Origin of the sequence: Streptomyces mesophilus (assembly GCF_040300965.1) — a bacterium.
Taxonomy (GTDB): domain Bacteria; phylum Actinomycetota; class Actinomycetes; order Streptomycetales; family Streptomycetaceae; genus Streptomyces; species Streptomyces mesophilus_A.
The window spans coordinates 1-50800 of sequence record NZ_JBEPEW010000049.1 but is presented as its reverse complement, the minus strand read 5'-3'; the positions used below and the strand labels follow the sequence as shown (position 1 = coordinate 50800).

Here is a 50800-nt window from a genome sequence, read left to right as displayed (position 1 = left end):
AGCGCTGGATCGCCGACACCGTGGACGCCGCCGGTCCCTGGGCCTTCGCCGCACTTGTCGCGCTGCTCCTGTGCGGGGCGTCGGTGATACGCCGTGGCGCGCAGCGACGGGTGGCCGGGCGCGATGCCCCCGGCCCCGAACGGGGTGCGGTCCGATGACCGACGTCACCGTCGAGTTCCGGAGTTGGGTGCAGTGGTACCGGGGCGGGGGCCCTGCTCGCGTCACCGCATCGGCCTCCAGGCGCCTCGCAGGAACTCAACCGGCTACCAACAATGCCGGGTTACGGCAATGCGCGGCCTGTCGCGCACGGCCTAGCCTCCAAGGCATGAACCGAGACGACGACTACGAGCCCGTGTTCATCCGCAGCCGCTGGGGGACCAGCAACTATGTCTTCAACCACCGCAATCCGCTCGGACTCGCGCTGATCGTGATCACGCCGATCGTGGCTGCCATGGCGCTGTTTGTGCTCTCCAGCCGGTAAGGCTGCTCGCCTACCAGCGGCCGCTGCGCAGGGGACGCCGGACTATGCCGGATGGATCTGGTCCGGGGGAACCTGATGCGGCATTCTGTTGCCGAATCCCGGCAGCGGGCGCCAGCTGATCCTGCCCGGTCGCCCACTGCCCCTCGCCGGCCCGGCGCGTCAGACTCCCCTCATGGCTCGCATCCGCTGCTCGACCGACCTTGTCCCCGTGCCGCGCGGCTGGTTCGAACAGACGATTGCCGCCCTGTTCGACCTTGCCGAGCACACCACCGCCCATGACGGGCGGATCCATTTGCCAGATGGCCAGTTGGTGCCCGATGTGCGGTTGGCCGACGGTCGGCATCTGCGACCGGGCGCGGTATACGAGGACGAGGGCTCGGGCGGCGGCCATGCGCAGTCCAGGATCAGTGTGCGGGAGTGGGACCGGCGTGGCGGCGTGCGTCTGCACCAGTCGCTGCAGCACGAGCAGTTGAACGTGACGCTGGAGGGAACTCTGAGGTCGGTGGAGCGCCCTCGCACCATGGAGCTGACGGTCAACGTCGACGCGGGACCGTCGTGGGCCACCCGACTACTGCGTACCTCTGTTGCCGCCGACGTCGAACTCGACGCGTGGTGGCGGGCCGTGGAGGGGCGGCGCACTGCGCGTCCGCTGCTGACCGTGCGAGTACGGCGGCGCTGGACGTCGGCTGTCCTGCACGTGACACCTCGGCCGCGCGACGGACAGTGGGAGGTGTGCTGCCGCCTCACCGTCCGCGGACGCGCTCTGATGCGCCCTGTCGTCGCCGTCGCACTGATGCTGGCCCGAGGCGCACTCAAAGGGGCGATGGCCAAGACGCTCGAGCAGATCGCTGCAGAGTGGAACCGCACGGTGCCCGACCTGGTCACCCTGGACGCCAACCAGATACGACGGCGAGCCGCGGTAGGACTGGCAGTGGGCGCTGGGGAAAAGACCGTTGAGGGGGTAAAGGCAGAGCATTTGCGGTGACACGGGCCTTGGGGCCGTGGCCATGCGGTCGCGAGAGTGTGCCTACAGCATGACGCCATTGCCCAGCTGGATGCGTTCCTTCACGCAGCCGACGCGTGTGGCCTCGGCGGCCACATAGCGGGGGAGAAGTGCCGACCGCAGCCCCTGCGGCTCCTCGCCGAGCGTTTACCCCTCTCGTCTCTGAGGCTGCAGCTATGCGTATCGGTCTCGTCAAGAAGGGGTGCATTGGGGCATACGTCACAGCGCCCCCGGTCTGCTCGCCCCTAGGCTCCGGAGGTCCGAGCCGACGACCGAGCCATGGAAGGCCCCGCCGTCATGAGTTCCACAACGAGCTGGATCTTGCTCGGCGCATGCACGCTGTTCGTCCTGCCGCCGAGCCTGGCTCTGATCGCCGGCTGGATCCCCGGCGTCATTCACCACCGCCCTGGTCCTGTGCGGCTCCTCGGTGCTGCAGGCATCGCCGTGTACGGTGCCGCGCTGTGCGAGTTCGTGCCCCGGCTGGCACACGCCGACCGGGGCACCGTCACCGTCGGCGCATACGGAGCCGTGGCGATGGTTGCGGTGACCGTGGCGCTGGTCGCGGCATACGACATCGCGCGCGGACCGTCGTCGACCCTCGATGGGGATGTGGTGCCCGGCCCGCGGTGCGCGTCGGGCCGGTGAGCTCGCCTCAGTCGAGTTCGGGAAAAGACTCAGCCTGTTGCCCAGCTGACTCCCGGTCGCGCTACTTCGTCTCGAGGTCCCGTCGCCGGAAGCCTTCGAGCCCGAAACGGACCAGTCCGGCCGCGACCAAGGTGAGAACGATCAGCGGCGTCCAAGTCATGTCCGAGGCGGGCAGTCGGGGCACGTGGCCGAAGGGGGAGAGGTTGTTCATCCAGTGGGGAAACTGGAGGAGCTGCCCCAGGTACCCGATGACGAACGCGTACACAGGAACGACCCAGGCCGCCGCACTCGCCCGCGGCAGCCAGCCGATGAGCAGCACGGCGATCCCGATGGTGACCCATAGCGCCGGCGCGTAAGCGAGCGCCGCACCCACCAGTTTCAGGAACAGCCCCCCGTCGCCGGCCGAAGCCGCTCCTGCGGCACCGAATCCGAGGCCGGCGAGCAGGAGGAGTGCCGTGCCGCCGACCGCCGCCACCGCCACGTGACCGCCGACCCAGCGATGGCGCGACAGGGCCGTGGCCAGCAGGGGTTCGGCGCGTCCCGCGGTCTCCTCGGCCCGCGGCCTCAACGACGCCATGACCACGTACACCGCCGCGACGACCGAGATGACGACCATCACCATCGACGCGAAGGACTCGGCCACCGACGCTCCGCCGATCTCCTTCAACGCGTCCTGGATCTGATCGATGTTCTTCAGCATGTCCTCGGCGTCCCCGAGGATCGAGCCGTACATGGCGCCCATCAGAAACAGGCCGGCACCGAAACCGGTCAGCATCCCTCGGTGCAGTCGCAGCGCGAACCCGAACGGGCTGCCGAGTGCGTCGGACGCCCGCGGGCTGCCGAGCCGGGAGGAGCGCAGGCCCGCTCCCACGTCGCGCCGGGTGGAGAGCGCGAAGCCGGCCGCTGCGCACGAGGCGGCCAGGAGCAGGCAGAGAGCCAGTGGCCACCAGCGGTCATCGACATACACGTAGGTGCGCTGCACCCACCCGATCGGGGAAAGCCAGGACAGCGCGCCACTGCTGCCTGCATCGCCGGCGGCCCGCAGCACGTACGCGACTCCGATCACGGCCAGTGCCATGCCGGAGGCGCCTCGGGTGTGCGCGGTGATCTGTGCCGTGACGGCCGCGACTGCGGCGAACACGATGCCCACGGCCGCGTGCGCGCAGCCGTAGAGCAACGACCCCTGGGCGTCGATCCCTTCGATGCCCATGCCGGAGAGGCCGAGCGCGAGGAGCACCGCCAGAGCGATGTTGGCGAGTACGGCGACCACAAGCGCGGCCGCCATGTGTGCATGCCGGCCCACGGCGGTCGCGCGCACGAGCTCGGCGCGCCCGGTCTCTTCCTCGTTGCGGGTGTGCCGGGTGATGATCAGAACACTCATCAGGCCGACGAGCACGGCCATGAAGCCGAGCATCTGGTGGCCCAGCATGGCGCCGAAGGAGTAGTCGTCGAGATAGGGCCGTGGGCCCGACATGGCGAGTCCGGCTGGACTGTCCATGGTCTTGACGACCGAGGCGCGGTCTTCGGGATCCGCATACAGCGTCTTGTAGTTGCTTGCTGTGGACAGCGTGCCGAGGAAGAGCGCCAGGATCCAAACGGGGAGCCGGATGCGGTCCCTGCGGAGAATGAAACGAACCAGGATCCGGGTTCCGGCCAGCGCATTGCCAGCTGGCCGAGAACGCTCAGGTGCGCGAGTCGGACTGACCGCGGTGCTCATCGGGCTTGTTCCTTCGTCCCGTGCCCGTTGGCCGTGAGCTCATCGCCGTAGTGGCGCAGCATCAGCTCTTCCAGGGTCGGTGGGTGGCTGACCAGGCTGCGGATGCCGCACGCGGCGAGCGTGTTCATGGCGCCGTCGAGTTCAGCCCCGTCCACCGCGAACCGCACCTGCCTGCCGTTCACTTCAAGATGGTGTACGCCTGGCTGGTCGGCGAGTCCGACGACCGGGCGCACCGTCTCGGCCTCGACGGTGGTACGTGTCAGGTGACGCATCTCGCTCAGCGTGCCCGTCTGCACCGTCCTGCCGAGTCGGATGATGCTCACCCGATCACAGAGCTTTTCGACCTGCGCCAGGATGTGGCTGGACAACAGGACCGTCTTGCCCGCGGCTTTCGCCTCGCCGATCACGTCCTGGAATACGACTTCCATCAGCGGGTCGAGCCCGGCCGTCGGCTCGTCGAGGAGCAGCAGTTCGGCGTCCGACGCGAGCGCGGCCACGATGGCGACCTTCTGCCGGTTGCCCTTCGAGTACGCCCGGCCCTTCTTCGCCGGATCGAGGTCGAAGCGCTCGATCAGTTCGTCGCGGCGGGCTCGATCGATCCCACCACGGAAGCGGGAGAGGAGATCGATGGCTTCGCCACCGGTGAGGTTGGGCCACAACTCCACATCTCCAGGGACATAGGCGAGCCGTCTGTGCAGCTCCACGGCATCGCCCCACGGATCCTTCCCCAGGAGCCGGGCGGTGCCCGAGTCCGCGCGCAACAGGCCCAGGAGCACACGGATGGTGGTCGACTTCCCGGCGCCGTTCGGCCCCAGGAATCCATGTACTTCGCCCGTGGCGACGTCCAGGTCGAGACCGTCCAGTGCACGGGTCCGGCCGAACGATTTGTGCAGCCCAGAGACCTCGATTGCCATCGTCATGCCCGCGACCGTAGGCCCCCTGGCGAGGGGCTGGGAAGTTAAGGGGCCGTATAGATCGACGGCAGGGCCGTCCCTCGTGGGCGTCGTGTTGCCCAGACGCGCTCGCCGAACCGGCTCAGCTCAACTCGGCGAAGGATTCCACAGCTGCTGTCCTGCCAGTGACGATCACTACGTCGCCCTTCTCTACTACGGTCTCGGCCGTGGCGTAGGTGAATCCCTCTCCCATGCGTTTGATGGCCACCACCGTCACGCCGTACTTGGTGCGCGCCTCGCTTCGGCCCAGTGGCATGCCGCGGATGACATCCGGGGCGACGGTCTTGACCAAGGCGTAGTCGTCGTCGAACTCGATGAAGTCCAGCATGCGGCCGGTGACGAGGTGCGCGACGCGCTCGCCCATCTCGTGTTCCGGCAGGACGACGTGGTGGGCGCCGAGGCGTTCCAGGATCTGGCCGTGCTGGCGGCTGATGGCCTTGGCCCAGATGTTGGGGACCTCTGCCTCAAGGAGGTTGGACGTGATGAGGATGGAGGCCTCGATGTCGGTTCCGATGCCGACGACAGCGCTGGTGAACTCGTGTACGCCCAGCTGGGTCAGGACGTCGGGATCCGTGCAGTCGGCGACCGCGGAGTGCGTGAGCACGTCGCTGTACTTCTGGATGAGGCGCGCATCGGTGTCAATGCCCAGGACATCCCAGCCGCGGCGCATCAGCTCGCCGGCCAGTGAACTGCCGAAGCGGCCCAAGCCGATGACGGCCACCCGGTGCTCGCCAGGCTGTGCGTAGGTGTGGGCGAGGCGCTTGCGTCGCCGGGTGCGCAGGGATTTCAGGTAGTTACCCAATGACGGGTCGCTCCTCAGGCAGTTCGTAGCGTCGGGTCCGCTCACGCAGCGCGAGCGCCGAGACGAGAGTGATGGGGCCGAGCCGGCCGACAAACATCAGCGCGATCAGAATCAGTTGACCGACGCCCGGAATGTCGGCGGTGATTCCGGTGGACAGACCCACCGTGCCGAACGCGGACACGACTTCGAACAGAACAGGTTCAAGTCGTTCCTCCGTCACGGTCAGCAGGGCGAGCGTCGCCGCGATGACCAGACCGATGCCCAGCAGCGCCACGGTCAGAGCCTGACGCAGGACATGCGGGCCCAGCCTGCGACCCATGATGGAAGAGTTGGGTTCGCCCCTCACCTCCGCGACGATGGCGACCGCGAGCACCGCGAACGTGGTGACCTTGATGCCGCCCGCGGTACCGGCGCTGCCTCCGCCGATGAACATCAGTGTGCAGGTCGCCAAGAGCGTCGAGGCGTGGAGTTCACCCATATCGATGGCGTTGAACCCGGCTGTGCGGCTCATCGCCGAATGGAAGAACCCGTTGACGAGCTTGCCGCCCCACCCGAACGGCCCGAGCGTGCCGGGATTGGTCCACTCGAGCAGACAGGTGAGGACCGTACCCGCGAACAGGAGCACCGCGGTGGTGATGAGGGTCAGCTTGCTGTGCAGCGTCCAGTTGCGACGTCCGGTCGTACGCCGGCGATGGCGATGGCGAAGCAATTCGAGCAGAACCGGGAAGCCGATACCGCCGAGGATCACCGCGGCCGCGATCGGCAGAGTCACCCAAGCGTCCTGCGCATAGCGGGTGATGCTGTCCGCGTGCAGTCCGAACCCGGCATTGTTGAACGCCGACACGGCATGGAAGTAGCCCAAGTAGACGGCATCGCCGATGGATTCCGCGTAGCCGAAGCGGAACCGAAGGGCCAGCACCGCACCGACCGCGAGCTCCACGATCAACGTGGTCCCCGCCACACCGAGCAGTACTTTGCGTACGTCGCCGATGCCCAGACTCTTCGTCTCCGCCTGCGCCGTGAGCTGCATCCGCAACCGCAGCCGACCCGCCACCAGCAGCGCGAGCAGCGACGCCATCGTCATGATGCCGAAGCCACCGACCTGGATCAGGGCGAGGATCACGCCTTCGCCGAAGCCGCTCCAGTACGTTCCGGTGTCGACGACCGCGAGCCCGGTCACGCATACGGCCGAAGTCGACGTGAAGAGCGCGGTGATGAGACCCGCGCCAGCCCGCTGCTCAGTGGCGATCGGCAGCGCGAGCAACACAGTTCCGGCGACGATCACCGCGGCGAAAGCCATGACGACGGTGCGGGCGGGATGCGCTGCGAACAGGGAGTTCCGCACACGCCGGGCGCTTAGCGCCATGTGCCGCAGCCTCCCTGCCAGGAACGGCCCAAGGCCCCATCCGGAGTGGGGCCGTAAAGGATTCGTCTCGTTTCCGCCAGGACCGCGTCAAGATCCCGGCGGCCGCCACCCTACCTGCGGAAGACGGACAGGTCGGAGCAGGGCGCGTATGGATCACGTACAGATTGGACTGCAGAGCTCACGGGATATCCCCGTGGAGTGTTTGGCGATCACCATGGGCGCGTTCGTGCCCATCACGGCGGCGCCTCTGCCTCCCCTCACCTTTCCGGCTGCTGGCAGCGCGACTGATCATCATGTTGGCAACGGTCGCCGCCGCAAACGGGGACCTTTCACCTTTCGCACCAGACGGCATGCCAGCAGCACCGCCGCCGCGGTGAAGCAGGCAAGGGCCGCCGAGAGAAGGCCGGGAACGTGCCATGCATCTCCGCCGTGGACACTCGACCCGGCGGCGGCCGAGAGGAGAAGCCGGGCGACGAGCAACATCAGGACGTCACCCCATCGACTTATCCCCGTGCGGGTGATTGTCGAGATGTAGCGCGCCGTTCGATCTCGTTCACCTCTCCTCGAATCATCTGAGATACGTAGGGGTGTTGCACAGGGCGGGAGTTGAGGGTTCTGCGGGTCCTTCAAAACCTTCCTGATGGCCATGCGGTGTGCAAGGATGCTTCATAGGGTCGGCCCTGTTCGTGGCGGCCTGGGGAGCCGGGAAGTCTGGTCGGCATGCTGATCCTTTCTGCCGCCAGGAGCTGCCGATGTACGCCGCCGATCTTGCGCACCCGTGTCAAACCCTGGATCTGGACTGCGACGCCGTGGTCGCGGCACGTCTGCTCGCCGTGAGTTCGGAATCCTTCCTCGTGCTGGTGGACTCGAGTGGTGAGCCGCTCGGGTTCGCCCATGCCCAGGAGGTCCTGCGGCATCTGCTGCCGAGTTCGTTGACCGCGCACCCCGGGCTCATCTCGCTGACGGGGCCCTTCGCCCGGGCGCATCTGGCCCGAGGGCTGAGCGGCAGGAGACTCGTCGACCTGCTCCCACCGCCGAGCCCTCCGCTCCTGGTGACTGCGGACACCGGGGTCACCCAGGTGCTCGCCCGGCTGACGCGCACCGACAGTCCGGCCGCGGTGGTGGTGAATCGCGAGGGAGCGCGGCCGGAGATCCTGGGCATCATCACTGCGCAACGGCTTTTGCGGGTGCTCTTCGAGGAGCGGGGGGCCGGTGATGACGGCCTTCTCGACTCCGCTGCGGCGGTGCTGGCCGCCTCGCGTCTGCTGGTTGCCGTATCTGCAAGATCACTGGCCGAAGTCGAGGAGACACTGACGCTGTTGCAGTTCCGGCTCATGGTGGTCCTGGGGGTCAGCGGCCCCGCGTCCGTGCAACGCCTGTCCGGGCTGTTGGGTGTCGAGGCGCGGGTTGTGCGGCGACTCGTGGAGATGCTGCTCTCCTCGGAGCTCGTGCAGGAGGATGAGCGCGTGCGGGACTGCCTCGATCAGGGGTACGCACTGTCCCCACGTGGTTTGGATCTGGTGCACGACGTGACCCGACGTCGCATGGAAGCCATCACCCGCATCCTCGAATCGATGCCGGAGGCGGAGCGCACCGCGCTGGCGCCTGTTCTGCGCGCGTTCGCCCGCGCCGCCGGTGAACCATCGGCCGAGCTGGTCGCGGCGGCACTGGGTGCTTGACCAGGCCTGACGTTCGTGGCGTTGGGCACACCACGCCGTACCTCCAGGCGCTTCTTGCATAATGCAAAAGTGAAGCGTGGACGGCACCGCAGAGGCGGGCAACGAGAGGGTGGTCGTCGGATCGCGTTGCGCATCCGGTACGGTCCCGCGGCGTTGCCGCCCCCGCGCTGGCTGAGGGTCGAAGGTGTGGCGGTTGGGGTCGTCGGGCCCGGGGTGGTCATCGCCTGTGGTGTCGTCGGCACGGTGGCCGGCCTGCCGGCGGCCAGGGCCGCCGCATTGGCACTCGTAGGAGCTTCGGCCCTCGTGCTCTACCTGCTCATTACGCGCGTCGGCCGGATACTCACCGCCATCGTCGGCGCGCTTGGCGCGTGCCTGGCCCTGGTGGTGCCGCAGGTCACGGCCGGGGCGGTGCTCGCGCAGCGTGGAGAGACGACGGAGGTGATGGTGACGGCTGCATCGTACGAAAGTGATCGATACTTCTGCACGGTTCGGCAAGATGACGGCACCGCTGTCGCCGCCCGTCTGTGGCGGGGCTGCGACGCCTCGGTGGATCCGGGGGAGTCGATCGGCATGGTGTACGACCCGGAGGGCCGCATCCCTCCCAGAGGGATCGCTGCGCCGGGCGACATGCCGAGCAACTGGGCCCGGGGCGTTGTGCTCGCCGGGCTTCTGGCACTGGCCGGCTACGCCGCAGTGGTGCGGTCGGTCCGCCGCGGCGGATGAGCAGCGCCGGGGTGCTGTACGCGGGGAGGGCCTTCGACGGGCAGTCGGATATGGGGGAGCAGGCTCGGAACCTGGCCGAGGACTTCCTTGCCGAGGTTCGTGCGAGCGGGGCTGCCGTATCGACGTCGACCGTGGGCAGGCTCTGGGTTGTCGTGACCGAGTTGCTGGCGAACGCGACCCGGCACGCCGCGGGCCCCTGTGTTCTCGAACTCCAGCTGCGCGGGGGGCAAGTCGAGGTCAGCGTATGGGACACCGTGCCCACGCTGATCGAGTCGGTGGACGCCGACGGGACGACTGGTTCCGAGGGCGGGCTGGGACTCGTGCGCGAACTGTGCAGTCACTTTCACATGCAGTCGAGTGCTGGTGGCAAACGGATCCAGGCTCGGATTCCTCTGGTCGTGTAGGTCTGCACCGGGGCGACGGGGCGACTGACGATTCGGTAACAGACCTGCATACGAATGGTTCGAATGAGAAACCTTTGCATAGGGTCAATGTTTGGGGGAGCGCCATGGAAGGCCGCTCGACTCAGAGGTAGTCCTGCTGGAGCACGCCATGGCTGAGGAGAAACCGCCGCGCCTGACCGCCCTGGCGGCACTTCCGTTCGTCGTCATGGCGATCGTGACCACGATCGACGTCAGCGCCGGCCCCGGGGTGGGCTATCTGCCCCTTGTGGCGCTCGGCCCTGCCTTCGCCGGACTTGTCGGCGGCTGGCGCCGTACCGCCGCCGTCGGAGCCTTCGCTCTGGTGCTGTGCGCCGCACTCGGCATCTACAACGAGACGTACTCGCAGCGCCGCGTCTACACCGCCATGGCGTCGGTCGCCGGAGTCACCGTGGCCGGTCTCGCCGCGGCGGTGATGCGCCAGCGCCGTGAGGCCGAACTCGCCAGCGTCCGCACCATCGCCGAGGTTGCTCAGCGAGTCTTGCTGCGTCCGGTGCCGCGCAGCGCCGGACCCCTTCGGGTTGCCGTCTCCTACACCTCTGCGGTGGCGGAGGCCCGGATCGGCGGTGACCTGTACGAAGTGGTTGTCTCCCCGCGGGGAGTTGTCCGCGTCATCGTGGGCGACGTGCAGGGCAAGGGCCTCGAAGCCGTAGAGACCGCCGCGCTGGTGCTCGGCGCGTTCCGCGAGGCGGCTCACGAAGAGCCAGACCTGACAAGCGTCGGAGACCGCCTGGAGCGCGCCGTGCGCCGCGAACTGCACGGGGAGAAGTTCGTGACCGCGATCCTCGCCGAGGTCACCGACGCACACACCATCACGCTGCTCAACTACGGTCACCCTGCACCGATGATCGTGCGACCCGACGGCGCCACGGCCTTTCCGGAACCACCGCGCTACGCCTTGCCGTTGGGACTCGGCCTGCACGGAGTCAAAGGCCCTCAGCCGTATGAGACAGGCTTCGCCCCAGGCGACCAAGCGCTGCTCTATACCGACGGTGTCACCGAAACCCGGGACCGCACCGGCGCCTTCTATCCGCTCGGCGACCACGCCTTCCTGCTCAAGGAGCGAGACCCGCAGGCGGCGTTGGATGCGCTGCGTGCCGACCTCGTCGCGCACGCGGACGGGCCGCTGCACGATGACGCGGCCATGTTGCTGTTGCGCTATCAGCGGCCATGACGAACGTGCTCACGGGGACGTCGCCCCCGGCGGCATGTGCCCCGTCGTGATGGTCGCCGCAACCAACTGACCCGCCCGTGCCCTGCCGGGCGGCGCCGGGGGCCCATCTGGGCGGCGGCGTGAGGGATTTGAGCCGGCTCACCCTCGCACAGCTCGGCGGCGGGGAACTGGACGGGAAGCGGGTCCTCTCCGCCAAGGCGATGGCCGAGATGCAGTGCGGTCATGTCGACAGCGACAACGACCGCTTCGGACTCGGCTGGTCCGTCGGGACACTTCAGGGCGCCGGCGAGGGCATGGTGTGGAAATCCGGATCCCTGCCGGGCCACGACGCCATGGTCGTCCTGCCGCCCGACAGCGACCGGGCCGTCATCGCCCTGCAGAACGCCTTCCACCTGCTGCGGGCCCAGGAGTTCCACCATGCGGCCCTGGGGACGGCTCGGATCCTGTCCGGAGCGGACCCGGGCAGCGCCCGGCCGATCCGCTCGCCTTCACCCTGCGCTGGGGCATGGTCGCCCGCGCCGGCGTGCTGGCGTTGTGCGTGGTAGCCCCGGCCCTTCGCCTTCTGCCCGGGCGACGCGTGGCGGCCCGCGCTCGCTCTCGTCGTCGGATCGTGCTCACCGCCGCCGCCTCGGTCGCCGCATTGCTGAGCCGTGCGGTTCTGTTGTGGTGGGTGCTGCCCGCAGCGCTGGCGGCAATCTGCAGACAGCGCTCCTGTGGCTGCCCGACGCAGGTGGAGTGCGGTGGGCGTTGTGGCCGTTGCGTTCTTGCTCGCGGTGGAGCATGCGGTACTCGACGTGGTCGATCTGCGGGGTCGGAACAAGGGGACGCCGGGCGATTCCGAGTCCGCGTCGCCCGTCATGGCCGGTGCCGGGCCGCTCGGTTGAGTCCGGCCTTCGCCGCCCGTACGCGAACGACGCAAGGCAACCGGCATCACTGGCTCCGCAACCCCCACGGCGGTTCCGGCTGCCGTGGGGGTGCGAGCCAAGCGGGTCAGACGCTGACGCCGAAGTCGCGGGCGATGCCCGCCAGGCCCGAGGCGTACCCCTGGCCGACCGCGCGGAACTTCCACTCGGCGCCGTTGCGGTAGAGCTCGCCGAAGACCATCGCGGTCTCGGTCGAGGCGTCCTCGGTGAGGTCGTACCGGGCCAGTTCGGCGCCGCCCGCCTGGTTGACGACGCGGATGAAGGCGTTGCGCACCTGGCCGAAGCTCTGGCCGCGGTTGTCCGCCTCATGGATCGACACCGGAAAGACGATCTTGGCGGCTTCGGCCGGGACGGTGGTCAGGTCGACCTTGATCGCCTCGTCGTCCCCCTCGCCCTCGCCGGTCAGGTTGTCGCCGGTGTGCTCCACCGAACCGTCCGGGCTCTTGAGGTTGTTGAAGAAGACGAAGTGCTGGTCGGACAGGACCTTGCCGGATTCGTCGACCAGGAGCGCGCTGGCGTCCAGGTCGAAGTCCTGGCCGGTGGTGGAGCGGATGTCCCAGCCGAGGCCGACGGTGACCGCGGCCAGGCCGGGGGCCTCCTTGCTGAGGGATACGTTGCCGCCCTTGGACAGGGAAACGCCCATGTTCTCCTCCTGATGGGAGCGGTGGCTCCAGTTGAAACGGGATCGGAGAATTGAATCTACAACACTGTAGAAAATAGAGAAGCGGGTGGCGTCGAGGCGAACATCGGGCGTACGGCCCCTGATCAGTACGATGAGGTGCCCTCTCGGACTGCGAGAACGGCCGCCGGAGGGAGATGGTGATGGCACATCAGGACGACGCGCCGCAGCCGCGCACCCGGCGGCGCGGGCAGGGCGAGTTGGAGGGGCAGGTGCTCGCGGCGCTCGGCCGGGCGCAAGGCCCCGTATCCGCGGGCTGGGTGCAAGAGCGGCTCGGCGGCGATCTCGCCTACACCACTGTGATGACGATCCTGACTCGCCTGATGGCGAAGAACGCGGTGACCCGTAAACGTGAGGGCCGCTCCTTCGTGTGGACATCCGCCGCCGACGAAGCGGGACTTGCTGCACTGCGGATGCGCAAAGTGCTGGACGGGGAGAGCGATCGGGAGGCCGTACTCGCCAGCTTCGTCACCGCGCTGCCGCCGGGTGACGAGCGGCTGCTGCGCGAACTCCTCGGTCAAGCGGAGGGGCAAGAACCGGACGGGGAGGCGGAGCGCTAGACGCCATGGGGGTCTTCGTCTTCCTGCCGCTGGTCCTGCCGTTGTCGGCATGGCCCATCGCCCGCCTCGCCGAACATAATCTGCTCCCGCGTACGGCCACCCGCCTGCTGACGTCGGTGGCCGCGGTGATGGCCCTCTGCAGCACCCTGTGCCTGGCGCTTGCGATGGTGGTCGGCACGGCTCAACTGCCCGGCAATCCCCTGCCGGACGGCTGGTCGGACCCGGAGGTCCGTGAGGCCGTCCCGTACGACGAGATCGTCGGCAAGGCCGCCATCCCCGCGCTCATCGCCGTCGCGCTGGCCTGTGCCCGAGTGGCCTGGCGGCACTTTCGGGTGCGCCGTCAGGCCCAGTCGGCGCTGGTGGACCTGCCGGGAGGGCAGGTCGCGGTGCTGCCGGACGCGGAGCCTTACGCGTACGCGCTTCCCGGAGGCCGCAGAGGCCGCGAGCGGATCGTCGTGACCACCGGCCTGCTCGGACACCTCGACGCGGGGGAGCGGCGCGCCCTGTTCGCTCATGAGCGTGCGCACCTGAGCGCGGGGCATCATCGGTTCCTGCTCACGGTCCAACTGGCCGCACGCGCCAACCCGTTCCTGCGGCCGCTGCGTACGGCCGTCGTGTTCACCGCCGAACGCTGGGCCGACGAGGAGTCGGCCCAGTGCGTGGGGGACCGCAAGGCTGTGGCCCGCGCGATCGGCAAGGCGGCACTCGTCTCGCGTGGCGCGCCCGTGCCGAGCTTCGCGGGCTTCGCCGCCCCAGGTCCGGTGCCGCGGCGGGTGGCCGCCCTGCTTGGTCCGGCCCCGGCGGCGCGAACCTGGCCACCTTCCTTCACCACAGTGGGACTGGCGGCTTGGGCAGCGGCCGCCGGCACGCTCCTGTCGGCGATGTCCTCGGCGAACTCGGCCGTCACGCTGGCCCTGATCCTGCGCGCCGCGACCCCGCTGTAGACGGAGCCGCAGCGCACCTCCTGGCCAGTCGGCTCAGAGGTCGAACTCGTGCGGCGGCAGATCCAAGGCGTAGCAAGCCTCGCGAACGACCTGCTGCTCGTCCTTGTCGAAGTCGCCGTCCGCGCCGCCGATGACGATGCCGATCTGGATGACCGCACGCGCTTCGGCGGGCTTCTTCTTCGCCTTGGCGATCTCCTGCAGGACGGTGACCTTGCCCAAGGCGAAGTCGGCGGACAGCTTGTTGCAGTTCTCCTCGAAGCGCCGCTGAAGGTCGGCGGCCTCGAAGTTTTTCAGTACCTCGTTGGTGGCGATGAGTTGGGCCACCTTCTGGCGTTCCACGGGGTCGATGGAGCCGCTTGCGGCGGCCACCAGGGCGCACATCGCCATGGATGCGTCCCTGAAGGCACCGCTCTTGAGTTCGTTCTTCTTTGCCAGCAGTTGCGTCTGCATCTGCGCGGCGGACTCCTTGAAGCGGTCGAACAGGCCCATGGATGCTCCCTACAGGTTCGGGCTGCGGCCCGGGGCGTGGTCCGCTCCGAGCTAGTTTCTACAGCAATGTAGAAACTAGCAGGGTGGGTACGGCGGGCTTACTCGTCGCCCTCGAAGAAGTCCCCCACCTCGTCGATGACTTCGGCCGCGACCAGTCCGCCCGCGACCCCGACGGCGACTCCAGCCGCGCCCGCAGCCATGGCGGTCCCCATCCCCGAGTGATGGCCGTGCCCGTGGTCGGAGTGAGCGCCGTACGAGGATCGATGCTCGACCAACTGGCGGATCCATCCGCCGACTTCCGCGTTCCAATCGCGACCCGCCGGGCCCACGTGGCTGACCGTGAACCGCTGCACCGCATCGTGCCCGGACGGGAAGAGACCACCCTTCTTGTCCGCTTCCAGGATGACGTCCATACCTTCCGGTCCCGCCAGGAAAGTCACCTCGAGCTCGGTGAACGCGAGCGCGTACTGGGGTGCTGGAGTCAGTTCCAGCTCCTGATAGAAGGGCAGTCGCTGCCCCGTGCCAGTGAGCCTGCCGTACTCCAGGTCGGCCGACTTGAAGCCGAATCCGAGCTGGCCGAGCGCCTCCAGGACTGCCTCCTGTGCCGGCAAGGGGCCGACCGTGAGCTGGTCGAGGTCGCTCTTGTCCTTCGCACCGGCCACCGCGAGCTCGGTGCGGACGCCGAGCGCGACGCCCAGCGACTGGCCGTGCAGTTCGGTGACCGGGGTCTCCCACGGGAGGGAGACGGCGAAGGGCACCTCGCGCTGCTCCCCGGCGGCGAGCCGGAAGCCACCGCCCACCACGAACCGATCGAATGCGACGTACCCCTGACTCTCGCCATGCTCGTGTTCGGCCTCCACTAGGGCCAGCAATTCCAGTGCGATCTGTTCGATCTCGAAGTCGCGGTCACCTCCCTGGAGGTGGACTCGGCCGGTCAGTTGTTCACCTGGCCGGGCAGGGCCGGCATCGAGGAGGGTGTCCACCGTGGGGCCGCCCACGCCGAGCGAGCTGAGCAGTCGTTTGAGCACCATCGTGGCGCGTACTCCTTCTGATTCCGAAGCGTGTGTCCGATGCCTGCAGATCTGATCCGGGCAGCGGGAACATCAGCCCCGGCCCGTGCGTTTTCTTTCTCTACAGGCGCGTAGAGACTAGGCTTGTAGGCCCCTCACGTGGGGGTTTTGCGGCCCTTTTACACTCGAATCACCGACACGGGACCTGCCGACCAGCAGACCTGCCGACCAGCGAAGGAGTGAGCGACCCCCGATGGGCGAGCCTCCCAGTACCAGCTGTGCCATTCCCTGTACGCCCGCGAAACGCGAGGAAACGGGGGTGGCACGGTGACCGAGATCCTGCTGCTGCTCCTGGCTCTCGCCTTGACCCTGGCCTGCGCGGTGTTCGTCGCGGCCGAGTTCTCGTTGACCACCGTCGAGCGCGGCGCGCTGGAGCGGGCAGTCGAGGCGGGTGAGCGGGGGGCGGGCGGTGCGCTGAAGGCGGTACGCGGCCTGACCCTGCAACTGTCCGGTGCCCAACTGGGCATCACCGTCACCTCGCTGCTGATCGGCATGCTGGCCGAGCCGTCGCTCGCGGCCCTCCTGAGAGGTCCGCTTGAAGCGATCGGGCTCGGCCCCGCAGCCGGCACGGTGGCCACCGTCCTGGGCGTCACGCTTTCCACGGTTGTCCTGATGGTTGTCGGCGAGCTGGTGCCCAAGAACTGGGCGATCTCGCGTCCGCTGGCCGTGGCGAGAGTGGTTGCGGGTCCGCAGCGCGGCTTCACCGCGGCGTTCGGCCCGTTCATCCGCCACCTGAACAGCACCGCCAACCGTGTCGTACGGCGCATCGGCCTGGAACCAGCCGAAGAGCTGGCCTCCGTACGTACGCCTGATGAGCTGGTCGCCCTTGCGCGGCATTCCGCGGCCGAGGGCGCCATCGAGCAGGACGCGGCCGACCTGTTCGTCCGCACCCTGCACTTGAACGAGCTGAGCGCGGAGAACGTGATGACTCCGCGGGTCGACGTCCGTGCGCTCGAAGCGCACACCACGGCGGCCGACGCCGCCAACCTCACCTACGCGACCGGTCTGTCCCGCTTTCCCGTCTACCGCGACAGCCTGGACGAGGTCATCGGCACGGTGCACATCCGCGACGTCCTGGCACTGGAGCCGGCCGAACGCGCCACCACCCCGATCACCGCGCTCACCACCGAGCCCCTCCTGGTGCCCGACAGTCTGCCCGCCGACCGGCTCCTGGAGCGGTTGCGGGCGACCCGCACGATGGCGATCGTCATCGACGAGTACGGCGGCACGGCCGGTGTCGCCACGGTGGAGGACATCGTCGAGGAGGTCGTCGGCGAGGTCCGCGACGAACACGATCCGGTCGAGACACCGGACCTGCAGCCCGCCGGTGTCGACGCGGATGGCCGCACGGTCTGGGACGTGGACGGCGGCGTCCGCATCGGTCAGCTGGCGAGTATCGGCCTGCACGCACCGCAGGGACCGTACGAGACGGTCGCGGGTCTGATCGCAACCCGGCTGACCCGTATCCCGGACAAGGGCGACGCCGTGGACCTGGACGGCTGGCGCATCGAGGTCCTCGAGGTCGAACACCATCGCGCAGACCGCGTCCGCGTCATCGAGCCTGCGCGCACAGCACCGGAACCGGCCGCGGATCTCGATCGCGTCCCGGGCCAGAGCGGGCGGCGGGAGGCCCTGCGATGACCACCCTTCAGCTCGTCATCGGCGCCCTCACCCTGTTCACCAACGCATTCTTCGTCGGCGCGGAGTTCGCCCTGATCTCCGTACGCCGCAGCCAGATCGAGCCGTACGCCGAACAGGGAAACAAGCGAGCCCGGCTGACCCTGTGGGGCCTTGAGCACCTGTCCGCGATGATGGCGACCGCCCAGCTGGGCATCACCGTCTCCTCGCTGGTACTCGGCGCGGTCGCCGAACCGGCTATCGCGCACCTCCTGGAGCCCGCCTTCGAGGCGGCTCACGTGCCGGGGGCTCTGGTGCACCCGATCGCCTTCGTGATCGCGCTGACCGTGGCCACGTATCTGCACATGCTGATCGGCGAGATGGTTCCCAAGAACATCGCGCTCGCGGCTCCGGCCAGGACCGCGCTGCTGCTCGGTCCGGCTCTCGTGGCCCTCACCCAGGCGCTGCGTCCGGTCGTCTTCGGTATCAACGCGTTCGCCAACGGGCTGCTCAAGCTGCTGCGCGTCGAGCCGAAGGACGAGGTCGAGTCGGTGTTCACCGACGATCAGCTTGCCCGCATGGTGGAGGACTCAAGCGAGGCGGGGCTGCTCTCGCCCGCCGACGGGGAGCGGTTGCGCGATGCCTTGGAGCTGGGGACTCGCCCGGTGGGCGAGATCCTCGTCCCTGCCGGACGGTTCTTGACCGTCGGCGACGACATCACGCCCGCTCGCCTGGAGCGCAGGGCCGCCGAGGCGGGCTACTCGCGGTTCCCGGTCAGCGGCAGCGGGGGAGCGCTGCTCGGCTATCTCCACATCAAGGACACTCTTGGCGTCGCCGACCGGGACCGGCCCTTCCCGCCTGACGCCTTCCACACGGTGACTCGAGTCCGGATCGACACTCCACTGGACGACACCCTCACGGCGTTGCGGGCCGAGGGGAGCCATCTGGCCGCGGTGACCGGCGACAAGGGCATCGTCCTGGGCTTCGTGACCATGGAGGACGTTCTGTCCGAACTGGTCGGGCCGGCTCCCGCGGCGGCCTGACCGGAGGCGGTGGCGCCCGGCCCCGCCGAGAATCAACCCACCACGATCGCGTTGCCGCCGACCCCGTCGTCGTAGACGGCGGGGTCTCGGCGGTCGGCCGCATGGCGGGCAACGCACCGGCAGCCACGGCCGATTGGGGATGACCGTGGCGAGTGCGGCCAGCTCCCCCTCAGGAGCCGGTGTAAAGAGTTCCGCGCGGCAACGATGCGCTCAGCTGTCCGCGGAGTACCAGCACCTGTTTCACGAAATCGCGGCCCGTGTCCGCAGACGCAGCCGGCCATGAACTGGACACCGGGCCTCGCCTTTGGCGCACTGGCCGCGGGTGCGCTCCTGATCTCGGCTGCGCTGCTGCGCTTCGGACCCCGGAGCACGGCCCTTGTGCAGACGGCCTGTGCGGTCATCCTGAGTCTCGTCGCGGTGAACGTCACGGTGACCGAGTGGCGCGACGCCCACCCACAGCCGACGGCGGCGGAGGAGGGGTTGCCCCACGACGAGAACAGCGGCCACCGTCGTACGGCAGAGATGTCCTCGTCCTCCGAACGCCTTGCGCGAGCCGAGGCCGCACGCATCGAACCGGTGCTCGCACGCCTGTGGGAGCAACGCGCCTGGGATGTCGTGTCCGTGCGCGCGGCCCTGCTCGAACTCGGCTACGAAGAGCAACGGGTCATGGACCATCGCCTCTACGGCCGCGAAAGCCTCATGGTGCTGGAGATGCAGCAGCGGAGCGCGTTCGAGACAGGCCACGACGACACGCCTCGCGGCTCGATCATCGCCCTGAAGGTCCGACCTGATGCTTGCGTCTCCGCGTTCGTGCAGCGCTCCAACTACGAAGTGACGGTAACCGGCCCGTACCTGGAAACAGAGTGCTTCGAACCTCCCCGCGGCCATTGAGCCTTTCACCCTCCTCAGCTCGAGGGAAATCTCGGACGGTCTCACCCCTGGGTGAGGATTGGTGGGCTGACTAGTCTGCGGGGGCATGACGGAGCATCCTGGTTTCGGCGTGATGCTGGCTCGTCTGCTGGACGCCCGCGAGCTCAGCGCGCAGGGCCTGGCCGATCGTGCCGGGCTGGATGCTGGCGAAGTCCGTGCGGTGCTGGCAGGGGGGAGTCCGGGGGAGGAGTTTCTCCGGCGGATCAGTTCTGAACTGGGCTTTCACGCCGTTGATTTGTTCGTTCTCGCGAGTCGTGAGGTCCCGGACGAGATGGCGCCGCTGGACGCCTCGGCCGCACCGGCTGTGCGGCACACCGTGACGGATGCGGTGCGTCTTCCCGCAGCGGAACGTCACGAACTCCTCCGGATGGTCCGCGCGTTGCCGCAGGAGGAGCGGGGATCCGGCTTTGCCCCGAGGTGGCTCGCGCCCACGGAGGGTGGGCCTGGTACTTGGGTCATCCGCATGCTGCAGTACCGCAATTTGAACCACCTGGGCATAGCGATGACGCTTGGGCTCGTGACGCCCTCGTACCTGTCGGCGTCCACTTACGGGATGATCGGTTCGGATCGTTTGGAGCTGACTCCGCGCCTGGTGACAGACTTCGCGGCCTTGCTGGGCATCGACGCCGGTGATCTGGCCACCCTGACGGGTGTCGCCCTGACGGACGGGCCACCGCCGCCGTCCCCGGAGGCAGCGTATGCGGCCGTGCTGCTGTGGGAGATGCGTCGGCTGTCTGCTGTCCAGGCACAACACGCCTCCGAGCTGGCACGTTCAATGGGGTGAGCCTCACGCGCCGGGACCGCAGACCTTGGCCCACGGCGGCCACTACCCGTCAGACACCGAGCGCAACTGATCCAGTTCACTGCCGATCGCATGGCGCAGCACGTCATGCTGTGGACCGAGTCTGAACTGCTCATCGGTCCACCGTTCACGCGGATAGAGCCACACCGGAGCACCCACCACATCGGCCGGCTCCCAATCGAACCGCGGCCAGACATGCGCATGCAAGAAGGGGTCCGTGTTCCCCAGGATCTCCAGGTTGACCCGTCGGAAGGCCGGGTCCAGTTGCCGGCAGGCTCGCTCGACCGCTTCACCGAGCTGGTCCATGTCGGACAGGAACGACAGCCGCTTCGCCTTCGGCAGGTCCGACAGTCGCTGCACGTCCGGCTCGTCCACGAGCAGAACCGAGTAGCCCGGCAGGAACTGAACGTCCCCGATCACCGCGAACCCCGACGTCAACCGTCGCAGCACAGTGGGGTTCTCTCCCCTCAGCGCAGTCCCGATCCGAGCCATCCGCCAGTCACGAGTCATGGCCAGAACCTACATTCCGGTGATCAAGGCCCACTCTTCGTTTGATGCCTTGCTGTCTGGTTGCTAGGCAGTTGTGCCGCGGCGCCGGGCGAGCCGGACCGGTAGGTCGGTCAGGCTCCGGAGCAGGGTGCTTGTGCGCCAGGTGAGAGCTGCCGGGTCGGTGGCGAGCTCGATCGTGGCGTGGTGTGCGAGGAGGCGGCGCAGCGCTATGGCGGTCTCGGCGCGGGCCAGCGGTGCGCCCAGGCAGTGGTGCAGGCCGTGGCCGAAGCCGAGGTGGCTTACTTGCTGACGCCGGATGTCGAAGCGGTCAGGGGCGGTGAAGTGGAGGGGGTCGCGGGAGGCGGCTGCCAAGGAGACCAGGACGGAGTCGCCGGCCGCGATGGGGGTGCCGCTCAGGTCCAGGGGTGCGGCCGCGAAGCGGAATGCGGTGGCGTGAACCGGGGTGTGGAAGCGCAGCGCCTCCTCCACGGTCGGGGCGAGCAGTGCCGGATCGGCACGGAGCAGGGCGAGTTGCTCCGGGTGCGTGAGGAGGGCGTACATGGCTGCGGAGATCAGGCTGACCGTGGTCTCGTGCCCGGCGACGAGCAGCAGGAAGACCATTCCGGAGAGCTCTTGCGGGGTGAGGCTGTCAGGTTGCGCGGCCGCCTGGGCCAGATCGCTGAGCAGCGTTCCGTCCGGTGCTGCCGCCTTTTGTGCGATCAACTCGCGTATGCAGGCTTCGAGTTGCGCGGAGGCCGCCGCGCCCGCTTCGGGCGAGGTGGGCAGGACCAGCTCGTTGGAGAAGGTGTGGAAGGTGCCGTGGGCGGACGCGGGTACGCCCATGATTTCGCAGATCACCGAGACGGGCAGGGGCAGGGCGTAGCGGCTGACGATGTCGACGGTGCCGCTGCTGGGCAGCGCGGCGAGCAGGCCGTCCGCGAGTGCCTCGATCCGCGGGTGCAAGGCCGTGACGCGCCCGGCGGTGAAGTGGCTCGCGACCAACCGCCGTAGCCGAGTGTGCTGCGGCGGATCGCTCTGCAGCATGTTGCGGCCGATGGCGTGGCCGCCGTCCGTCCGCCACGACGACGAGTACGCGATGTCGTTTCGCAGCCGTGGATCGGTCAGTGCGGCACGTGCCGCGTCGCGTGTCACGACGAGCCAGCAGTCGCCGCTCTCCGGGACGTGGATACGGTGCACCGGCCCCTTCGCGCGCAGCTGTGCATACACGAAGTGGGGATCAGTTGCCGGATCGTGTCCTGTGGGGGACAACTCCTCAAGCGTGGGGGCCTGTTGCACGAGATCCTCCGGGTGTGGTGGTCGGAGCTGGCGGGCGGATGTGCAGAGCGTCGAATCAAACCGGGGGAGGGGTGGTGCAGCGGACGACGGCAGCCTGGGTGAGTTCGATCGGTTCGTTTCGTTCCGGCTGCCTGCTCGTCTCGCCTGTCACCCGGCTGTCCATTGCGATCGGGCAGCGGGGCGTTGGGATCTGCCGTCGGGCACCCATGCAGTTCCATCCATCGACCTCTCCCTGAAACAGGGAGTGCTCCCCGTTTGCTGTGAGGACGGTAGCATCCTTACCGGGGAGCCCTCCCCGTTAAGGCTCGCCCCCGAGGCGCGACAGAGGCGGAACCTGATGACCACCGGCGAAAAGCAGACGAGGCCGCGGCGAAGCGATGCGCGCCGCAACCGGGAGCTGCTCGTCGAGACGGCCCATGAGGTCTTCGTCGAACAGGGCCTCGAGGCACCGCTGGACGTCATCGCCCGGAGGGCCGGCGTGGGCAACGCCACGCTCTACCGTCACTTCCCCACCCGCGCCGCCCTCATCGATGCGGTGTTCCGCGATCCCCTGAGTGACACGACACTCGCGGGCGAGAGGGCTCGCACCACCCCGGACGCCTGGACGGGCCTGACCGACTATCTCGAGGCCGTCTTTACGGTCCTGGCCACTGACCGCGCCGCGAATGACCTCATGACGACGAACCTCCAGGGCATCGACGCACTGGAGGTCGTGCACGCGCACAATCGGCGCACGCTCGAACTGCTCCTCGAGCGCGGTCGGGCAGAGGGCAGCATTCGGCCGGATGTCACCGTGGAAGACGTCCTCTTCGGGCTTGCCGCGCTCGGCCGTGCGGTCCCCGCGCTCGTTGCTGCGACTGCCCCCGACGCCTGGCGTCGCCCACTCGCCCTGTTCATGGCCGGGCTGCGTCCGGTGCCGGATGCAGCGCCGCTTCCCGCCCCCGCCCTCGAACCCGCTCAACTCCATTCAACGCTCGGCGCGTTGGGGCCGCACCGAACGACCCGAACGCCCCGCGGTCCGCAATGACCCGCGCCTCCGCACCCTGACGGTTGTCCGACCCGGCCGGTTTTACGGTGAGTCATCCTGGCCAGACGCGGAACGGAACGTTCGGCGCATGTGCTGCGCTGGTCGGGTGACCACGGCATGGAGGCGGCCAGGTCTGCGGACTCGGCGCGGATAGCCTCGGCTCATGCACAGCGCCCCCTCCCGTTTCACTGTCCTGCTCAAGCCGCAGCTGACGGACGCCGACTCCCATGTCGACCACGGCGGGGTGCTCCGCTCCGCCACGGTCGAGGCCACGGGGATGACCGGTGCGAGTGGCTTCCCCCGCTACGCGGGCGAGGGGATCGAGGCGGACATCGATCCGCAGACCCGCACCGTGGAAGCGATCACGGTCGACGGCGACGAGTTGCCGTACGGCTGGGTCGCCGAGGTCGGTTGAACCTGACCGACCCGACCCGACCGGCCTGTGCCGGGCGCCGATGCCCAACGTCCTGCATGCCGTACGCGTGGAGGGCTGTTGTTGCGGTGGATCCTGGGGCCCTCGCACGAGCAGTGCGTGTGCCGGCTGATGTTGGCGGGGTTCTGGCGCTTCCAGGGATCGTTCCGGTGTAGCTGTTTGTGCGTGGTGGTTGGCGCCTGTGTCCGGGTCCTTCGGCGTGGTTCTCCCGGGGCCGCCCGATGAAGGGCGGCCCCGGGTGTTCGCCCTGGACCGGCGCCGGGGCCCGGTCGTGCGGCGAGGGTTGGTCAGTTGTAGTCGTAGATGACGCAGTCGTTGAACATGCTGTTCTTCTCGAACCGTGCGGCTTGGATCGCGATGCCGGTCACTCGGCCGTTATAGGCGACTGTGTCGTAGGCGTCTTGCCAGTCGCCTTTGCCCCCGGTGGCTTTGACCCAGTCACCGTAGTAGTGACCGGCAGTGGTGGCGACAACGAACCGGGCCCGGGCGTGATGGCCGTCGCCGAGCGTGTCCTTGGCGTTGGTATGGCCGGTGACGTAGCCGGAGTAGATCTCGGCGACCATCCACCCCTGGGCGCCCGTGGTCGAGCAACGCGCATCGCGTACCGCCACTGCCGCGTGCGCCGGACCTGTGTGCAGCAGCACCGCCACGATGCCCGTCGCGGCAGCCACCACGGTGGCCTGCTTGCCTCGCATCCCCATGCGATCTCCCCCTGAAAGTCAGTCCGTCAAGAGCAGGAACCGCGGGCAGCCTAGGGAACCGAGGTCGGGCAGGGAGCACTTTGCATCTGGATGCAAACCGTGCCTCTCATGTCCCGGCCCGCGCACCCGCGGCCCTTTTGAGGAGGGCCCTTTCGGTAGACCTGGCGAGGCTTCGAAGCACGGCAACGCACTACGAGGCTTTGTCCGTTCATCCTGACCGCCACGCTTTCCCGCCTGCCCCTCGACGCCCTGCGCGCCGCGCAGCAGCGACACGACGCCATGGCGATCCAGCGCATCGTGCGCACCGCGCCGTTCGACGGGTGACGTGGCGGCTCCGTCCAGGCAGCGTGACGCGGGGCCCACCCGGGAGCCTGGGTGTCCTGACCTCGACCGGCGCGCGCCGGTCGAGCGGCTCTTCGTTCACGACCTCCATTCTGCGTTGCGCACGCCATGCCGATGGCCCGGCGGAGGCCACCCGCATGGATGATCCGAGTCGCCCGCCACGCATGGGCGCGTTTTGATCGCCGGGTACGTTTCCGCACCCGCGAAGGGAACATTGATGCGTAGAGCCCTTGTCACTGTGAGCCTGGTTGCGTTGAGCATCGCAGCTGTACCCGCAACCGCAGCCGCGGCTGCGCCTGATGATGTGCCGGGCGTGTGGACCTGCGCGGACGTCAAGGAGAGTGACGTGATCAAGGGCGCGGTCACCGGCACCGGCTGCAAAGGCCCCGAAGGTCACTACGCACCTGGCTCGATCTTCACCGGAGTCGGCGCCTGGCACTGTCTCAGCGCGTTCGGAACGGATGCCAAGGACAGCTTCGCCGTCGGCGGTCTCGGCTGCACAAAGGACTGACCCTGTTCGTCGGCCTGTCTACCGGTGCAGCGGTAGACAGGCCGTAGTCGTCCCGCGGCGGCCGCCAGCCGTCGCCACCGCGAGTGCTTCGGCCGGTGCATGAGCGCAAGACGCTGAGGGCCTGGGGGGAGTTGGACGATGGAGACTTCAGGCTTCGTGCGATGCTGACCGATGGCCGGTGCACTCCAGCGGCACGGTGACGAGTTCCATCAAGTGCCTGGTGGGGACACGCGGGCGCGGGAACAGGCGAGGGCCTTCGGGCTTGGCGAATATCCTGTGGCAGTCGATACAGGATCGATCCGGAAGCGGGGCGTGAGGTAGGTGCCGGAGAGGACCGGGGAGTTCGGGAAGTTCGGTGCCCGTGGAGCCAAGGGTAGTGAGCTGGTGGCCCGCAAGCTGGACGACCTCGCCGGCTATATCGCCACCCCGGTCACCGCGCGACGCGGGCTGATGGCGCGCCTGCACTATCTGACGCGAACCGACCACGCCCGCAGCGCTGCCCGGGCCGCGGGCTTGACCGTCACGGACCGCACGCTGAAGGCATGGCTGGACGGGAAGCGCCGGCCGACCGCCCGCAACCTGGACAAGATCGATGCCGCCTACCGCACGGTGCGCCGTCACAACGTCGCCCAGCATCTCCTCAAGCGCCTCAACCGCGCCGGCCGCGGCACCCGGGTGGAGATCCACCCGCTCAACCAGTCCGGCGTGAACCGCCCCCAGCAGCGCGTCGTTCCCTTCCGGGACATGAACGTGCGGCGCTGGGACGCGATCGTCGCGGCCTGGGCGGCCGGCGACGCACAGAGCCTCGATACGGCATGGACCGACCACGTCCTGCCCGATCTCGGCAGTCAGTGGGGCGCTTACGAGTACTGCACCGCGATCGGCTTCGCTGCGTAATCGGCTCCGGCTGCGGTTTCCATCCCCCCAAAGGTCACCAAACGACTCGATGACGGGCTCGGCCTCGTACAGTGATGGCTTCTGCGCCCCCAGGACGTCACGATCCCCGTGCCCACCGACCAGGTTGCGGAGGTCATGGTCAGCAGCGCAAGCTCCCTGAGCTTCGCCCCAAGGAGGCCGCCAACAAGGCACGGGTGGCGCTCGAGACGAACCTGCTGTTCGACGAGTCCGATGCGGCGATCTGCACGCCGTTGCTGGAACGCCGGTACATGGCCCACCTGCTGCCCGTCGTGTTGCGGGAACTGGACGACCACAAACTCGCGCTTCTGGAGGTGAAGCGGGGCGAGGTGCCGCGGCCCGAGGTAGAGCACCGTATGGACATACTCGCGGACGAGGCTTTCACCGCAGCGCTTACGTCCCCGCTACCCGCCGAGCCATCCACGATGGCGGTCGAGATCCTCCCGTTCCGCGTACGCCGGCGGTCGGCCAGCCCCTGATCAGCGCGCCTGGAAGTCGACGTCCTTGGTGCCGACGGCTCCGGCCGTCCGCCCTGGCGCCTTCTGGTTGGTCCAGTAGAGGTTCGTGTGCGCGATGACCTGCTCCGGGGGCGGCGCGTCCCATGCGCTCGTGTCGCCCGTGGTGTGGGCATCGCTCACCAGCGTCGCGTCGTATCCCCGGGTGAAGGCACCGTGCAGCGTCGAGCGGATGCATTCGTCGGTCTCCGCGCCGACCACGACGAGCCGCCCTGCACCGAGCCGTGCGAGCACGTTCTCCAGGACCGTGTCCTCGAAGGCGTCGCCGTAGCTCTTGTCGACGAGCGGCTCAGCGCCCTGGGGAGCAAGCTCGGGAACGATCTGCCAGCCATCGCTCCCCTTCGTGAGCCCATCGTCGCTGTGCTGCACCCATACGACGGGGACCTCTTCCTCCCGCGCCCGCGCCACAAGCCCCGCGATGTTCGCGACCACCTCGTCGCGCCGGTAGGCCCCGCCGACGACACCGTTCTGCACGTCGACGACGAGCAGAACGGTGTTCGGTCGGTTCTCCAGTGTGGTCATGCCGCTCTCCCCTCGTGCCGGATGGCTCAGCCCCGCACGGTACTTGACCGCTATGGCCGCCGTGCGGTGTTCCTCATCCATGACTCACGCCCCGGCGACACCACCGGTCGTACACCCCGGCTTCCTCGCCGCCGGCGGGCGCTTTGGCGCCGCTGGCGCGCGACGCCCCCGACCGTCGCTTTTGAGGCGGCAGTCGCGCAGTATCTTCCAACCTTTCATCCGCGCGAAGCTGTGCTCGACGCGGGCCCGGACCTGCTTGTGGGACCGGTGTGTTCCTCGTTCCAGCGGGAGTTCTTCGGGCGCTCGGCCATGTCCAACTGGGTGAACACCACTGCCGGCAGCCGCATCTCCAGCTTCGCCGGTAAGTTCCGTGTGCTCGACAAGGGCAAGTACGTGGGTGAAGGTCACCGGGTTCGAGAAGTGCGACGCGACCCGGGCCACCATCGAGTGCGACATCCACTCATACGGCAAAGGCAAAATCGGGCTGCGGCCGCAGCGAGGGACCACCTCCTGCGGTCGCGGTCCGAGTCCAAAGACGGGGGAGGCCCTGTGGACTCCGACGGGATCACGTGGCTGGCCGAGAGGTCGCCGACTTGGTACGGATACTGCATCCACTTGGCGCGCGGCATACCGGCTGCGGAGCTGGTGCGCCGCACCGCGCGAGGCTCCGATCCGGTGCCGCTGGGGGAGCGCACGGCTGCGGACGTCGAGGCTTATCTCAGCGCACAGAGCCGGGAGATGGCTGCGGTGCGCTAGGGCACACACGACGATCTGGCGTTCACTGTCGCCTACGGATACTGGCCGGGAGAGCTCGGCCCCGGATACAGCAACCAGCTCTCCCGCAACAGCGGCGAGGAGGTGTACGGGCTGTACTACGAGACCCAGAACCCCAAGGTGCCGCCGCCACAGTTCACCTATGGCTCTGTTCACGAGAACGGGTTCTGGCTCAGGTTCTGTGGTCCGTGACTGTGGGTCACCGATTAGATCTCGAACAGGGCTTCCTCTTGTGGCGGGATCGGAGGGTCAAGGACGTCGCGGAGGCGGGCGATGTCCTGGCGCCACTTCGACCAGTTCGCGGCTTCGGCCCACAGCTCGGCGAGTTCAGACTGGTTGGAGACCACTTGATCCAGGGCGTCGACGGCGAGCATTCGAAGGTCTGCGGGCAACTCCGGAATCGGTTCTGAAGGGCCATAGTTCGAGCACGGCCGATCGCAGTCAGAATGCTGGGCAACGACCAGAGCCGCCGCGCCCACGGCTCGCTCGCCGTCGTAGATACCCAGGAAGTCCGCGGGCCCGGCGGCACGCTTGAGCACGCCCCGGATCATGGCTTCGCGCTCTTCTAGTGCTGCCTCGTCCAGTTCATCGGCGAAGTCGGCGGCGGTGTCGTTGTCGAAGGGGCCGATGTCCCAGGTGCCCATGTCTCTCCTCGCGCGGTCGTCTGGGGATCGTCGCACTGGCCACTGACAGTGCGCTCAGGAGGCAAGCAGCACCCGCTTGCGCAGGAGGTTGAAGCCAGCGCGCCCATACATCTGCCGTTTGATCATTTTGATGCGGTTGACATGGCCTTCGACTGCGCCCGAGCTCCAGGGCAGGGTGAGACCGGCGATGACGGCATCGCGGTCGCGGTCGATGCCGGCGGCAAGGGTATGGAGACTGGGCAGATCGTCCTGCCGGACGGCGACGAGCCAGTCCGGAAGACGCTCGCCCTGGCGCTCTGTCAGCATGACGGCGAAGGCGCGGACGTGTCGGGTGAGCGCGTCGATCTCAGGGCAGTGGGTGCGCACGGTTTTGAGTAGCAGTTGTTCGGGCTCGGGAAGGGTTTCCGGTCGCCGGAGAATCCATCCGGCGACCGTTCGGGGTGAGGGCGGCCGGGCGACTACCGGTCGTGGGGAAGTGCGTTTCTTGTGCAGGTAGGCGCGGACGCGCTGGTAGCTGCCCTTGTAGCCGAGCGGCACGATTTCTTCCCACACCTTCCAGGCGTTGGTGCAGCCCTCGTTCCACCGGTCGTCCAGGTAGGGCTTGTAGTCATCGAGGACCGAGGGCCGGTTCTGCCACTGGCCGGTGAACAGCTCCTCCGGAGCCTTGGCCTCGGCGAGCTGCTTGACGGTCCGCCAGGTCATGCCGAGCTGCCGCTGGACCGAGCGACGACTGTGCCCGGCTTCCAGCAGTGCGTGGACGTCGGCGTGCCGAGCCCTGGTGCGGTCGGCGAAACGATGACCGGTCGGCCATGGCGAGCCAGAGGAATCTTTCTCCGGCGCAGGCTCCGGATCGGGATCGGGATCGGGATCGGGGGCGGCCGTAACAAGGGCGCGGAGGCAGCGGCGGTGCTGAGCGACGGCCCGTTCGGCAGCCTCGCTCACGTTGTGCCAGAGGTGCCAGCGGTCCGCGACCTGGACCGCCTGTGGAGCGCCGACGGTGGCACCTTCGGCGAAGAACGGCGCCCGGTCACGGCAGATCACCTCAACGCCCGGCCGCGCGGCGAGCCAGGCCGCCAGGCTGGACGCCTCCCGGTCGGGCAGCAGGTCGATGGGGCGGCGGGTCTCGATGTCGAGGAGGACGGTGCCGTAGTGGCGGCCCTTCCGGGTCGCGTACTCGTCAACACCGACAACCCGTGGTGCGGCCACCTCGGGCTCGGGAAGCGCGTCCACCAGACGAAGCACCGTACTGCGGCTGACGGAAACGCCGAGAACGCCGGCGATGCGGGCCCCTGCCCGGCCCGCGAGCGCCAAGCCGACCGACGCCAGGGTCGAGCGCAACCGTTCGGTCCGCTGACTGTGCCGGCGCGTCAGGCCCGGTATCTGCTCGACGAAGGTACGGCGTGCGCAGTCCGAGTTTCCACAGGTGAACCGTCGGACCTTCAATTGAAGGACAACCCGTCGGCCTCCGCTGGGAACATCAGCAGGAAACCGCCGGTAGGAACCGTGAACCCGGTTCGACCAGGTGCCACAGACCGGGCACGCGGCGCCGTCGGCGGTGCATTGTGCGTCAACGCGCACTATCGCGATGTTCACGTCTACCGACAGCACCGCGACGGCTGCGATCGACGGGAACAGCAACTCCTTGAGCCGGAGCAGGACCTCTTCCACGGCCCTGAACATTCAGCCCAACTGTGTTGCCCAGGGATCATTTTCAGGCGACTTCACCCACAGCTCGAAGAGGCCCAGCAGTCACGGAGAGTGGCCGTGTCACAGAAGTTGAGCCAGAGCCCGAGATCCGACAGCAGATGTTCACCAGTTTCGACAGCGCCCGCCTGGCGCACTGTTCGATCGAGTGATGGGGAGTCCTGGCCACAGCCTCGGCCGCTGCGCACGGCAGCGACCGAGGTCTGGATTCTGCGGTTCTCGGGTCAGGGCAGGGTTTTGATCCAGTCGGTGATGACGTCGGTGTACTGCTGTGCCATCGGCTCGTGCATGGTGTGTGGCGCGTCGAGCGGGGTGAAGGTGACCGGCCGGCCGGTGGATTCGAGCAGGCGACGGGCCTGGGCGGCCTGGATGTCGGTCATGGCGCCCATCAGCTGCCCGGTCTCGGGGTCGGTCATGTGGAAGTGGTGGGTGAGCAGGACCGGGGTTTTCACCTGGGCGAGCAGCGTGGCGTGGTCGACTCCAGCGTTGGCGGTGTCGGTGGCCCACGCCTGGGCCCACTCCGGGTCGTACTCCTTGAGGTGCTGCACCGGAGTGGGGGACGCGCCGGCCTCGGGGTCGCCGTCGCCCATCATGAAACCGATGCCCGGGTGCAGGAAGGCGGGCAGTTCCTCGGGGGCGGCCTTGACCATGCCGGCCCAGTCCCCGACGGACCACTGCGGGCCCAGCCACTTCGCCCACAACTGGAAGATCGGGCCGAAGGTCTGCATCATGCCGGGGCCGTAGGGCGGGGCGGCCTGGGACGAGAACAGCGGCGGGTCCTCCAGGATCGCGCCGCGCACCAGGCCGGGCTTGCTGTAGGCGGCCACGTACGCGGTGATGAGGCCGCCGGAGGAGTTCCCGGCCACGATCGTGGGGCGCTGGATGACCAAGTCGATGAACCGCTCGACGTCGGCGCCCCAGGTGTTCAGGTTGTAGCGGCCCGGGGTCCACGTGGAGCGGCCCTGGCCGCGCAGGTCGATCGCGAACACCTGGAACTCGGAGCTGAGCAGCCCGATCGCATCCTCGTAGCCCCACCACGACTCACCCTGCGCGGGGATCAGCAGCAGCGCGGGGGCGCTCGGGTCGCCCTCGACGACGTAGTTCATGCGGATCTCGCCCAGATCCACCAGCTGCTCGGTGAACCGGTGACCGACGAAGGTGTCAGCGCGGTCCGCGGCCTCGGACATGCCCATGGTCGTACTCCTCGCTCATCCGGCAGGCAGCCAGACTCATGAGTGGCCACCAGCTGTGATTCTTGCTGCGGGCCACCCGATCAGCGACCCAGACCGACCGTAGGGCAGATTGAGGACAGCTACCGTCCTCAATCCCAGCCAGACCCGTCACTGGCGCTGCACGAACAAGCACCTCGCTGTTCGAATCTGCAAGTCCGACGCGCGCTGTCGAAATTGGGGTTCTGGCTCGCTTTCCGTGAAGCGGTCACACACTGTTCAGTGACATCGACCGCTGAGATGATCACTCCTCACCCATAGCTGAGGAGGATCCGGTGCGAGGTTCCGGGCCGGCGTCAGCGTTCAAGTAAGCGGCAGGCAGCCGTATTCCGAACGTTCCTGTCTGCGTGTAGCGGCTTGAGAGGGCCTGGTGAGCCGGTGAAGGATTCCGCCGGTGGATGTGGTCTTGGGACGAGACAGCGGGACCGGTTCTACGCCAACGGCAAGTCCTGACTCCACCCGGAACGTTGTCGGCGGGTACTTGCCTGAGTCCGTCGTGCGTTGGCAGCGCGAAAACACATGCCTCGCTCGACCGCGAGCTCGGCGATGGCCGTCAGTTCGTCGCGGGTGAGCACCATGCCTGTCGGGTTGTGCGGGGAGTTGAGCAGCAGCAGGCGGGTGCGGTCGGTCACCGCGTCCCGAAGCGCGTCGACGTCCGGGCGGGAGTCGGGAGCGCGGAGCGTGAGGGGCACGCGCTTCCGGCCGGCCATGGCGATGGTGGCTGCGTAGGAGTCGTAGTTCGACTCGAAGGCAATGACCTCGTCGCCGGGTTCGAGCGGCGGTGACCAGGACCTCGGTGTCGGGGTCGAAGGTCAGGTCGTAGAAGCGCTGCTGGTGTTCGGCGATGGCCGTGCGCAGTTCGGGGATGCCGGAGCCGGGTGGGTACTGGTTGCCGCGTCCGTCGCGCAGCGCGCGGACTGCCGGCTCGGGTACGACGTCGGGGCCGTCGGTGTCGGGGAAGCCCTGGCCCAGGTTGATCGCCCCGGTCTTCACTGCCAGCGCCGACATCTCCGCGAAGATCGTCGTACCGAAGCCGTCCAGCCTGCGGTTCAGCAGTGGCCTGTCGCCCACATCCCCACCATCTCCTCGTGCGTGACGCGGATCGCCCCGGGACCATCCTGGCGGACGCGCGAAGGCCGATCTGGCGCAGGTCCCAGAAGCAGCATCAATCCGGTGGCCTCCGGCATCCGATGAGCGCGGCGGTCGGTCACTGTGTGTGGGCGATGATGGCGTCCGCCAGCAGCTTGTGAACCTCGGGCGGGAACGTGTGCCCCATGCCCTCGATGGTCAGGATCGAGGCCCCGGGGATCGCGTCGGCGATGAGCGCGGAGTGACCGGGCTTGTACGGCTCGTACGTGCTCTCCACGGCCAGGGTCGGAGCGGTGATCTTCCCCAGGACCCCCACCGGCTCGGCCCCGGGATCTGCGGCGTGGGCGCGCTGGTGACCGGCCTGCGAACCGGGCTGCCGGGCCCGGTCGTACAGCCGCTCCTCCAGCCGGCGCTGTTCGTCCTCGTCAAACGGCAGGCCCGTCCCGTGCGCGACCCGGCCGAGCCCGATCGCGAAATCGATCTGCGACCGCCGGTCCGGACCGGGCGGGTCGGCCGCCGCATCGGTGAAGAACTCAATGGCCTCGGCAGTCGGGTAGGGCAGGTCGTGCTCGTCCGGTTCCTGCCCCGTCAGGGCCCGTACGAGGGTCCGCCCCTCGCCCGCGCCCAGCGGGGAGGACCCGATCACCGTCAGGGTCAGCAGCCGCTCCGGGTGCTCGGCCGCCACCCACTGTGCGAGCAGCCCGCCGGCCGAGTGCCCCACGATGTGGGCGCGGACGATCCCGTAACCGTCCAGGACGGCGAGCAGGTCGTCCTTGAGGTCGGCCCAGGTGTACGGGCCGCTCTCGAAGTCGACCACGCTCGACCTGCCGGTGTCCCGGTGGTCGTACCGGATCACCCGGCGTCCCGCCGCGGCCAGCCGCCCGACGAGCTCGTCCGGCCAGAGCACGCCCTGCGACATCGACCCCATCACCAGCAGCACCGGCGGGTGGGCGGTGTCGCCGAACTCCTCGCTCCACAGCCCGACGTTCCCATGGGCGATCATGCGTTGGGCAGTCATGTGCGGCTCCAGTTCAGAATGTTCCGTACGGGTGACGAGGAGTCTGGCCCGTTCTGCCTCCGATGCCATCCGTAGGACTACTGGGGTCCGATGGGCCGGTACGGGGGTTGCCTCACGGGGAGGTGTTGACCAGGCGGGACAGCTCGGTGCGGGAGCTGACGGAGAGCTTGGGATAGACCTTGTAGAGGTGGTATTCGACCGTGCGGGGGCTGAGGAAGAGCCGACCCGCGATCTCCTTGTTGGACATGCCCTCGGCGACCAGGCGGGCGATGCGCAGTTCCTGCGGGGTGAGGGTGCTCAGGGCGTCGGACTCGGGTCTGGTCACCGACTCCCCGGCGGCGCGCAGTTCGCCCAGCGCGCGCTGGGCCCATGGCCCGGCGCCGATCCGCTGGAACGTCTCCAGGGCGGAACGCAGCGGGAGCCGAGCGTCGCCACCGCGGTGGATCCGGCGCAGTCGCTCGCCGTAGAGGAGGGATGTGCGGGCCTCGTCGAAGGGTGAACCGCCGTCGTGCAGGCGTAGCGCCTTCTCGTAGAGCGCGACCGCCTCGGCGTCGTCTGCGCTCACGAGGGCGCGGGAGCGGGCGAGCAGCGCCTGTGACTGCGGGGCGCGGGCGTGAGCCGCCCAGCGCTCGTACGACTCCAGGGCGGACCGGGCGGTGTACAGCTCGCCGCACGCGACGGCGGCCTCGATCCGGTCGGGTGTGGAACGCCTGGCGGTGATCGGGTGACCGATGCCGGGTCCGGCGGTGGCGAGCGACTCGAAGCGGGCATGGGCGGCTGTGAAGCGGCCCAAGGTCAGGTCGAGGAGTGCCAGGGCATAGGAGGCGATGCTCGCCCGCAGCCCGAGCCGGTGCGGGATGGCGATGGCGAGGGCGTCCCGCGCGTACCGCTCGCAGTCGTCCTCGCGGCCCTGGACGGCCGTGATCGCCGCGAGGTTCGCCAGGTGCGCGGCCACGGAGTTGGTGTAGCCCGCCTCGCGTGCGAGGGCGAGCCCCTCCTCGGTGATGGCCGTGCTGAGGGCCAGCCGGCCCTTGATCCGTTCGGCCCGGGCCACGAACTCCAGGACACCCGGCAGCCGGCCGGTCATTCCGGAGCCGCGGGCGACGCGTCCGGCGCGGATGATGGCGTCGGTCGAGGTGTCCATCTCGCCCAGGAGGCCGGCCGCGGCGGAGGCCCACCACAGTTCGTTGGCCTGCTCGGAGCCGTCGGCTCGCGACAACACGCCCCGCAGGATGGGGGTGCCGCGCTCGACGTCGCCCGCGAGCATCGCGCCCATGCCGCTGAGGACGGCGCGCAGGAACGGATCGCCGCCGACGAGGGTTTCCGCCTGGCGGGCCATTGCCACGATGGCGGCATCGTCGCCGACGTTGCTCGCGGCCTCTACGGCGTCCCCCAGCATCTCCAGGGCCCGACCGGGTGCGGCGTCCATCGCTCGCGTGGCCCCTTCGAGGAACACCCGCTGCGCCTCGGCGGCGTCGCCCGAGTTCAGCTCGAAGCGGCCGTGCAGCTGGGCCAGTTCGGCAAGCAGCCGCGGGTCGTCGGTCAGCTCGCGTGCCGTGGCGAGGCAGGTCTTGGCCCGGCCGGGCAGCCCGCCGAGCCAGGCCGCCGTCGCCGCGTCGGTGAACCGCCGGGCCTGTAGGGACTTCTCGGGCGTGAGCTCCGCCGAACGCGCCAGCGCGGCGGCGGCGTCGGCGTATCCGCCCCGGGCCCGCGCCCGTTCGGCTGAGGCGGCGAGCTGGTCGGCGACATCGGCGTCCCGCCCGACCGACGCGGCCGCCAGGTGCCAGGCCCGCCGGTCGGGATCGCCGGCGGTGTCCTCCAGCGCTGCCGCGAGGGCGGTATGCGCGGCACGCCGCCGTGCCGATCCCGCCGCCGCGTACACCGCCGAACGGATCAGGGGGTGACGGAAGCGCAGGGAAGGACCATCGACGGCGATTAGCCCCGCAGCCTCGGCAGGCTCCAGCGCACCCGCGGCATCGGCCACCGCCGCCGCGCCGGGACGCTGCGCCGCGTCGAGCACAAGACCGAGCGCGCCGAGCCCTTCGGCGGCGGCGACGAGCAGCACCTGCCGCGTCGGATCGGGCAGTTCGGCCACCTGCCTGCCGAACAGGTCGCCGATCCGGGCACCGACCGGCAGCGGCTCGGGAAGCTGGGCCCGCCCGGCGAGCTGGTCGGCGGTGAGTATCTGGGCCACCTCGCTCAGAGCCAGCGGGTTGCCACCGGTCAGGGCGATCAGGCGTGCGCTCACCGAGGGTGCGGTCGCGGCGCGCTCGGCGAGCAGTTCCGACGCGCTCTGGTCGTCAAGTCCTGCGACGCGCATGTGCGGGAGGTCGCGTACGGCCGCACCTGCGCCGTCACGTACTGCGATGAGCGCGGCCACGCCTTCGTTGCGCAGCCGCCGGGCCGCGAAAAGGACCGCGTCCGCTGATGCCCGGTCGAACCACTGGAAGTCGTCGATGAGACACAGCAACCCGCCGTCCGCGGCCGCCTCGGCGAGCAGGGACAGGACACCGGCCGACACCAGGAACCGGCCGTCCTCGGTGGGCGGCGCCGCCAGGCCGAGCGCACCCCGCACGGCATCGCGCTGCGGTGCGGGCAACGCGTCAAGCAGATCCGTCACCGGGAGCAGGAGTTGATGCAGGGCCGCGAAGGCGAGATCGGCCTCCGGCTCCGCGCCGGTCGCCCGCAGCACCCGCATCGGGGCCGTCGCGGCCGCGTGGTCGAGCAGCGCGGACTTGCCCGCCCCGGGCTCGCCGCGCAGGACGAGCACCCGGCTCGTCCCCTTCCGGGCCGCGTCGACCACCTCGTCGATCGCCGACCGTTCGGCCCCGCGCCCGTACAGCATGCGCCGATTCTGCCGCAGGCCACGCGGGCGTCAAGGGTGATCTGTGTCGGCCACTGGGCTCGTGCAGGACCACTGGACCCAGTGAGGCCCAGTGGTCCTACGGATGGCAGCGGCGCCGCGCCCGGCCAAGCTCTCACTCGTCGGGGCACGGACCAACGTCAGGGCCAGTGAGGAGGAGCCCCGCATCCGAGTCACCTACCCGACGCTCACGCCGCGTTCGGTCCCGCGCCGCAGGCCGTTGTCCGAGCCCGGTTCGAGGTGCTGAGCGCAGCACGTCCTCTCACCTCGTCATCCATCATGCACAACAGCAATCGTCATTGATCAGCCACATCGGCAAGCAGGGAGATTTACGATGCGAGACCATTTCTGCCACGTTGAAGCCGGCCAGGCCATCACGCTGGTTCTGGGCGGCACCGGCAAGACCGGAAGCCGGGTGGTGACCCGGCTGCGCGAACTCGGCCGGCCCGTACGCGTCGGGTCCCGGTCGGTCGACCCTCCGTTCGACTGGGCCGATCGGTCCACCTGGGGTCCCGCGCTCACCGATGCCGCCGCGGTGTACGTCACCTATTACCCCGACCTGGCGACGCCGGGAGCACCTGAGGCGGTCGGCGCGTTCGCCGACCTGGCCGTGCGGTCGGGGGCCCGGCGCCTTGTGATGCTGTCGGGGCGCGGCGAACCCGAGGCGGAGGCCGCCGAGAAACTGCTGCAGGCATCGGGCGCCGACTGGACGATCCTGCGGGCTGCCTGGTTCTCCCAGAACTTCAGTGAGAACTACCTCCTTGAGCCGGTGCAGGCCGGCGAGGTGGTGCTGCCGGCCGGTGACGTGCCCGAACCGTTCGTCGACGCCGACGACATCGCAGACGTCGCCGCTGCCACGCTCACCCGCGACGGCCACTCGGGACAGATCTATGACCTGACCGGCCCCCGCCTGCTCACGATGGCCGACGCGGTCGCCGAGATCGGTGCCGCGGCCGGGCGGACGATCTCCTTCGTCCCGGTTCTGGCCGGTGACTACGCCGCCGCGCTGGCCGCCGATGGCGTGCCGGGCGAGGTCGTCGAGCTGATGCTCTACCTGTTCACCACCGTGCTGGACGGCCGCAACTCGCGCCTGGGCGACGGCGTGCAGCAGGTCCTTGGCCGCCCTGCCCGTGACTTCTCCGACTATGCCCGCGATACCGCCACCACCGGCATCTGGGCACAGAAGGGAGCAGTATGAAACACCTCCAGGCCGCCACCCTGCTGGCCGCAGTCATCTCCACCGGCCTCATGGCCGGGCTGTTCGCCGGCTTCGCCTACGCCGTCATGCCCGGCCTCAAGCGATCCTCCGACCGCACCTTCGTCGAAACCGTGCAGGGCATCAACGAGGCGATCCTCAACCCGGTCTTCATGCTGCCGTTCATGGGCTCCATCCCGCTCCTCGCGCTGGCGGTGTTCCTGGCCCGGCGTGGACAGGGCCGGCCCGCGCTGCCCTGGCTGATCGCCGCCCTCGTCCTCTACCTGATCGCATTCATGGTCACCAGCGGCGTCAACGTCCCTCTCAACGACCAGCTCGCCAAGGCCGGCGACGTCGACCACATCAAGCACTTGGGCACCGCCCGCGATCACTTCGAGAGCACGTGGGTCACCTGGAACATCACCCGGGCCCTGCTGCACACCGCCGCGTTCGCCTGCCTGGCCTGGGCTCTTGTCGTGTACGGCGCGCACCGTCCGAACGAGGGCAAGAGCGCGAACTCGGCTGCGGGGCCGACTTTCCAGAACAGCGACCCGATGCCCACCGCGTACCAGCACGGAGGCCGGACCCCGTACAACAGCCACCCCGATCAGCAACCTGACCACATCCCCACCCCCGCTTCGATCCCGTGACGATCACGCAGATCACCGAACTCGTGGCGCGGCTGCGGGCATTGGCGGGCAAGTGGCCGGAGGTGTCCGACCCGTCGCTCCAGGACGCCTCACTCGTCTTCGCGCGGCGATCCTCGTACCGTCCGGCACGCGGCCGGCAGATCTATGGAGAGATCAAGTGACTTCAGACATGCGGGAGTTGCCGACCGGATTCGGCCGCTTGTGGACGGCGCAGACGATCTCCTCGCTCGGCGACGGGGTGTCGCATGCCGCGCTGCCGCTGCTCGCGCTGTCGCTGACGCGGGATCCGATGGCGCTCGCCGTCGTCACAGCCGCCGGCACGCTGCCCTGGCTGCTTTTCGGCGTGCTCGGTGGTGCGCTGGTGGACCGCTGGGACCGGCGGCGCACGATGTGGATCGCGGACGCGGCGCGTGCGGTGCTGCTCGCGATACCGGCGGGGGCGGCCGTGCTCGACCTGCTGAGCATCCCCTTGCTCGCGGCTGTGGCCTTCCTCCTCGGCCTCGGCGGACTCTTCTTCGACACGGCCGCCACGGCCTACCTGCCGGATCTGCTGGGCCGCGCCCCCGCACTCCTCGAGCGCGCCAACTCCCGTCTGCGCGGCGCCCAGACCGCCATGTCCGGCTTCGTCGGGCCACCCGCGGGCAGCGCACTGCTGGCGCTCGGCCGGGCGGTTCCGCTGCTCGCCGACGCGATGTCGTTCGCGCTCTCCGCCGTGCTCGTACGGTCGCTGCCCGCCGCACCCCGTCCCGTACCGCAGGCCGGCGAATCGCTGCTGCGGCAGGCGCGGGCCGGCGCCTCGTATGTCTTCCGGGATCGCCTGCTGCTCGGGCTCGCACTGCGCCCGGCGGTCGGGAACGTCGCCTTCCTCGCGGTGGAGACGGTCCTCGCCCTCTTCGCGAAGGAGCGCCTCGGCATCGACACGTACGGCTTCGGCCTGCTCCTCACGGCGGAGGCGACCGGTGGTCTGCTCGGTGCGGGCATCGCCTCCTTCCTCGGCCGGCGCCTTGGCACCGGCACCGCGCTGACCTGCACGGCCGCGGTCGAAGGACTCGCCGTTCTGGGCCTTGCCACCGCCTCGGACCCGTACGTCGCCGGCCTCGCGCTCGCCGTCTGCGGAGCGGGCATGGGCGCGACGATGGTGCTCGCCCCGTCCCTGCGGCAAGCGGTCGTCCCGGCCCACCTGATGGGGCGCGTCGCCTCCACCTCCCGGATGCTCGCCATGTGCGCCGCCCCCTTCGGCGCGTTGATCGGCGGCTGGCTGGCCACCACGTACGACGTACGCACCCCGCTGTATTCGGCCGCCGGCCTCCTCCTCGCGATGACCGCCATCACGGCATCCATGACCAGCAACCGCCGCGTCGAGGAGGCGCTGCGCACGGCTGCCTCGACGGGCGATCCGAAGGATCCCGCCCACAAGAGTGCACCCGACTTGTTGTGACCTCTGCCGAAGGCTGGATCAGGCACAGGCCTTGGTTCCGATGATTCGCCCAGAATGCTTGTCCCTCGGCGCTGTCTCTTGGATCAAAGAACTGCAGGCCAGCCCCACGCCAGGGGCCCGGCCAGACCGTGAACCGCATCAAAACCCGAACGGAACATCTCCGCAGAAAGCAGGATCAAGGTCAAAGAAGAATCAAACTCAGGACGGGTACCTGGTAGCTCTCGTCCTGCCGCAGCTGCCCGGCCGGGGTCACGGTCGGCACTTTCCCGCTTTCACGTGATATCGGCACGGGCACACGGTGCTTCTGTGGCAATTGAGTTGATCCGAGCAGGCGTTGACCATAGGGAGCGGCCCCTGCAGATGCGGGCGCGTTCGCGGCGCTGTGCTTCCAGCACGGCCGGGTGGCGACGGTGGTCCTTGCGCCGACGCAGATAGTCCTGCATCTGTTGGGTGGGTCGCTGTTGCCGATCACGAACCTGCGCAGCTGTCGCCGACTGCGCGACAATTGGCAGCAGCACCGGGCCGACGTCACCTTTGACTGTGCGAGCGGGCCTCAACACCGCCGCTTCGAAGGCCCCTTGCTCTACTACGTCATACGCGCGGCCCGTCCCGGCTTCGACCCGAAGCGCCGCAAGGACCGCTCCCGCTACCTGCTCGCGATCAGCGGCGCCGATGGCTACCACGCCGTCCTCTCCTGGGGAGGGATCGCCCCCGACTTCGCCTGTTCCCCTGTCCTACGGGCAACCCGCCTCGACGGCGCTGTCCTCGACGCAGCCGGCTTGTACCTGGAGCCCGGCCCGTTGTGCGGCCGCGCTCGTGGACGCCCGTGAACCGGTCCCGCCTGCACTTGCGCGCGACACACGTTTACGCGCCGGCCGTCCGGGACGGACTGCAGATGGGGGCGGCGTGCACGAGGAATTCCTATGCGAGGCAACCGGATACGGCGTATGCGGCGCCGGCTGGTCGGCGTTCCGCTGGGTACCGATCGGGCACCGAGCCTGCCGCCCGCGCTGTGGTGGCTGCGCGAACGCGCGGCCTGGATCGCCGAGCGCTTCGACCTCACCCCGGACACGCTGGGCGCAGATCAGAGCAGCGGCCGGCCGTAGCGGTGACAGCACACGGGCGCCAACCAGGCGGGACCGGGACCTCGCGGTGGTCTTTGGCTCAGCCGAAACCTCAGTCGGGGCGGGGCGGGCGCTGGCGCTGCCCAGATGGGGATTCAGTGTGGTCCCCGCCCGCGGCCCCTCGCGAAGTAGATCCCGGCCGACGTCCTTGACCTGCGTGTCGGTCCGTTGCTCGTCCAGCTCGACACGCTGGCCAACCCGGTGGTGAGGACTGCAACCAGGGAGGATTCCTGTTCCCGGCAGGGGAAGGGTCTCCTTGCGATGTTTCCGCAAGCTCCACGGTCCAGATGCCGATGTGTGACGGTCCGTCGAGCCGATCGACGGACCGTCGCGTAGGCGAGCTTACGCGGAGGTCTCCTTCCACGTGCTCGAGCACTTGTCCCACATGATTCCGCCGGTGGCAGAGCCCTTCCAGTCGCCGATGCATGCCTTCAGGCCGATGTGCGTTCCTTCACCGAGGCTGAGATCCACGTCGCGTGTGGTGCCCTGCCCATCCCGGTTCCAGTAGTAGTAGTTGCACGACGGGGAGTCACACCCGATGGAGATGAGGCCGATGGTGGAGTGACCGTCCTTCTCCAGGTCGGTGACCAGCAGGTGCTCCCCGTACGCCTTGAACGTGGCCTTGCCGCCGTTCGTCGCCTTCGGGGTTTCGTTCCAGTCCGCTCCTGCATAGGCCGTGATATCGGCGGCGGAGGCGGGTCCGGAAACGAAGAGAGTGAGGAAGACGGCGCTGAGGGCGGCCAGAGCCAGTCGGATCGTGCGGTTCATGATTGCCAAACTGTCGTATCGGGCAGAACTGGCAGTCATATTGGGCAAAGAATTCAAGAAAAGCAATCGAATCCTTGGGTCGAGTTGCCTGAATCACAGGCACCTGAAATTGGGGCGGCTCCGATGCCATTTCGTCCGTTTTGGTTCAGACGCCCCCATGGCCCACAAATTAATACCCGCAAAGTGGTTGCCTGGAGGAAGGTCAAGCCCTGAGCGTCGTTGGTTCGTGCGTTCAGACGAAAGCGTCGAAACCTTGTTGACCTGCATTGATGATCGCACCCAAGCCGCTCGGTGCAGGTTGATTGAGGTGCCCCCCTTTTCGCGCGACGAGTGCTCCAGTGAAAGTTCGATGCGCATTCGTAACCAGTAGTGATAGTGATAAATGTCGGACTTGAGCCGATGTCGTGGTGGTCTAATAGTTCGCAGTCCGGCCATGATTCGGATTCATCAGTAAGTCAGTTCTGCTCGGTGTGCGATGCGCCTTCGCCAAGCAGGTGCGGGGGCCGCGCGCCGCCTTCTATTGCTGAGCCGCGCGCAGCGCTGACGCATTTTGCGATTCCCCTGCATGCGTTGTGCTTTCACGCGCCCGCGAGTGAAATAGAGGGTTCCTTGAGGAAAAGAAGAATGCGTGCGCCTGTAGCGGCTTTGGCTGCTGGTTCGGTGCTCGCAGGCGTGGCCCAGTCCTCGGCCTGGGCCGAGGACACGGTCGGCAAAACACCGTCCGTGCAGTCGGTGCCGGCCACAACCGAGAAGGACGCCGTGCCGTCCGACAAGCGTGCGGCGGTGCTCGGCGAGGACTACAAGAAGTCCGGTGACGTCGCCTGGACCACGAGCAGTGACATCAACGGTTTCCATCTGCTGACCGCGCGTGAGAGCGATGGCTATCAGTGGCGGACTACCGCATCCCTGTCCGAGCCGGGCTTCGATACGGACGCCTGGATCGGCAACGCCTGCGTCACCGCGTCAGGCAAGCGCGCCGTCGTCGTGTACGCGCCGCGCACCTTCACCAACAAAGCGGACCTGATGGCACGCGGTGCGTTCACCGCCGTCGTCGATCTGACCACCGGTGAGGTCACGAAGCTGAAGCTCCAGGCTTCGCTCTCGTACTACAACCCCGGCTGCGGTGTCGGGGAGAGCGCGGTGCTGACGCAGTCCGGTGGTGAGGACAAGAGCGCCACACGGCTGTTCACGCTGGACGCTACGACCGCCAGGCTGTCCAAGGGCATTGAGACCAAGGGGCAGGTGACGTCCTCGGTCGTGACCGAGGACGGCTCGATCGTCGGCGCGAATGGTGCGCGCATCGTCAAGATCGATACCCAGGGCAACAAGACTCCGCTGCTCGACACTGATGCGGTGCCCTACCGCCTCGTACCGGATGCTGACGGTGGACTGGCCTTCCTCGATCGCGAACGCACCGTGGCCACCGGCAAGGCTAAGACCGCAGAGCATGCGAATGGCGGGACCCGGGTCAAGCACCTCACGGCAGGGCAGATCGCCAAGCCCAACGCCAAGATCACCAAGGCGGCGGTCCTCGCGGAAGGTCCGCTGACCGAGACTGCCCTCGTCCGTAGTGCAGGCAAGGTCTACGTGACGGGCAAGGCGACGAAGACCAAGGACCGGAAGCTGCCCTCTGCGGTACGTCTCCTCGAGGGAGTGCCCAAGGGCACCCAGGTCTCCACCCGCGGTGAGGCGCTGGTGACCGGCACCGAGTGGACTGATGGGCAAGGTGCGTTGATCCGCGCGGCCGACCCGGATGCGCCGCGTCCGGTGAACGTGAAACTGACGGCGGTGGACAGTGGTGAGAAGGCTGTTTTCACCGTCGAGCCGGGCAAGCGGACCAGTCCCGCGATCGGTGAGGGCAAGCAGCGCACGCCGGCACTCGCCGCACCCAAGGGCGACGTTTCTGGTGCCACCGCGAAGAGCGGTGTGAGCACCATGGCGGTCGGGGACCGCAACGAGATCGTGGAGAACGAGCGGGTGTGCTCGGTGCCGCGCAACGACCCGCGAAATCAGGCGATGCAGCCCAAGCCGCGCCAGGTGGAGTGGGCGGTCAACCAGGCCATCCGCGGGAACCTGAACGCGCATGTGAACCGGCCGGCGAACTGGAAGAGCCTGGGCATGCCGGCCTACCAGCCGCAGAGCCTGTTCCCCGCCCCCGCTTTGGAGGGCGGCGGCAGCGTGCCGGCGCAGGTGATGCTGGGCGTCACCGCGCAGGAGTCGAACATGTGGCAGGCATCCCGTGTCGCGGTCCCGGGCGTGACCGGCAACCCGCTGATCGGTAACTACTACGGCATCGACTACTACGACGGCGATACCTCCAACGAGTGGGACATCGACTGGGCCGAGGCCGACTGCGGTTACGGCATCACCCAGGTCACCGACCACATGCGGATGGCCGGCCGTGAAGACGGCCACGGCGGCGCGGCCTGGCCGTACGACAAGCAGCGTGCGGTCGCCCTCGACTACACCGCTAATGTCGCGGCGGGTCTGCAGATCCTGGTCTCCAAGTGGAACGAGACCAAGAAGGCCGGCCTGCAGATCAACAACGGCAACCCCGCCAAGCTGGAGAACTGGACGTTCGCTCTGTGGGCCTACAACTCCGGCTTCTACGCCAACAAGGGTGACGGCAGCGCCTGGGGTGTCGGTTGGGCCAACAACCCTGCCAACCCCGAGTGGGACGCGGGCCGTTCCCCCTTCATGGAGGACTCCGCGGGCAACGAGGAAGCCGCCGACGCAGCCCACCCGCAGGACTGGCCCTACCAGGAGAAGGTGCTCGGCTTCGCCGCGCACCCGCCGTCCTTCCTCGAGGCCCCGGGCAAACTCGTCCCCGCGTTCCGTGCTGCATGGTGGAACGGCACGGAAGGCGGCGCGTCCGTCGATGGATCCGCCGTGCAAAACCGTGCCAAGGCCAAGCCGCCGGAGGACAGCTTCTGTACCGCCGCCAACAGTTGTGACCCTGCTCGGATCAGCGACAGCGCCAGCAACAGCGCAGGAACCGGCCCGTGCCGACTGTCCGACTTCAAGTGCTGGTGGCATCTGCCGGTGACGTGGAAGGACGATTGCGACTACTCGTGCGGTAACGACTTCACCCGTTTTCCCGCCGACTGGGCCGAGGAAGCGGACGGCACCGCCTACCCGCCCAACTGCTCCCCGAACAGCGGTCTCCCGGGCAACGCCATGATCATCGATGATGTGCCCGCAGGTACCCCCCTGACGCGATGCGGCAACGAATCCTGGACCAACGAAGGCTCCTTCCGCTTCGACTTCGGGCCGGGCGAAACCGCATGTGACCTGTGCTACGTTCGCTGGCCCGCGAAGGTCGACCTGCACCAGCTCGGCGCAGGAGCCGGAGGGCACTTCTACTTCGGCCACACGCGCAAGAACGACTCCCAGGGAAACCGGCTGAAGTTCACCGGCACCTGGACGCTGAACAAGGCAGTCAACGGGCCGGCCAAGGTCTATGTGCACCTGCCCGACCACGGTGCCCATACAACCCAGGCGCGCTACGAGATCGACACCGCGAAGGGCAAGCGCTACCGCACGATCAAGCAGAAGGGCGACAGCAACCGTTGGGTCAGTCTCGGAGCGTTCCTCTTCGACGGTGCTCCCAAGGTCAGTCTGAGCACCATCACCCCCGACGGCACCGGTGATCAGGACATCGCCTTCGACGCCGTCGCAGTGGCCCCCATCTCGGGCACCTACGTCGAGGACACCGTCGAAGCGGTCGCCTTCTTCGACGAGGACCAGAACATCGACGCGGCGGCCAGCGCCCAGGCGATCGACACCCCGTTCAAGAGCCGCCAGGCGCTCTACGACTGGGGCATGAAGACCTCCGGCGCCGTGATGGCCGAACCCACCTGTGAAGGGGCCCCCAAGCAGGACTGCGTCATGCCCGAGATCAAGGCAGCCATGACCAAGTGGCACAACGCCGTCAAGGAAGCCGGCACCGACCCGGCCGACCATCCGGACGGCAAGGGCATCACCAACTGGATGCACTACTCCAACCCCTACACCGACCGGCCGACCAGCGACAGCAAGCCCTCGCGATTCGACACCGACGACAGCGCCTACAAGATCCGCAACAAGGCGACCGTCTCGTATGTGAAGACCAGCGACGGCAAAATCGTCGAGGGAAGCGAATTCGCCGAGTACGACAGCCGCACCGCGGACACGCATCTGCCCGACTTCGTGATGGAGGCGTTCGCCGCCATCCAGAAGGACTACGGCCTGTCCGCACCTGATCTCAACTACAAAGCTGCCGACCTCAACGAGCACAACGGCGCGGTGACCACCACGGATACGAACTCCACGGGCATCCTGCCCGGCCGTGAATACGCGTCGATGGGCAAGAAGCCCGTCATCGTCGACGCCCAGGGCAACCCGGTCTCCGACGGCAGCGGCACCTGTGTTTCAGCCCTGCACGCGTCCGGGGGCTCCATCGGCTACCGGCCGATGCTCGGAGTGAGCAGCGCCACCGACGCCGCCTTCGACTGGAAGTACAAGGCCCACAACGACGTCCGGTTCAACCTGAAGGTCGCCGACGTGATCGGTGAGATCTACAACGCCTTCTTCAAGCCGGGCAAGACGGGATCCCTGTACAACACGGCACCGCCCATCTGGCAGGAACTCAATTTCCAGTCCTGCACGGACGGCACCATCCGCAAGAACAGCAACCGTCCGCTCCTACGCTCCAGCTTCATGCCCAGCCAGTACCTCTACCACAACGACAAGGCGATGGATCTGGACGGAAATCTCTCCGGCAACGCGCTGCCGGTGGTGAGCGGCAACTTCAACAAGTTCAGCGAAGCTGCGACGACCGACGTCTCCGAGATGCCCTACGGCGACTGCAACTCCGGTTCCGGACAGGGAGGCAACCCCTGGGGACTCGACCAACTGGATGCCCCGGAAGCGAACCCGTCCGGCCACTTCTGCGTGGATTCAGGACTCAAGCCCGACCCTGAATTCAGCGACTGAGGAAGGAACATGGCACTACTGCTCCCCTTGTGGGCACTCATCTCCCTGACCTGGGGTGCGCTCCCATGGCTGTGTCCCTCGCGTAGGGTCCTGGGACTGACCTGGGCCCTGATCCACCTTGCCCTCTCCGTATCCGCCATACTCGGCGGCCTCGTGGCGGGCCTGTCGGATGACGGTCTGCCGACCTGGATCATCGTTCCGGGCGTTCTCTCCGCTATTGCGCGGATCATGATCGAAGCGACAGGGCGGCACGAGAAGAAGTAGTGGACCCGAGGCCGGGTTGCGTAATCTCCGATACGCAACCCGGCCTTCGGCATGCTCTTTTGTTCAGCGATCCATGACGAGTCCGTCACGCACTAACGATCGCAAACCGGGACATTCTCGGCCGCCTCGTGTCGTGTGTGGTTTTATCCAAGGTGATACGCAAAAGGTTGAGGCGATCCTATGCGTGCATAAGTAAATAAGGAGATGTTAAGTTTTCGGTGACGCCCGCCTGGAACACCTTCGGAACGTCTGGAGGGCAGGCGTCGGGGGCGGCGGCCAAGAGGAATCTCATGTCACAACTTCGCCCGCTGGGCCAGGTGCTCGCCGTAAGCATCACCGTCATGGCCGCAGTTTCCTGTACGTCCGGAAGTCAGCCGGATTCCGTCACCAAAGTCTCGCCGAAGCCAGTGGCGAACCTTGTCGGGAAGAAACTCGATGCGGCCGTGGAAACAGCTATTTCCAGCGACCTTGCCTTCTCGCTCCGCGACAGTACCGACTCCCGTCGGAACATCGACACGACGCAACTGAACAGGTATCGAGTCTGCTTCACGCAGCATTCCAAGGCGATAGCTGGAATCGATCTTTACGCTGTGCCTGCAGGGGAGAAGTGCCCTGAAACCATCGGGCAGCGAGCCAACCCGGCGTCCGTCCCTGATGTGGTCGGCAAAAGCGCCACGGACGCGCTCGACAGCCTCTCCTTCCTTGGCTTCGTCAGGGACAGTCTGACGGTCGAGGACATCAAGCGAGGAGAGCTCGATCACTCCCGCGTCTCCAATCTCACCGTCTGTGCGCAACAGCCCAAGGCGGGGTCCGAGTTCAACCCCGACGAGCCGGCCGGCATCACTGTCTCCGAGACCTGTTGATCACAGCGTGAGTCTGCGCGAATCGGGGCGGGGTGCTTCGACCACACCGGCACCTTCGGCGCGCCAATGCGCGCTCAGCTGTGGTCAAGGAGGCCGAACCCTTCCAGGAGAGCTCCGATCTGGGTGCTCTCCAGTCGGTGCGCCATCCGGGGTCTGACGAACTCGACTCCTGGCAGGCGCAGTGCATCGCCGTCGCGCAGATGGCTGGCTTCGACGGCGTCGAGCAGTGCATCCAGTGTCTTCTTCTCTGCCGGCTTTGGGGCGTCGGCTTGCTCGAGTTCGCCCTTGCGGTTGGTGAGGAAGACCTCTCCGTTCGGACCGACCTCTATGCCGCGCCGGACGCCGGCGATACCGCCGCTGACGGTGAGGCTCGCACCGTCAGCGGCGACAGTCCCGAGGGATTCACCACACCCGGTCACCAGGAGCGCAAGCAGGAGCCTCACCGGTGTAGTCGTGTTTCCCTTCCAGGGAGCAGAAGACCACCAGCAGGATCAGCAGGCACAGACCCACGACCACGATCGGTGGCGGGTCTCTGCAGTGCGGGACGTCGACGCTGTCAGCTCCCGCTGGACGGTTCCTCCACGGTGGCCGGCGGGGGGCCGTTGCGGAGTTCTTCGCGCCATACCGAGCGGTCGTAGTCCGCAGGGTCGGTGGTGTGCAGGAAGTCCAGCACCATCTTGGCGAACCGGTCGGGCTCATGGTGGTGGGGGAAATGGCCGGCCGCCTCGAAGATCTCCAGCTGGCTGTCGGTCAGCGCCTCGTGCGCTGCTGCCGCGTGCGACACGGGGATGATGCGGTCCCGCCCGCCCCAGATGATCAGTGTGGGCAGATGCCGCGCCAGGTAGCCCCGGTCGAGCATGGTGATGTGCTGGCCGCGCAGACCCACCGCCGCCCGGATCGTGCGCAGGAAGGCGCGCCGGGCAGAGGCATCGGCGAAGCGCCGGTAGCGGTCCATGACATAGGGCAGATCCGGGCCGAGGCCCCCGCCGCCGGCCAGCCGGACGACCGGCTCGGCGATCGCGGCCACCGCCTGGGCCGGGGGCGAGGTGAGCAGATACATTGCGGCGAACGCTCCTGGCCCCGCTGCCAGCCGGAACATCGGATGCACTTCCGGCCCCATGCCCGCACTGCTGACCAGCACCAGCCGCTCGCACCGCTCGGGGAACTGGTAGGCGAACTGCATCGCCACCCCGCCGCCCAGTGAGTGCCCGATAACGCTGACCCGGTCCACTCCGAGCACTGTCAGCAGATCCCGCATCCCGCAGGCGTACGCGGCAATGGCGTAATCGGCCCGCGGCCGAGCGGACTCGCCGTGCCCGAGCAGATCGGGGGCGATGACGGTGTAGTGCTCGGCCAGCGCGGGCATCACCTGCGACCAGGTCTCGGAGCTGTCCGCGATTCCGTGCAGGAGCAGCAGCGGCGGTCCGTCGCCCTCTATCCGGTAGGCCCGCCGGTAGCCGTGCACCTCTCGGTACTGGACCACAGCGCCGATCCTGGGCTGTGGACGTTTCCGGGCCGCTAACCCGCGATGTGCACAGCGTGACTGCTCCCAGCGGGCGAGCTGGCAACGTTTCGGAATCCTCAGACGCCCCCTCCCACACCGCCTAGACGTCGTCGGCGATGCGGTGCAGCAGGGCGGCCAGCGCGGACGCGCGCTGGCCGCAGCTCCGCGCGACGACGCCGGTTCAAAGGCGGGCTTTCGATGAACGTCGTGCGCTGTCGACCGGGGGCGTTCGTCAGACGGTCGAAGCGGTCAGGTGCGTGTGGTGCGCAGTCCCGCGTACGAGCCGGGGGAGATCGAGTCCGCGGCGCCGGCTGCTCCGCCGACCGTCACAATGTTTCCAGCCTGGTCCGTGGCCGCGCCGTAGAGGTAGCCGGCGCCCGCAGGGGATTCTGTGCGGGTGAAGGCGCCGCGTTGGTTTCGGGTGAGGATGTAGTTCCCGTCCTCGTTGACTGCGGTGTCCTGTGTCTCGCCTACGATCACCGGGCGGCCGGAGCCGTCGAAGGAGATGTCGTAGAGCTGGCCGGTTTCGAGTGGGGCTGGGATCTCTCGCCACGAGCGGCCGTCGAAGTGCACTATCGCCGGCCGCCGCCACAGGGTCTCGTCCGGGCGGAACCCCACGGCCCAGATGTCGTTCGCGGACCGTACGTTGAGCCCGTCGAGGATCATGTCGCTGTGGGGGAGGGGCTGTTTGACCCACGTACGGCCGTCGAAGTGGGACACGCCGTCGCCGGTGGCGGTCAGCGTTCCGTCCGGCGCAGCCTCCAGGCCGGCGACCCAGTTCAGGCCGGTGTTCGCCGGAAGTGTGGTCCAGGCGCCCGCCGTGTCCCTGTGGAACAGGACGCTGGCCGCGCCCTGCGCGTCCTTGTACCCGCCGAACGCCCAGAGGCGGCCGTCGGCGGTGGACTCCACCGCGTCCAGCCAACTGTCCGTGGCCGTGTCGGGGACGGGGGGTGCCGTCTTCTGCCAGACGCCGCCCTTCCAGCGCAGGAGCATGGCACGAAGGGACTGCCCGTCGGCCGTGACATCGACCGCGGTGCCCGCTGCCCACACCTGCCCGCTCCCGCTGACGGAGACGTCCAGGAGCGGACCATACTGCTCGGGAAGGGCCGGCTCCTGCCAGGCCTTGCCCGTCCAGCGCAGCGCCACGGGGCGCTCGGGCTCCAGACGGCTGCCGAACCGTTTGCCCACGGCCCAGGTGGAGGCGCCGGCCGACTCGACGTCCACCAGCACACTGCCCTCACCCCCAGGAGGGCTGATGTCACGCCACTGCTGCTCGGCGGCGGCCGGCGTGGCCAGTAAGGAGACGAAGGTGAGTCCGGCGGCCATGGCGAGGGCTGCGTATGACAGGTGGCGACGCATCGAGGTCCTTGTCCGTAAGTGATGACATGGTCACTTCCCTGATGCGGCAGGAGCCCGGTTATGTTTCAGCGGGGCGGGTCAGGCCACTGCGCAGGCGCGAGACCAGTCGAGGGCGCCGACCGCGTTCAGTTCTGAAGCAACAGGACGCTTGTCCCGGACAACCTGATGATCCAGGCCATCACCGTCATCAAGCAGGCCGAACCCCCGATGGTCATCAACAGCGAGATGTGCGGCTGCTCCTAGACCGCGAACGGCGAATGCACCCTTAACACCTCCGCCGACAAGGTCGACTTGTGCGTGACCTGGTCCCTGATGGCCCGCATGGCGCTGCTGCACGCCGAGGCGGGAGCCGATGTGGTCTCGCCGACCGCGATGCTCACCGGATCCGTGCGCGCCGTACGCGATGCCCTCGACGAACGCGGCCACCGCGACGTTGGCGTCTGCTCCAACACCGCTCATGCCTGCGTGGTGGTGGTCCGCGGATATTGCCCTGGCGGTCGTGCTCGTTCTGCTGGACGGGGCGGCTCTCGCTGTGTTCTGTATTGCGGA

General features: G+C 68.2%; 47 protein-coding genes and 4 pseudogenes. 29 read left to right on the top strand and 22 right to left on the bottom strand.

Going from position 1 to position 50800, the window contains the following annotated elements:
* The first annotated feature begins 325 nt into the window (after positions 1-325).
* From ABT367_RS19165 to ABT367_RS19155, 3 genes are all read left to right on the top strand, one after another.
* A complete protein-coding gene (locus ABT367_RS19165) occupies positions 326-481 on the top strand; it encodes a hypothetical protein (RefSeq protein ID WP_352254270.1) in 156 nt (51 codons plus the stop codon).
* A gap of 172 nt (positions 482-653) precedes the next feature.
* On the top strand, positions 654-1466 hold the full coding sequence (locus tag ABT367_RS19160; RefSeq protein WP_352254269.1) for a hypothetical protein: 813 nt from the start codon (positions 654-656) through the stop codon (positions 1464-1466).
* A gap of 315 nt (positions 1467-1781) precedes the next feature.
* The gene (locus tag ABT367_RS19155; RefSeq protein ID WP_352254268.1) at positions 1782-2129 is read left to right on the top strand and encodes a hypothetical protein; all 348 of its coding nucleotides are present in this window, start codon (positions 1782-1784) and stop codon (positions 2127-2129) included.
* A 61-nt stretch (positions 2130-2190) separates the two neighbouring features.
* Here the strand turns inward: ABT367_RS19155 and ABT367_RS19150 are convergent, their stop codons facing one another.
* The 4 genes from ABT367_RS19150 to ABT367_RS19135 form a co-directional block, all read right to left on the bottom strand.
* A complete protein-coding gene (locus tag ABT367_RS19150) occupies positions 2191-3846 on the bottom strand; it encodes an ABC transporter permease (protein ID WP_352254267.1) in 1656 nt (551 codons plus the stop codon).
* The gene (locus ABT367_RS19145; RefSeq protein WP_352254266.1) at positions 3843-4766 is read right to left on the bottom strand and encodes an ABC transporter ATP-binding protein; all 924 of its coding nucleotides are present in this window, start codon (positions 4764-4766) and stop codon (positions 3843-3845) included. Before ABT367_RS19145 ends, ABT367_RS19150 begins: the two co-directional genes overlap by 4 nt.
* A 115-nt stretch (positions 4767-4881) precedes the next feature.
* Positions 4882-5601 carry a potassium channel family protein gene (locus ABT367_RS19140; protein ID WP_352254265.1) on the bottom strand — a complete coding sequence of 240 codons (720 nt, stop codon included), beginning with the start codon at positions 5599-5601 and terminating at the stop codon, positions 4882-4884.
* Positions 5594-6967, bottom strand: coding sequence for a TrkH family potassium uptake protein (locus ABT367_RS19135; protein ID WP_352254264.1), 1374 nt, complete (start codon positions 6965-6967; stop codon positions 5594-5596). The genes ABT367_RS19140 and ABT367_RS19135 overlap by 8 nt, the downstream gene beginning before the upstream one ends.
* A gap of 752 nt (positions 6968-7719) precedes the next feature.
* Between ABT367_RS19135 and ABT367_RS19130 the strand changes: the two genes are divergently transcribed.
* From ABT367_RS19130 to ABT367_RS19110, 5 genes and pseudogenes are all read left to right on the top strand, one after another.
* A complete protein-coding gene (locus tag ABT367_RS19130) occupies positions 7720-8646 on the top strand; it encodes a CBS domain-containing protein (protein ID WP_352254263.1) in 927 nt (308 codons plus the stop codon).
* Between the two features lie 303 nt (positions 8647-8949).
* The gene (locus ABT367_RS19125; protein WP_352254262.1) at positions 8950-9369 is read left to right on the top strand and encodes a hypothetical protein; all 420 of its coding nucleotides are present in this window, start codon (positions 8950-8952) and stop codon (positions 9367-9369) included.
* Positions 9366-9773, top strand: a complete 408-nt coding sequence (locus ABT367_RS19120) for an ATP-binding protein (RefSeq protein WP_352254261.1) — start codon at positions 9366-9368, stop codon at positions 9771-9773. The genes ABT367_RS19125 and ABT367_RS19120 overlap by 4 nt, the downstream gene beginning before the upstream one ends.
* 148 nt (positions 9774-9921) lie before the next feature.
* Positions 9922-10983 (top strand): PP2C family protein-serine/threonine phosphatase, encoded by a 1062-nt coding sequence (locus ABT367_RS19115; protein ID WP_352254260.1) that lies wholly within the window; start codon positions 9922-9924, stop codon positions 10981-10983.
* A 74-nt stretch (positions 10984-11057) separates the two neighbouring features.
* Positions 11058-11528: pseudogene (locus ABT367_RS19110) on the top strand (serine hydrolase); the annotation flags it as partial.
* 445 nt (positions 11529-11973) lie between these two features.
* On the opposite strand, the gene ABT367_RS19105 reads toward ABT367_RS19110, so the two are convergent.
* Positions 11974-12549, bottom strand: coding sequence for a TerD family protein (locus ABT367_RS19105; protein ID WP_352254259.1), 576 nt, complete (start codon positions 12547-12549; stop codon positions 11974-11976).
* Between the two features lie 179 nt (positions 12550-12728).
* Here ABT367_RS19105 and ABT367_RS19100 point away from each other — a divergent pair, with 179 nt between their 5' ends.
* Both ABT367_RS19100 and ABT367_RS19095 read left to right on the top strand, forming a co-directional pair.
* Positions 12729-13145: a BlaI/MecI/CopY family transcriptional regulator gene (locus tag ABT367_RS19100; protein WP_352254258.1), complete on the top strand. Its 417-nt coding sequence runs from the start codon at positions 12729-12731 to the stop codon at positions 13143-13145.
* A gap of 5 nt (positions 13146-13150) precedes the next feature.
* The gene (locus ABT367_RS19095) at positions 13151-14089 is read left to right on the top strand and encodes a M56 family metallopeptidase (protein ID WP_352254257.1); all 939 of its coding nucleotides are present in this window, start codon (positions 13151-13153) and stop codon (positions 14087-14089) included.
* Between the two features lie 33 nt (positions 14090-14122).
* On the opposite strand, the gene ABT367_RS19090 is transcribed toward ABT367_RS19095, so the two are convergent.
* Both ABT367_RS19090 and ABT367_RS19085 read right to left on the bottom strand, forming a co-directional pair.
* A complete protein-coding gene (locus ABT367_RS19090) occupies positions 14123-14578 on the bottom strand; it encodes a tellurite resistance TerB family protein (RefSeq protein ID WP_352254256.1) in 456 nt (151 codons plus the stop codon).
* 98 nt (positions 14579-14676) lie between these two features.
* Entirely contained in the window at positions 14677-15609 is a 933-nt protein-coding gene (locus ABT367_RS19085) for a sporulation protein (RefSeq protein ID WP_352254255.1), read from the bottom strand.
* Positions 15610-15915: 306 nt separating this feature from the next.
* Here ABT367_RS19085 and ABT367_RS19080 point away from each other — a divergent pair, with 306 nt between their 5' ends.
* The 4 genes from ABT367_RS19080 to ABT367_RS19065 all read left to right on the top strand — a co-directional run bounded on the left by ABT367_RS19080 (position 15916) and on the right by ABT367_RS19065 (position 20022).
* Positions 15916-17289, top strand: coding sequence for a hemolysin family protein (locus ABT367_RS19080; protein ID WP_352254254.1), 1374 nt, complete (start codon positions 15916-15918; stop codon positions 17287-17289).
* Entirely contained in the window at positions 17286-18308 is a 1023-nt protein-coding gene (locus ABT367_RS19075) for a hemolysin family protein (RefSeq protein WP_352254253.1), read from the top strand. Before ABT367_RS19080 ends, ABT367_RS19075 begins: the two co-directional genes overlap by 4 nt.
* A gap of 279 nt (positions 18309-18587) precedes the next feature.
* Positions 18588-19199, top strand: coding sequence for a DUF6234 family protein (locus ABT367_RS19070; protein WP_434975492.1), 612 nt, complete (start codon positions 18588-18590; stop codon positions 19197-19199).
* 85 nt (positions 19200-19284) lie between these two features.
* Positions 19285-20022: a hypothetical protein gene (locus ABT367_RS19065; protein WP_352254251.1), complete on the top strand. Its 738-nt coding sequence runs from the start codon at positions 19285-19287 to the stop codon at positions 20020-20022.
* 42 nt (positions 20023-20064) lie between these two features.
* Here the strand turns inward: ABT367_RS19065 and ABT367_RS19060 are convergent, their stop codons facing one another.
* Both ABT367_RS19060 and ABT367_RS19055 read right to left on the bottom strand, forming a co-directional pair.
* Positions 20065-20550 carry a diadenosine tetraphosphate hydrolase gene (locus ABT367_RS19060; protein ID WP_352254250.1) on the bottom strand — a complete coding sequence of 162 codons (486 nt, stop codon included), beginning with the start codon at positions 20548-20550 and terminating at the stop codon, positions 20065-20067.
* Positions 20551-20613: 63 nt separating this feature from the next.
* Entirely contained in the window at positions 20614-21756 is a 1143-nt protein-coding gene (locus tag ABT367_RS19055; RefSeq protein ID WP_352254249.1) for a cytochrome P450 family protein, read from the bottom strand.
* 406 nt (positions 21757-22162) lie between these two features.
* Between ABT367_RS19055 and ABT367_RS19050 the strand changes: the two genes are divergently transcribed.
* Positions 22163-22852, top strand: a complete 690-nt coding sequence (locus ABT367_RS19050; protein WP_352254248.1) for a TetR/AcrR family transcriptional regulator — start codon at positions 22163-22165, stop codon at positions 22850-22852.
* A 163-nt stretch (positions 22853-23015) separates the two neighbouring features.
* Complete coding sequence (locus tag ABT367_RS19045) at positions 23016-23267, top strand: hypothetical protein (protein WP_352254247.1); 252 nt, start codon at positions 23016-23018, stop codon at positions 23265-23267.
* 305 nt (positions 23268-23572) lie between these two features.
* Here ABT367_RS19045 and ABT367_RS19040 read toward each other — a convergent pair whose 3' ends face one another.
* Positions 23573-23980, bottom strand: coding sequence for a hypothetical protein (locus tag ABT367_RS19040; protein WP_352254246.1), 408 nt, complete (start codon positions 23978-23980; stop codon positions 23573-23575).
* 601 nt (positions 23981-24581) lie between these two features.
* Here ABT367_RS19040 and ABT367_RS19035 point away from each other — a divergent pair.
* From ABT367_RS19035 to ABT367_RS19025, 3 genes are all read left to right on the top strand, one after another.
* A complete protein-coding gene (locus tag ABT367_RS19035) occupies positions 24582-24839 on the top strand; it encodes a hypothetical protein (RefSeq protein WP_352254245.1) in 258 nt (85 codons plus the stop codon).
* A gap of 321 nt (positions 24840-25160) precedes the next feature.
* Entirely contained in the window at positions 25161-25736 is a 576-nt protein-coding gene (locus ABT367_RS19030) for a transcriptional regulator (protein WP_352254244.1), read from the top strand.
* Positions 25737-25930: 194 nt separating this feature from the next.
* A complete protein-coding gene (locus tag ABT367_RS19025) occupies positions 25931-26233 on the top strand; it encodes a hypothetical protein (protein WP_352254243.1) in 303 nt (100 codons plus the stop codon).
* On the opposite strand, the gene ABT367_RS19020 is transcribed toward ABT367_RS19025, so the two are convergent.
* The 8 genes and pseudogenes from ABT367_RS19020 to ABT367_RS18985 form a co-directional block, all read right to left on the bottom strand.
* Positions 26234-26791 (bottom strand): cysteine hydrolase family protein, encoded by a 558-nt coding sequence (locus ABT367_RS19020; protein WP_352254242.1) that lies wholly within the window; start codon positions 26789-26791, stop codon positions 26234-26236.
* 84 nt (positions 26792-26875) lie between these two features.
* Positions 26876-27127, bottom strand: a pseudogene (locus ABT367_RS19015) (hypothetical protein); the annotation flags it as partial.
* Positions 27128-27771: 644 nt separating this feature from the next.
* Positions 27772-28209 carry a DUF4259 domain-containing protein gene (locus tag ABT367_RS19010; protein WP_352254241.1) on the bottom strand — a complete coding sequence of 146 codons (438 nt, stop codon included), beginning with the start codon at positions 28207-28209 and terminating at the stop codon, positions 27772-27774.
* A gap of 54 nt (positions 28210-28263) precedes the next feature.
* Positions 28264-29877: an ISL3 family transposase gene (locus ABT367_RS19005; RefSeq protein WP_352254240.1), complete on the bottom strand. Its 1614-nt coding sequence runs from the start codon at positions 29875-29877 to the stop codon at positions 28264-28266.
* Between the two features lie 260 nt (positions 29878-30137).
* Positions 30138-31106 (bottom strand): alpha/beta hydrolase, encoded by a 969-nt coding sequence (locus ABT367_RS19000; protein WP_352254239.1) that lies wholly within the window; start codon positions 31104-31106, stop codon positions 30138-30140.
* Positions 31107-31660: 554 nt separating this feature from the next.
* Positions 31661-32150 (bottom strand): annotated as a pseudogene (locus tag ABT367_RS18995) (aminotransferase class I/II-fold pyridoxal phosphate-dependent enzyme); the annotation flags it as partial.
* Between the two features lie 199 nt (positions 32151-32349).
* Positions 32350-33249, bottom strand: coding sequence for an alpha/beta fold hydrolase (locus ABT367_RS18990; RefSeq protein ID WP_352254238.1), 900 nt, complete (start codon positions 33247-33249; stop codon positions 32350-32352).
* A gap of 112 nt (positions 33250-33361) precedes the next feature.
* Positions 33362-36094, bottom strand: a complete 2733-nt coding sequence (locus tag ABT367_RS18985; protein WP_352254237.1) for a helix-turn-helix transcriptional regulator — start codon at positions 36092-36094, stop codon at positions 33362-33364.
* A gap of 352 nt (positions 36095-36446) precedes the next feature.
* On the opposite strand from ABT367_RS18985, the gene ABT367_RS18980 reads away from it, so the two are divergent.
* The 6 genes from ABT367_RS18980 (at position 36447) to ABT367_RS18955 (ending at position 40501) form a co-directional block, all read left to right on the top strand.
* Complete coding sequence (locus tag ABT367_RS18980) at positions 36447-37310, top strand: NAD(P)H-binding protein (protein WP_352254236.1); 864 nt, start codon at positions 36447-36449, stop codon at positions 37308-37310.
* Entirely contained in the window at positions 37307-37957 is a 651-nt protein-coding gene (locus ABT367_RS18975) for a DUF1772 domain-containing protein (protein ID WP_352254235.1), read from the top strand. Before ABT367_RS18980 ends, ABT367_RS18975 begins: the two co-directional genes overlap by 4 nt.
* Positions 37954-38118, top strand: a complete 165-nt coding sequence (locus tag ABT367_RS18970) for a hypothetical protein (RefSeq protein ID WP_352254234.1) — start codon at positions 37954-37956, stop codon at positions 38116-38118. Before ABT367_RS18975 ends, ABT367_RS18970 begins: the two co-directional genes overlap by 4 nt.
* On the top strand, positions 38115-39395 hold the full coding sequence (locus tag ABT367_RS18965; protein ID WP_352254233.1) for an MFS transporter: 1281 nt from the start codon (positions 38115-38117) through the stop codon (positions 39393-39395). Before ABT367_RS18970 ends, ABT367_RS18965 begins: the two co-directional genes overlap by 4 nt.
* 461 nt (positions 39396-39856) lie before the next feature.
* Positions 39857-40225, top strand: a complete 369-nt coding sequence (locus tag ABT367_RS18960; protein WP_352254232.1) for a hypothetical protein — start codon at positions 39857-39859, stop codon at positions 40223-40225.
* A gap of 93 nt (positions 40226-40318) precedes the next feature.
* Positions 40319-40501 (top strand): hypothetical protein, encoded by a 183-nt coding sequence (locus tag ABT367_RS18955; protein ID WP_352254271.1) that lies wholly within the window; start codon positions 40319-40321, stop codon positions 40499-40501.
* 360 nt (positions 40502-40861) lie between these two features.
* Here ABT367_RS18955 and ABT367_RS18950 read toward each other — a convergent pair whose 3' ends face one another.
* Positions 40862-41287, bottom strand: coding sequence for a hypothetical protein (locus tag ABT367_RS18950; protein WP_352254231.1), 426 nt, complete (start codon positions 41285-41287; stop codon positions 40862-40864).
* 624 nt (positions 41288-41911) lie between these two features.
* On the opposite strand from ABT367_RS18950, the gene ABT367_RS18945 reads away from it, so the two are divergent.
* From ABT367_RS18945 to ABT367_RS18935, 3 genes are all read left to right on the top strand, one after another.
* A complete protein-coding gene (locus tag ABT367_RS18945) occupies positions 41912-46261 on the top strand; it encodes a hypothetical protein (RefSeq protein ID WP_352254230.1) in 4350 nt (1449 codons plus the stop codon).
* Between the two features lie 9 nt (positions 46262-46270).
* Positions 46271-46525 carry a hypothetical protein gene (locus ABT367_RS18940; RefSeq protein WP_352254229.1) on the top strand — a complete coding sequence of 85 codons (255 nt, stop codon included), beginning with the start codon at positions 46271-46273 and terminating at the stop codon, positions 46523-46525.
* Positions 46526-46743: 218 nt separating this feature from the next.
* Positions 46744-47388 carry a hypothetical protein gene (locus ABT367_RS18935; protein WP_352254228.1) on the top strand — a complete coding sequence of 215 codons (645 nt, stop codon included), beginning with the start codon at positions 46744-46746 and terminating at the stop codon, positions 47386-47388.
* 74 nt (positions 47389-47462) lie between these two features.
* Here the strand turns inward: ABT367_RS18935 and ABT367_RS18930 are convergent, their stop codons facing one another.
* The 3 genes from ABT367_RS18930 to ABT367_RS18920 form a co-directional block, all read right to left on the bottom strand.
* Positions 47463-47831, bottom strand: a complete 369-nt coding sequence (locus ABT367_RS18930) for a hypothetical protein (RefSeq protein ID WP_352254227.1) — start codon at positions 47829-47831, stop codon at positions 47463-47465.
* Positions 47832-47944: 113 nt separating this feature from the next.
* Positions 47945-48871: an alpha/beta fold hydrolase gene (locus tag ABT367_RS18925; protein WP_352254226.1), complete on the bottom strand. Its 927-nt coding sequence runs from the start codon at positions 48869-48871 to the stop codon at positions 47945-47947.
* A 270-nt stretch (positions 48872-49141) separates the two neighbouring features.
* Complete coding sequence (locus ABT367_RS18920) at positions 49142-50251, bottom strand: hypothetical protein (RefSeq protein ID WP_352254225.1); 1110 nt, start codon at positions 50249-50251, stop codon at positions 49142-49144.
* A gap of 255 nt (positions 50252-50506) precedes the next feature.
* Between ABT367_RS18920 and ABT367_RS18915 the strand changes: the two are divergent.
* Positions 50507-50800 (top strand): annotated as a pseudogene (locus ABT367_RS18915) (hypothetical protein); the annotation flags it as partial.

Excerpts from the sequence above, each read along its gene's own strand:
- ABT367_RS19165 (WP_352254270.1), top strand. The coding sequence starts at position 326 with ATGAACCGAGACGACGACTACGAGCCCGTGTTCATCCGCAGCCGCTGG.
- ABT367_RS19160 (WP_352254269.1), top strand. The coding sequence starts at position 654 with ATGGCTCGCATCCGCTGCTCGACCGACCTTGTCCCCGTGCCGCGCGGC.
- ABT367_RS19155 (WP_352254268.1), top strand. The coding sequence starts at position 1,782 with ATGAGTTCCACAACGAGCTGGATCTTGCTCGGCGCATGCACGCTGTTC.
- ABT367_RS19150 (WP_352254267.1), bottom strand. The coding sequence starts at position 3,846 with ATGAGCACCGCGGTCAGTCCGACTCGCGCACCTGAGCGTTCTCGGCCA.
- ABT367_RS19145 (WP_352254266.1), bottom strand. The coding sequence starts at position 4,766 with ATGACGATGGCAATCGAGGTCTCTGGGCTGCACAAATCGTTCGGCCGG.
- ABT367_RS19135 (WP_352254264.1), bottom strand. The coding sequence starts at position 6,967 with ATGGCGCTAAGCGCCCGGCGTGTGCGGAACTCCCTGTTCGCAGCGCAT.
- ABT367_RS19130 (WP_352254263.1), top strand. The coding sequence starts at position 7,720 with ATGTACGCCGCCGATCTTGCGCACCCGTGTCAAACCCTGGATCTGGAC.
- ABT367_RS19120 (WP_352254261.1), top strand. The coding sequence starts at position 9,366 with ATGAGCAGCGCCGGGGTGCTGTACGCGGGGAGGGCCTTCGACGGGCAG.
- ABT367_RS19115 (WP_352254260.1), top strand. The coding sequence starts at position 9,922 with ATGGCTGAGGAGAAACCGCCGCGCCTGACCGCCCTGGCGGCACTTCCG.
- ABT367_RS19105 (WP_352254259.1), bottom strand. The coding sequence starts at position 12,549 with ATGGGCGTTTCCCTGTCCAAGGGCGGCAACGTATCCCTCAGCAAGGAG.
- ABT367_RS19100 (WP_352254258.1), top strand. The coding sequence starts at position 12,729 with ATGGCACATCAGGACGACGCGCCGCAGCCGCGCACCCGGCGGCGCGGG.
- ABT367_RS19095 (WP_352254257.1), top strand. The coding sequence starts at position 13,151 with ATGGGGGTCTTCGTCTTCCTGCCGCTGGTCCTGCCGTTGTCGGCATGG.
- ABT367_RS19090 (WP_352254256.1), bottom strand. The coding sequence starts at position 14,578 with ATGGGCCTGTTCGACCGCTTCAAGGAGTCCGCCGCGCAGATGCAGACG.
- ABT367_RS19085 (WP_352254255.1), bottom strand. The coding sequence starts at position 15,609 with ATGGTGCTCAAACGACTGCTCAGCTCGCTCGGCGTGGGCGGCCCCACG.
- ABT367_RS19075 (WP_352254253.1), top strand. The coding sequence starts at position 17,286 with ATGACCACCCTTCAGCTCGTCATCGGCGCCCTCACCCTGTTCACCAAC.
- ABT367_RS19070 (WP_434975492.1), top strand. The coding sequence starts at position 18,588 with ATGAACTGGACACCGGGCCTCGCCTTTGGCGCACTGGCCGCGGGTGCG.
- ABT367_RS19065 (WP_352254251.1), top strand. The coding sequence starts at position 19,285 with ATGACGGAGCATCCTGGTTTCGGCGTGATGCTGGCTCGTCTGCTGGAC.
- ABT367_RS19060 (WP_352254250.1), bottom strand. The coding sequence starts at position 20,550 with ATGACTCGTGACTGGCGGATGGCTCGGATCGGGACTGCGCTGAGGGGA.
- ABT367_RS19050 (WP_352254248.1), top strand. The coding sequence starts at position 22,163 with ATGACCACCGGCGAAAAGCAGACGAGGCCGCGGCGAAGCGATGCGCGC.
- ABT367_RS19045 (WP_352254247.1), top strand. The coding sequence starts at position 23,016 with ATGCACAGCGCCCCCTCCCGTTTCACTGTCCTGCTCAAGCCGCAGCTG.
- ABT367_RS19040 (WP_352254246.1), bottom strand. The coding sequence starts at position 23,980 with ATGCGAGGCAAGCAGGCCACCGTGGTGGCTGCCGCGACGGGCATCGTG.
- ABT367_RS19020 (WP_352254242.1), bottom strand. The coding sequence starts at position 26,791 with ATGACCACACTGGAGAACCGACCGAACACCGTTCTGCTCGTCGTCGAC.
- ABT367_RS19010 (WP_352254241.1), bottom strand. The coding sequence starts at position 28,209 with ATGGGCACCTGGGACATCGGCCCCTTCGACAACGACACCGCCGCCGAC.
- ABT367_RS19000 (WP_352254239.1), bottom strand. The coding sequence starts at position 31,106 with ATGGGCATGTCCGAGGCCGCGGACCGCGCTGACACCTTCGTCGGTCAC.
- ABT367_RS18990 (WP_352254238.1), bottom strand. The coding sequence starts at position 33,249 with ATGACTGCCCAACGCATGATCGCCCATGGGAACGTCGGGCTGTGGAGC.
- ABT367_RS18985 (WP_352254237.1), bottom strand. The coding sequence starts at position 36,094 with ATGCTGTACGGGCGCGGGGCCGAACGGTCGGCGATCGACGAGGTGGTC.
- ABT367_RS18980 (WP_352254236.1), top strand. The coding sequence starts at position 36,447 with ATGCGAGACCATTTCTGCCACGTTGAAGCCGGCCAGGCCATCACGCTG.
- ABT367_RS18975 (WP_352254235.1), top strand. The coding sequence starts at position 37,307 with ATGAAACACCTCCAGGCCGCCACCCTGCTGGCCGCAGTCATCTCCACC.
- ABT367_RS18955 (WP_352254271.1), top strand. The coding sequence starts at position 40,319 with ATGCGAGGCAACCGGATACGGCGTATGCGGCGCCGGCTGGTCGGCGTT.
- ABT367_RS18950 (WP_352254231.1), bottom strand. The coding sequence starts at position 41,287 with ATGAACCGCACGATCCGACTGGCTCTGGCCGCCCTCAGCGCCGTCTTC.
- ABT367_RS18945 (WP_352254230.1), top strand. The coding sequence starts at position 41,912 with ATGCGTGCGCCTGTAGCGGCTTTGGCTGCTGGTTCGGTGCTCGCAGGC.
- ABT367_RS18940 (WP_352254229.1), top strand. The coding sequence starts at position 46,271 with ATGGCACTACTGCTCCCCTTGTGGGCACTCATCTCCCTGACCTGGGGT.
- ABT367_RS18920 (WP_352254225.1), bottom strand. The coding sequence starts at position 50,251 with ATGCGTCGCCACCTGTCATACGCAGCCCTCGCCATGGCCGCCGGACTC.